Origin of the sequence: Budvicia aquatica DSM 5075 = ATCC 35567 (assembly GCF_000427805.1) — a bacterium.
GTDB lineage: Bacteria > Pseudomonadota > Gammaproteobacteria > Enterobacterales > Enterobacteriaceae > Budvicia > Budvicia aquatica.
This window is the reverse complement of the sequence record NZ_ATYS01000046.1, coordinates 1-44,691: the sequence shown is the minus strand read 5'-3', so window position 1 is coordinate 44,691 and position 44,691 is coordinate 1. Positions and strand designations below refer to the sequence as shown.

Sequence of the window (44,691 nt, the reverse complement as noted above, 5' to 3'; positions counted from 1 at the left end):
CTCTGGAGTTATAAATCAAGAAATATAAAATTCCACCAAGATAACTGAGTAACAAGATAAAGAAAAATGACTGAATTTATTTAGGTTAGTATAGGCGTGATTTTTATATAGACAGATATCTATGCTTCATGTTCAACGGACAATTCATCAGCATCAATGCCTCTGGATTCTTTTATACGCTGACGTAGCCACGCTTCTACTTCGCTCTTCAACCAGCGAGAAGAACGACCCAGTTTAATTTGCTTAGGGAACTGACCTAGCTGTATCAGTTTATAAAACCATTTATCCGTTAGACCAGTCAGTGTGGTAATAAAGACCATGTCGACCAGTTGGTCGTTCATTAAATCGAGCGGTAAATTATTCATGTGATGTTTCTCCATTAAAGTTTGCTTAAGAGGGAGAATTCCGTACGTCACAGGCACCTCAGGTGCCGTTAGTTCAAGTTATGCGATGATAGATATATCTCAATCATTCATACGCTTAGCGTAAGGCTAAGGATGTATAATCAGAGTTAATCAGCAATGACTCAATCTGGGACGAACGTATTCTCTACATCACATAGTGCATCTGTGTAAAAAGTAACTTGAGCCCGGTTGACGTTGATAGAGAAAAGCCTGCAAACCACGCACGACTACGATCAATACATCACTGTAGAGCACCAGAACGCCACCATGCACGGTCAGTGAACTCAGTACCGATTAGACATATTACCTCTCAGCTTATCTACTTCCTTGAGTTTATTCCATGCTAGCTATCCAGCCCCAAACGAAAATAACATTACCCATATTTACCCCCATCATTTACGCCTCTCAATAAAGCCCATTAAGAGTCATGTTAGAAATGACTTACAATGATTAAATCTCAAAGAAGAAAAGCCATTTTCTTTATCAAAAATCTTTATCATTTATTTTCATCGAAATAAATGTTGTGTGATTACATTTTTACGTCAAGTAAAAATGTAGATAAAGTGCCTTAACACCTTGTAAAACAGGCAATGAAGAGTATGATGAATAAGATTAGCAACGTGGAAATTAGGTTTAAATTAATGTTGGAACACGCACTAAAACAAACGTATTTTTACGCATAAAAAACCACGTAGTGACCACTAAAAATAAACTAAATTTATAAGGTAAAAATGATGACCACACCGGGAAGTAATAATATTGAGAAATCTGTAGTTATTCGTGATAGCGACATCAGACGTTTAAAATTTTACGTGGAATACATGAAAAGCCTATTAAGCAATAATAAAAATTTAGATGTCGACTGCACCAGCATTAATGAAAAACTCGCCACCGAATATCCAAGCATTATCGAAAGAAAGTCATTCGTTGATAACATGAAAAAAGAGTGCAATCGATTTATATTGCCAAAGAAAGAATTTAATTGGATAAAAGTCAATGATAGAGTATGTTTTTGGGTATGGCTTATGATTAGAGACATAAGAAATAAGTACCTTCCGATAAGGAATGATTTATTAGATTTAGCCCACCCAGCATTTTATGATGTACTTGTTATTAATAAGGTACCAGCAAGCACAAAGGAACGCTATGACGCTATTATTGAATTATTTGATGGATTACGTACAGATATAGGATTCATTCGCTATTATTTCTATCAATTGAAAATTGAGATCCAGCATGTATATAAATTTTCAACTTCATTTAATTGGTTGAAAAAGGAAAATAAAAAACAGTGCCAATGGGCTTTAGAGTATATAAAAGGAAGTGGAGTAATAAATCAATATGAAAGTATGTTAACACCTATGAGCAAAAAAGAAATTCACTCTACTGTCATTGCGGCCTTTGACTCATGGCATGCATTAGATGCAGTAAAGGAACTTTTCCTAATAAAAATAAAGAAAGCATGGGGCCAGAAAAAATATAGAGATGAAATATCTGATAAAAAATTATTGAATACATATATTTCAAAAAATGCTAAAGACAAGTTAGACATGATGACTAGCACGAATAAGAAAAAAATCCATGAGATGATTGAAATGATGATTGACAATGAATATAAAAAATATCAATAAATTCATTAAAATATTTTATCATACCTATCTAGTTAAAGTATCTTAATAGACTTCAATATAATAATTTCCAACCCTATATTACTGAAATGAACTGACGACTAAATGCTGACAGAAATGTCAGCATTTGTGTTTCATTGACTTTAATATCAGGAGATTCCTCATGACACGTCTTGCTTCCCGCTTTGGCAATATAAATAGTATTCGCCGTGATCGAGCATTAACTAACGATGAATTAGCCCGCCACGTTCCCAGTATCTTCTCAGAAGAAAAACATCACTCCAGAAGTGCCCGATACAGCTATATTCCTACNATNACNTTATTAGATAACCTGCGTAAAGAAGGNTTTCAACCGTTCTTTGCCTGCCAAACTCGGGTTCGTAATCTCGATAAACAAGACCATACCAAACATCTGATTAGGCTACGCCGTGAAGACCAAATATTAGGAAAAGAAGTTCCTGAAATAATCTTACTGAATAGCCATGATGGCTCTAGCAGTTACCAAATGATTCCTGGTTTTTTTAGAGCCATTTGCACCAATGGTTTGGTCTGCGGTGACACCTTTGGTGAGGTGCGGGTACCACACCTTGGGCCAGTAGTCGACCGCGTGATTGAAGGTGCCTATGAAGTATTAGGTATCTTTGACCGAGTAGAAGAACAACGGGAAGCCATGCTGGGCATCACGCTCTCACGGCCCGCGCAACAGGCCTTTGCCCACGCTGCCCTAACCTACCGCTATGGCGAAGAGTACCAGCCAGTCACAGAAGAGCAAATTCTGATGCCCCGGAGGTGGGAGGACAAAAAGGATGACCTTTGGACAATTTTTCANCGNNCTCAGGAAAATTTNATTAAAGGCGGNCTGTCAGGCCGCACAGCCAAAGGAAAGCNGGCCCGAACAAGGGCGATTAATGGTATTGATGGTGATATCAAACTCAACAGAGCGTTATGGGTGATGGCGGAGAATATGCGCCAACATCTGGCTTAATGGAACGAGGTTCACATTAAACCCCACCTACCGAGGTTCGAGCGCCACCAATAATCAGTTCACTTTTGCTGCCTGACGTTTTTTCACTGTGAGAACACCCCCATGCCCTATATTCAGCGCGAGCAACGCATCATTACGATGGCTTTACAACTTTTAGATAAGCAACTCAAAGCCAAACCCTATTCGTTTACCTCATCACAACAGACGCAAGATTACCTTCGGTTACAGCTAGAGCCCACGGAGAAAGAAGTCTTCCTGGTCCTGTATTTGGATAATCAGCACCGGCTGATTGCCCGTGAAACCGTTTTTCTCGGCACCATTAATGAAGTGTCCGTCTACCCACGAGAAATCGTCAAGCTGGCCCTGCACCATAATGCGGCGGCGACCATTTTAGCACATTCACACCCATCAGGGATGGCTGAGCCCAGTCAGGCCGACAGGACAATAACCCAAAAGTTAAAAGAGGTTTTATCGCTGGTTGACGTAAAAGTACTCGACCACATTGTTATGGGTCATGGTGAGCAGGTGTCGTTTGCCGAACGGGGCTGGTTATAGCTCAAGCCACCAGCCACTCACGCCCCGTCAATTCACGGCTATTTATCAACGGTAACATGGAGATTTTTCTATGCCGACATTATCTGCGCCAAAAACTGGCGCTTTTCATTTTACTTTATTACAGGATATCGCTCAGGAGGACTGGTTCACGCTGTGTCGTCTGGTCACCCAAGCCCATCGGCAGCTCCGTCTAAAGCCGGAAACAACCGGTATTGAACCACCCCCTATTATCTGCAATGGCGCCGGTATCACGCCACTGCGCTACGATGACAGTCTCATAGGGTTAGGGGTTATCGTTTTTAACGGGGAGTATCATCATCAACTCAGCGGCGATACCTTTATTCTGAACCAACATCGTCATCCCTACGACCGGGGATATTGCCAGACCCACGGTCATCCCTACCGATTTATGGTCATGGCGGTATTACTGCTGGCCCATCACACCTGCCCGACTGTCTGGAAAATCACGTCTGATGTCAGTGGTACTGAATGGCAACGTGTCGCCCACTGGTTGCAGGCTGAGCTCGCGATAGTCATCGCGCTTCCCAATGGAATATCTACAGGAATAAAAACATGAATCTGATTGCCTGTTTACTGTCACTGAAGTCACTGGAAAATATTGATTTGATCCACACCGTCCGAGTCAGTGAATCAGCGTTTAACGATTTAACGACGCTGGGTAATGAAGGTATTTTTTACCCAGCAACAGAGAGTTCAGCGAATGCGGAGTATGTGATACTGGACCTGGAGTTTATCCGTGGTCACCAGCTCGATTTTGATAAGCCGGCATTTACTGAATGGTGCCGAACGCACCTCTCTTTAAATATGGCTGCGTTGCAGCCCTTATCGTATTTATTTGTGATTGGGACCGATGAGCGTTAATATTGTCGGAAGCAAACTCATTAAATAATCCGCTTAGATGCATTCCTCAATGACTCCCGTTTTATATCCCAAATGTACATGAAAACATATGGGGGCCTCTTTGGGGGCCTTAAATTGATGAATAGAAATATTATCCTTTCTTATCAAATAGTAAAAAATAACTTTACCTTCCAGTTGCTGGAAGGTTTAAACTCATTTACACGTTAAGAGAAACAACCGGTTTTGATACTAATCTGAATAATATTCGGGGAGTTAATGATGTCACATACTACTATTTTTAAGCTGCAAGGCTTGTCGTGCATGGGATGTGCCGGAAAAGTTAAAAAAGCACTGGATGCTTTAAGCGGTATACAGTCTTCGGACGTTAATGTGCATTATGCAAAAATCGTCAGCGAGCTGGATAATTCAGCCCTTATCGCGGCGATTGAACAGGCTGGCTACAAAGCGACGCCGGCTGAACCGGAGGTAACGCTGAACCTGTCAGGCTTATCCTGCGGTCATTGCACCGGAGCCACAACCAAAGCATTAGAGGCGGTTGACGGCGTTTTTACCGCTAACGTCACTGTCGATAAGGCAGAGGTTTACGGTAGCGCCAATGCAGAATCGCTGATTGCTGCCGTTGAGCAGGCGGGCTATACGGCCACTATTGCAGACCATCAGCAACAAATTTTGAGCCTGTCGGGCCTGTCCTGCGGCCATTGCATCGGAGTAACGCAGAAAGCGCTGGAACAGGTTCCCGGCGTTGAACAGGTTAGCGTATCGATTGATAGCGCCACCGTAAAGGGCTCGGCGACGACTGAGAGCCTGATTGCGGCGGTTGAACAAGCGGGTTATCACGCCACTGCGGGCGGGGAGCAAACTCACCCAAAATCTGAGCCGCTGTCAGTATCAGAACAACCGGAGCCGATGACAGCGGCCAATAGCGATATTCCGGTAGAAAATCAGCCTGTAACTGCTTTACCCGAAGACGATGACGACAGTCTGCAGCTTTTACTTAGCGGTATGAGCTGTGCCAGCTGCGTCAGTAAAGTACAAAAAGCGCTGGAAAGCGTACCGGGCGTTGAACAGGCCAGAGTGAATCTGGCAGAACGCAGCGCCATGGTTTTTGGTCAGGCTCAACAGGCCGACCTTATCAGCGCGGTGGAGAAAGCAGGCTACGGCGCAGAAATTATCCTTGATGAGGATGAACGCCGCGCCCGGCAGAATGAAACCGCTCAGCAGAGCATTAAACGTTTTCGCTGGCAGTCTGCGCTGGCTTTAGCGCTGGGTGGTCCGCTGATGCTATGGGGAATTTTTGGCGGAACCATGATGGTAACGTCGGATAACCAGCCCTATTGGATCACCGTAGGATTAGTAACCTTAGCGGTCATGATTGCCGCAGGCGGCCACTTCTATGTTAATGCATGGCGTAGCCTGATGAACCGCAGCGCCACCATGGACACGCTGATTGCATTAGGAACGGGTGCCGCATGGATTTACTCCATCAGCGTGGCTATCTGGCCGGATATTTTCCCGATGGCAGCCCGTCATATCTATTTTGAAGCCAGCGCGATGATTATCGGTCTGATTAACCTCGGACACGCTCTTGAACAGCGGGCAAGGCAGCGTTCATCCAAAGCCCTTGAACGGCTTTTAGACCTGACGCCGCCAACGGCAAAAATTGTGACTGAACAGGGTGAAAAAGTCATTCCGCTATCTGAGGTTCAGTTAGGTATGACTATTCGTCTGGCTACCGGCGATCGGGTGCCGGTTGACGGTGAAATTATTCAGGGTGAAATTTGGCTGGATGAAGCGATGCTGACCGGTGAGGCCATGCCCCAACAGAAATCTGCTGAGACTGAAGCCAGAATCCATGCCGGCACCGTGGTTCAGGACGGTAGTGCCCTATTCCGCGCCGGTGCGGTAGGTAATCAAACCACCTTGGCCAGAATCATTAAGCTGGTTCGCCAGGCTCAAAGCAGTAAACCAGAAATTGGCCGCATGGCTGACCGGATTTCATCCGTGTTTGTTCCGGTTGTGGTGGCAATTGCGCTGATCAGCGGACTGATTTGGTATCTGGTTGGCCCTCAGCCACAGTTGGTTTATACCTTGGTAATCGTGACTACGGTATTAATCATTGCCTGCCCTTGTGCACTTGGGTTGGCTACCCCAATGTCGATTATTTCCGGCGTTGGCCGGGCGGCTGAACTCGGCGTGCTGGTCAGAGACGCTGATGCGCTGCAACAGGCCAGCGATGTTGATACCGTAGTATTCGATAAAACGGGAACGCTGACCGAAGGTAAGCCCAAGGTCACCGCCATTTATACGTTCAACGATAGCGCAGAGTCTCAGGTGCTTGAATGGGCTGCTGCTCTGGAGCAAGGCGCAAGCCATCCGCTGGCTCATGCCATTTTGACCAAAGCGGGTGATCGAGTTTTACCGACAGTAACTGAATTTAGGACCTTACGCGGACTTGGCGTTAGCGGAACCCTGAATAACACACCATTGTTATTAGGCAATGACCGCTTAATGGCGGAACAGAATATCGACACCAGTGAAGCCACTGAAACTATGCGTACAGAGGCAGAACTTGGCGCGACTCCGGTATTATTAGCCGCCAACGGTAAACTGGTCGCCCTACTCGCCATTCGCGATCCGCTACGCAGTGATAGCGTGCTGGCACTAGAGCGCCTGCATAAGCAAGGTTATCAGCTTGTCATGCTTACCGGTGATAATCCGATAACGGCAAACGCTATCGCCAAAGAGGCTGGTATTGATAAAGTGATTGCCGGCGTCTTACCCGATGGTAAAGCTGATGCCATCAAGCAGCTACAGGCATCGGGCCATAAAGTCGCCATGGTGGGTGACGGCATCAACGATGCACCGGCACTGGCCTGTGCCGATGTAGGTATTGCAATGGGCGGAGGTAGTGATATCGCGATTGAAACCGCAGCCATAACGCTGATGCGCCATAGCCTTGAAGGTGTAGCCGATGCTTTAGCATTATCCAAAGCAACGCTAAGCAATATGAAACAAAACCTGTTAGGGGCATTTATCTATAACACGTTGGGAATTCCTATTGCAGCCGGCGTACTTTATCCGCTGACCGGAACCTTATTAAGCCCGGTAGTTGCCGGTGCGGCCATGGCGCTATCGTCGATTACCGTAGTAAGTAACGCTAACCGCTTATTGCGTTTTAAACCTAAGAAGTAACCTTGTTCTGTCAGTCTGTAACAAGCCGACAAACTCATCGCCTTGAGTCTGTCGGCTTAACCTGTTAATACTCTTAGTCAAAGCGTGTTATTCGGTTATGTTCAAACTTTCAGGATCAGTATGATTAAAACCTTTCGCCGTCTGGCAGTGTTAATGGGCTTGGCCTCGCCGCTGGCCTGTGCTTATCCGGCTTATGACGCACAGATGCCTAATGGCAGTCAGTTCCATCTGGTCGGCAGCATTCATATGGGGACGCGGGGAATGTCGCCGTTACCTTCCGCGCTACTGAAACAAATCGAAAACTCCGACGGATTAATCGTCGAGGTCGATATCACTAAACCCATCAGTTTTAACAGTCCGGATGATTATCCTCATCTGGAACAGCGGCTTTCTTCGGCCGAATACCAAGCCTTGATTAAGCGCTGTCACTCTTTAGGTCTCGATATTGACTCTATTGTATATAAACCGGGCTGGCATGCAGCACTGGCATTACAAGCCATGCAGGCCAGCCACAATGGATTACACAGCGAATACGGCATTGATTATCAGGTCATACAAGCCGCTTATAATATGGATATTCCGGTAATTGAACTTGAAGGCGCAGACCGGCAGATGCGGCTGTTAACCCAAATCCCAAACAACGGCATTCCCCTGTTACAAGACTCTCTCGCTCACTGGCAGGATAATGATGAAATCATGCAAATCATGATTGACTGGTGGCTAGCTGAAAAAACCAAACCACAAGAGCTCAATTTGCCTTACGGTATGAGCGGCGATTTATATAACTTACTTATTACCGGCCGTAATACCTTATGGAATCAACAGCTAACGGCCTATCCTAAAGGTAAATACGTTGTGGTTGTTGGCGCTTTGCATCTATACGGTGATAATAATTTGCCTGATTTATTAAATGCGAGCCGGTAACAAAAGTATTAGACTTAATACGCTTTGCAAAACCCGCCAGTCGCGGGTCGCTGTATTGATTAATAAGGACAATCTATGACACCCGCAGTCAGACTACTTAAACAAAAAAAAATCGACTATATCCTTCATCCTTATAACCACGATCCTAATGAAACTAACTTTGGTGATGAAGCGGTAAAGAAGCTGGGTCTGGATGCTGCGCGTGTCTATAAAACGCTGTTAGTCAGCGTTAACGGTGATGCTAAACACTTAGCTGTAGCTATTGTTCCTGTTTCTGGCATGCTGGATTTGAAGAAAATGGCCAAGGCTCTGTCGGCCAAAAAGGTAGAAATGGCCGATCCCATGCTGGCTCAGCGCGTAACCGGTTATCTGGTCGGCGGCATTAGTCCTTTAGGTCAAAAAAAATTGTTGCCCACCGTCATTGATGAAGGGGCTCAAGGCTTCCCGAGTATGTTTATCTCAGGCGGAAAGCGCGGTCTGGATATTGAACTCAAACCGCAGGATTTATGCCGGTTAGTGTCCGGTACGTTTTCGCCTATAGCAGTAAAAGATAACAATAAATAAACCGGTTTAATGAGCGTCGATATGATTTCTGCGGGCTAATTGTCAGGCCAGATAGAACCACCTGCCGCAGCTATTTTCCACTGCCTGTTTGATTCCGGACTTTTTTCACTAACCACAATAAATAACCATTATGACTAATCAGACAAGCAGTAATACCACTGTACCGCCCGTTGCCAGTGCCAGTAACTCACGTAAAACCTCATTTAAAGTTCTTGGCGCAATCAGCGTTTCACATATGCTGAATGATATGACCCAATCGTTGATTGTGGCTATCTATCCGATGTTACAGGGTGAGTTCTCGCTGAGCTTCGGCCAGATTGGTTTGATCACGCTGACTTACCAACTTACTGCATCGCTATTACAGCCGCTTATCGGCCTATATACCGATAAGCATCCGAAGCCATTTTCATTGCCAGTAGGTATGACATTTACCCTGGTCGGGCTGCTGTTATTGGCCTACGCATCAAGTTTCCCGATGGTGCTCATCGCGGCCGCGTTGGTTGGTACCGGTTCATCCGTCTTCCACCCGGAATCCTCACGCGTCGCCAGAATGGCATCCGGCGGTAAACACGGGATGGCCCAATCAATATTTCAGGTGGGTGGCAACTTCGGCGCCTCATTAGGCCCGTTAATGGCAGCCTGGTTTATTACGCCATATGGTAAAGGCACCCTGACCTGGTTTGCTATAGCACCACTGCTTGCCATTATTGTGTTACTGCAAATTGGTCGCTGGTATCAGGCCCAACAACGTAGTAACGGCGGTAAAGTATTTAAGCCGTCTAGCGCACCGCGTTTGCCGAATAAGACCATCGCATTCTCGTTATTTATCTTATTAACCCTAATATTCTCTAAATACTTCTATCTGGCCAGCATCAGCAGCTATTACACCTTTTATTTAATGCATAAGTTCGGTGTTTCACTGGAAAATGCTCAGGTTCACCTATTTGTCTTTCTGTTCGCGGTAGCGGCCGGAACCATAATTGGCGGGCCTGTCGGTGACAGAATTGGTCGTAAATATGTTATTTGGGCCTCTATACTTGGCGCAGCGCCCTTTACGCTCATTTTACCCCATGCATCACTGTTCTGGACCGGTATTTTGACCGTAATAATCGGAGTTATTATGGCCTCGGCCTTTTCAGCCATTTTAGTATACGCTCAGGAGATGATTCCGGGAAAAATCGGTATGGTTTCAGGGTTATTCTTCGGGCTATCATTTGGTATGGGTGGGCTCGGTGCCGCCGCACTGGGCTACGTAGCCGACAGAACAAGCATTGAAACGGTTTATCATATATGTGCTTTCCTCCCTCTACTGGGAATTATGACCGCTTTGCTGCCTAATATTGAGAATAAAGAGTAGCTATACGCACATTCCTCTGGCTGAAATTCTTTTTCCGCCAGAGGAAGAGCCTTATCCCACATAGCAATAAACCACCATTCTTAAGAAAAACACCGTCAGCCCATCTTTTCAGTCAAATCATCAGTTATTTCAAAAAAAACCAATATTTCCCAAGCAAAAATAGTTTAAATGCAATAAACTTAAAACGTCCCTTACCCCCCACCAACAAAGAAGGAGCGTTGATGGAACATTCTACACCGTTAATTACCACCATTGCCGGAGGCTTGGTACTGGCCTTTATATTCGGCCTTATCGCTAATCGTCTGCGTATTTCGCCACTCGTTGGCTACCTGATCGCAGGCATCGTAGCGGGTAAACACACACCGGGTTTTGTTGCTGATGAAGCCATTGCAATGCAGTTGGCTGAGGTCGGTGTCATCCTGTTGATGTTTGGTGTAGGTCTTCATTTTTCGCTTAAAGATCTTCTTTCAGTAAAGAAAATCGCTATTCCCGGTGCAATTGCTCAAATCGCGGTCGCTACCGTTCTTGGCATGGGCCTGGCCTACGGATTAGGCTGGGACTTTATGAACGGCTTGGTATTTGGTCTCTGTCTTTCCACTGCCAGTACCGTGGTCTTACTACGGGCATTAGAGGAACGGCAGCTGATTGAAAGCCAGCGCGGAAAAATTGCTATCGGCTGGCTGATTGTTGAAGATCTTGCCATGGTATTGGCGCTGGTCCTGCTGCCGGCGATTACCGGCATCCTGAATCAAGGTAACAGCGATTTCACGACATTAGGCTTATCACTGGCGATTACCTTGGGTAAAGTCGTTGCCTTTATCATTCTGATGATAGTGGTTGGTCGCCGGGTCGTGCCTTGGCTATTAGCGAAAAGCGCCGCTACCGGCTCCAATGAGCTATTTACCCTATCGGTTCTGGCGATCGCTATGGGTATCGCTTACGGCTCTGTAAAGCTGTTTGGTGCCTCATTTGCTCTGGGTGCATTCTTTGCCGGTATGGTGCTGAACGAATCCGAGCTTAGCCATCGCGCCGCCCAAAATACGCTGCCGCTGCGTGATGCATTTGCCGTTCTGTTCTTTGTCTCCGTCGGCATGCTGTTTGAACCAATGACGCTGGTTGAAAATCCGCTGGCCGTACTGGCAACCTTAATCATTATTATCTTTGGTAAATCACTGGCCGCGTTCCTGATTGTTCGTATGTTCGGGCACTCTAAACGTACCGCTCTGACCATCTCCGCCAGTCTGGCCCAAATTGGTGAGTTTGCCTTTATTCTGGCCACCATGGGCGTAGCGCTGGGCGTATTGGAAAAAGAGGCCCAAAGCCTGATCTTAGCCGGTGCTATTCTGTCTATCTTGCTCAACCCGCTGGTATTCAACCTGATGGGTCGCTATCTCAATAAATCGGAAACCATTGAAGATCAGATTATCGAAGAAGTGGTTGAAGAAGAAGTTGCTCAGGTTCCGGTCAATATGTGTAACCACGCCATTCTTATCGGTTTTGGTCGCGTCGGCAGCCTGTTGGGCGAGCAGTTACATGAACAAAATATTCCGCTAGTGGTGGTCGAGAACTCCCTGTCACGCATTGAAATGCTGCGTGAGCGTGAGATCAGTACCGTTCTGGGCAACGCAGGTAATCACGAAATGATGAGCCTGGCGAGGCTCGACTGTGCCCGCTGGCTGTTTGTCACAACACCAAATGGTTATGAAGCCGGTGAAATTGTGGCCTATGCCCGCTCACAGCGCCCGGATATTATGATTGTCGCCAGAGCCCATTACGACGATGAAGTGGAGTACATTCTTGAGCGCGGCGCTAATCACGTGATTATGGGCGAACGAGAAATTGCTCACTCCATGCTGGAAGAGTTACATCTGGATAAGATGACGAATGATGAAAAAATGAAGGAATGCCCGATTTAATCAACCGGCATTCTATTAACTGATATCAGCTATCGATATCAATAGAAAACACCGCTATATGCGGTGTTTTTCTTATTGGACTGGCAAACCAAGAAGCGCCTTGGCTAAATTAGGTTTTCGAAGTAACCAGCGCCTGTAATAAATCGATATGAGCCGGGCTGTCATTCAGAGCCGGAATATAATAGTAGCGTTCACCACCCTGCTCTAAAAAGAACTCGCGGTTTTGTTTATCTATCTCTTCAATGGTTTCCAGACAGTCAGCGGAAAAGCCGGGGCTAATCACTTGAACCGACTTTACACCTTTCTTCGGCAATGACTTCAAGGTTTCATCAGTATAAGGCTGAAGCCAGGGTTCACGCCCAAAGCGCGACTGATAAGTCATCTTATACTGAGATTCATCAAGCCCCAGAGCCTTAACCACTGCACGGGTGGTATCTTCACAGCGCAGCGGATACACGTCGCCTTCATCGGCATAGCGCTGGGGAATCCCGTGATAGGAGAATAATAAAATATCGGGCTGACCGTGCTGTTCAAACGATGACTTTATCGACTCAGTCAATGCCTTAATATACAAAGGGTGTTCAGCATAATCACGAATAAACACCACCTGCGGCAGATCTCGAGTTTGGCGAAACTCCGCAGCCAAAGCGTCCCAAACGGCAGCCGTGGTGGAACAGGAATATTGCGGATACAGCGGCAACACCACCAAACGATTCACCTGCTGGCTTTTTAAGCTGGCAAGGGCCTGCTTTATCGAAGGAGACCCGTAGGTCATTGCCAGTTCAACCGGCGTCTCAGGTAGACGTTTTGCCAGCGCCTGCTGCTGCCTACGGCTATAAACCAGCAAGGGGGAGCCTTCATCCATCCACACGTCCTGATACAGCTTAACCACTTTAGGGACGCGAATTGGCAAAATGACCCAGTGCAGCAACGGACACCAGATGATGCGTTTAGTATCGACTACACGACGGTCATGTAAGAACTGTGAAAGATAACGTTTTACCGCCGGCCCCGTTGGCGCATCGGGCGTACCTAAGTTAACTAAAAGGATTCCAGTTTTGGTCTGCGGCATAATTTTTTACCCGTCGGTGCGGCGGTAACTCCGGCAAATATGAAAGTGGTGCCCGCTTTTCGCGATGCACCGTATCGTGTTAACTAACTATATTCATCAGTGGCCTAGATGGCAGGCAGTATATTGACATATGACGCACCTCATATCATCCTTTTCAAAACTATTGCTGTAACAGCTATCTGCCACATTTGAAATATATTGGCACTGTGGTTATTGATACTTCAGGCCGTCAGAAACAATATCCCGTTCCCTGTGGTCGTAATATTGTGAGTAGATAGCCGTTTATTGTCTTTATGACCGTTGAGTTATTAGTCTAATTATTACCGGGAGCAAAATAATGATCGTAAGAACATGGCATGGCTGCGTACCGCTGGAGCATGCAGAAGGATTCGCCGCGCACCTTGAGGTAACGGGTGTAACACATTCTAAAAGCATTAAGGGGAATCAAGGTGCTTTTGTAAAGAGAGTGACTCAGGGAAACTGGGAGCATTTCTTTCTTGCAACCTACTGGGACGATATTAAAGCAGTTAAAGCGTTTGCCGGTGACGATTATCAGGTTGCAGTTACATACCAAGATGATGAGCGGTTCGGCCTCTTATCCGATCCTTATGTCTTCCAACATCAAGTACCGGCGATCGAATCACTTTAAGTTGCATAAGAAGCAATCACCATGTTTTTCAGATTAATGACAAGGCAGTTTAATTTGATTTTAGCGCAAGTTTCGTCCGCATAATCAGCATCAGAATATTGATTTTTCCTAGCGGCCTAGGGGCGATATTTTCAAGTACCAAGAGCTTTAGGACCTCCCCCCTGCATTTAAGCTTTTTAAACCAAATTGTTGACGTTTGGGGTTTATCATCATCGAAGCAACCACTCTGGTTGCTTAAGTGAGCCTTTCCAGCAAGGCATATTCCGTTCGCTATAATGGAATATCATCCATTAATCGAGAATGTTCGCCAGATCGGCACTGACTTCGGCGGCATTTCTAGCCCCGTCCAACTTGAAGTAACGGATCTTCCGATGTTTAGACTGGTGAATATAGTGTTCAGCCAGCGGCCCAGCGGATAAATAATAACTAGCCATCTTTTGTTGTAACATCGATTCCGACATAGGGTTAACCATCACCAATGCCTCATCGGTAACATCATCTTTACCCTCTACCTTCGGCGGATTGAGCTTAAGGTGATATTTTCGGCCGGATGCCGGGTGAAAACAGCGGCCATTCATACGTTCAACAATGACATTATTGGGCGTATCAAACTCAAAAATATAATCAATAGAGATACCGGCATTATCCATAGCGATAGCTTGTAAAACAGTACGTGGAAAATTTTCTAATAAAAAGCCGTTATTGCAATCCGATAATGAAATTCGGTATTGAACTAACTTAATCAATAACTCATCGCTGATTAGCCTGCCGCTTTCAATCAACGCTTTAAGCTGGTTGCCGATGTCAGAATTTGATTCAACTTCAAACCGAATCAAATCGCCAATCGAGATTTTGACCATACCATATCTGGCTGCGATAAATTCAAGCTGAATATCTTTGCCGGAAAAGGGAGCGCCAAGCAGAACAATACGCATTATATCAATATCCTGAAGCCAGATAATAAGTGGGTCAACATATCGACAGAGACAGAAAAGGCGACCAGAGGCCGCCTTTGTCAATTAATCATCTAATCGATTAACCGAGAATTTTTGCCAGCTCAGCGCTGACTTCTGTCACCTTGCGGGTACCGTCTAACTTGAAGTAACGGGTATTGCCGTTTTTAGCTTCAGTCGTGTAGTACTCAACCAATGGCTTAGTCAGAGAATGGTATTCTACCAGACGCTTACGAACGGTCTCTTCCTGATCGTCTTTACGTAGCGTTAGCTCTTCACCGGTTGCATCATCTTTACCTTCAACTTTTGGCGGGTTGAATTTAACGTGATAGACGCGACCAGACGGAGTATGTACACGGCGTCCTACAATGCGCTCAACGATGATTTCGTCTGGCACATCAAACTCAAGGACGTAATCAACCTGAATACCTGCTTCTTTCATGGCATCCGCTTGTGGAATAGTACGCGGGAAGCCATCGAGTAAAAAACCATTACGGCAATCTTCTTGCGTAATACGCTCTTTCACTAAAGCGATAACCAATGCATCGGTCACCAGCTTGCCACCATCCATAAGTTCTTTTGCCTGCTTACCCAGTTCAGAGCCAGCTTTAACCGCTGCACGTAGCATATCACCGGTAGAAATTTGCGGAATACCGTATTTCTCCATGATGAACTGAGCCTGAGTGCCTTTACCAGCGCCGGGAGCGCCAAGCAGAATGATACGCATTGCGTAAATCCCCTAGAAATTAGCTTTTTATTTAAAATGACGAAACAGCCGTAAACCTTATCACCCTAAGCCACTATGCTCAAGAGCCAGGTGATAAGCGCTTAATCACTACGTGCGCATATCTATGCGCTTCACTCATTGTAAAAAATCTGTCGTTCAGAATAACCAGCTTGTTTAGCTCAATTATTGCGGCCATATTGTATCAGCTTTTGGTGGCACGTGTTGTTTAATAGAGTCCAATAATTCAATATTCATGCTAATTTTTATACTAAAAATTGAATTATCACCATGCTAAAAATACAAAAGGCCGACAACATGTTGTCGGCCTTTTCAACTTAACCTACTGATAACTTAAATTTATCAGCCGTTATTTCAGCAGCAGCTGGTTCATTCGGCGAATAAAGCTGTTCGGATCGTCTAAACTGCCCTTTTCAGCCAGTAAAGCCTGATCTAACAACAGTTCAATCCACTCACCGAAAACCGCTTCATCGGTAATATCAGCCGCACGTTTTACCAGCGCATGTTCAGGGTTAAGCTCAAAGATGTATTTTACATCCGGTGCTTTCTGCCCCGCAGCGGCAAACAGTTTAGCCATTTGGGTCGTCATATCATCCGCATCGGTGGTCACAACCGCTGGCGTATCGGTCAGGCGGTGGGTCAACCGAACTTCTTTTACACGCTCACCGAGGAAAGATTTAGCGCGCTCAACAAACGGCTCTAACGCTTTCTCTGCTTCTTTCTGTTCTTCAGTTTCAGCATCGGCCAGTTTATCTAAAGATTCATCAGCTTTGCTGACTGACTGGAATGATTTACCATCAAATTCAGTCAGGTAGCTCATCATCCACTCGTCGATACGGTCAGATAGCAGCAGAACTTCGATGCCTTTCTTGCGGAACAGCTCCAGATGCGGACTGTTTTTCGCCGCAGCATAGCTGTCTGCCGTAATGTAATAAATCTTCTCCTGCCCTTCTTGCATACGGCTAACATAGTCAGCCAGCGAAACGGTTTGCGCATCGCTGTCGTTATGAGTCGACGCAAAACGTAGCAGATTAGCAATAGTTTGCTGATTACCGCTGTCCTCTGCCGGGCCTTCTTTCAATACCAGACCAAACTGCTGCCAGAATTGCTGATATTTCTCAGCATCACCTTTTGCCAGTTTCTCCAGCATCTGTAATACCCGTTTGGTACAGGCATTACGTAAGCTTTGAGTCACCCGGTTATCCTGCAAAATTTCACGGGAAACGTTCAACGGTAAATCGTTGGAATCAATCAGGCCACGTACAAAACGTAAGTAGTTAGGCATAAACTGCTCGGCGTCATCCATAATGAAAACGCGCTGAACATACAGTTTCAGGCCATGCTTATGGTCGCGATTCCACATATCCCAAGGCGCCTGAGACGGAATATATAGCAGGCTGGTATATTCCTGCTTACCTTCAACGCGGTTGTGGCTCCAGGCTAACGGATCGCTAAAGTCATGGGAAACATGCTTGTAGAACTCGTTATACTCATCGTCGTTAATTTCAGACTTATTACGCGTCCACAGCGCTTGGGCTTTGTTGATTTTTTCCCATGTTACGCTTGGCTCTTCACCTTCTTTTTCTTCGGTAACTTGAATTTCAACCGGCAGCGCAATATGGTCAGAATATTTGCTAATCACTGAACGAACGCGCCAGTCATCTAAGAATTCATCTTCGCCTTCGCGTAAATGAAGGGTAATATCAGTACCGCGATCGGCTTTGTTAATTTCAGCGATGGTGTATTCACCCTCGCCGGCCGATTCCCAGAATACAGCCTCATCAGCAGGAACACCGGCGGCACGGGTGCGAACCGTGACTTTATCCGCCACAATAAAGGCTGAATAGAAGCCGACGCCAAACTGGCCAATCAGTTGGCTATCTTTAGCCTGATCGGACCCCATTGATTCTAAAAAGGCCTTAGTGCCTGATTTAGCAATAGTCCCTAAGTTATCAATAACTTCATCACGAGTCATACCGATGCCGTTATCACTCAAGGTCAGGGTGCGCTTATCTTTATCAAAGGAGACACGAACCCGGAGATCGCCATCACCTTCATACAGTTCGGGGCTGGACAGCGCGCGAAAACGCAGCTTGTCCGAGGCATCAGATGCGTTAGAGATCAGTTCACGCAGAAAGATTTCTTTATTGGAATAGAGCGAGTGGATCATCAGATGTAAAAGCTGTTTTACTTCTGACTGGAATCCTCTGGTTTCTTGTCCTTTCATACTCATTGCTTACCTCAATATCTAGTTTCATTCAGGTAGTGTTAATACCGGATGCTAAAGAGATGGGGATTAAGCAGAAGCTTTTCAAGCGTATAAACTGACAGAGGGAAAAAAAACTAACAAAAAGAGAAATTATATCGTGAAGTAAGATAAACCAGCCGGTATTTGCGACCAAGCAATACAACACCGGCAGTTTTCATTTTATCTTTAGTTAGTCAAAACCATGAATGGTAAAATGGTGATCGTCAATGGCTTCTAGCACAGCCATATTTTCATTGGTAGTAACAAAAATAAGGTAAGAGTCCCAGCCGATATTAATACCGCCTAATACCAACCCAAGCGGGGCAAGATAGCCTGAAACCAGCGCAAACTGCTGCAGAACATAATCGCCGGCAGCAAAGTCCTGATTGGTTTCTTCATCATATTGGGTCAATTTTTCCAGTTCGCTAAGACAAACGCCCAGATTGCTCTTCGACCGATAGGCGCCAATGCGCCGGGCAACAAAGCTGGCAATTTGCCCGTCTTCATCTTCTCCACGCCAATCGACCATATCAATATAACCATCATGATAGGCGTAACAATAAAACAGATCGATTAGACCACCGCTGTGGACATTATCCAGATAACGGCCAAAATCATATTTCTGATACTGTGGCCCGTGAATGAGTTCACCCGGTTCATTCATGGCTTTTTGGTAAATATCCGCCCAAGCAGCATGACCATCAGTCACAATCATTTTGGCAAGTAGGTCAATATTTTCGGCGCTCACGTCTTATTCCCTGAATTAAGTCGAATGTTATAAATCCTATCAGAACAGAAATAAACCTAACCGAGGCCTGACTCACAAAGTCATTTAATTTCTATAAAATCAAAAAGATAGTTAATTTAATAAATGAAAAAAGATAAAGAACTATAATATCGTCAAAATAGAACTAATCCGATAACACCGAAAGCGTTAAAGCCACAGATTACGCACATCAACTCAGCTTATATAACATTTTATAAAATGCCTGACATAATATTATTCAGTTCTTAAGGTCAAAATAAGAAAAACTAAAAACAATAAAGGCAATGAATATAATCCACTCATTGCCTTTATATAAGATGTAAGCAAAAACAATCAGAATTTAATCTGAATACGTCCGGCCAAGGAATGGGATAGCGTCGTACCATCAACCATTTCTAATTCACCGCCAACCGGTACGCCATGCGCAATTCTGCTGGCCATTACGCCATACATTGAACACATTTCAGCGATAAAGTTAGCCGTGGCATCCCCTTCAACCGTCGGATTCGTCGCCAGAATAACCTCATTAATCTTTTCAGATGAAAGTCGTTCTTCCAGCCGATCCAGACCGATATCATTGGGGCCAATACCATCAAGCGGTGATAAATGGCCCATCAGAACGAAGTAGCGCCCTGCATACTGTCCGGTTTGCTCAATGGCATGAATATCAGCCGGACTTTCTACGATACAGATCTGACCGCTATTCTGCCGACGCTGGTTAGCACAAATCGTACAAACCTCTTCTTCAGTAAAGGTACGACAGTCACGGCAATGACCAACCTCAGACATCGCCCGCGTCAAAGCCTGAGCTAAACGCATTCCACCGCTACGATCGCGCTGTAATAGCTGAAATGCCATACGCTGTGCAGATTTAGGCCCGACGCCGGGTAAACAGCGCAGGGACTCCATCAATGACTCAAGCAGAGGACTTGTTTGCATCAGAACGGCATCTTAAATCCAGGAGGTAATTGCATACCGCCGGAAACCTGAGCCATTTTCTCTTTTTGCGTTTCTTCAATACGACGCGCCGCGTCGTTGAAAGCAGCCGCAATCAGATCTTCCAGCATCTCTTTATCGTCTTCCATCAGACTCGGATCGATTTCAATCCGACGGCAGTTATGTGCACCGTTGATAGTGACTTTAACCATACCAGCACCGGACTCACCGGTAACTTCCAGCTTCGCAATTTCTTCCTGCATTTGCTGCATTTTGTCTTGCATCTGCTGCGCTTGCTTCATTAAATTGCCCAGTCCGCCTTTACCACCAAACATGGCTATCTCTCTCTTTCTGTGGATAAAATCAAATAACTGCCGTTATCTTGTTGATGGATAACAGCCGTCGGTTATACAGGTCTGATACTGTCTTCATCAAGCTCTGCGTCAAAATAGCGGCAGAGCGTTTGAATATGGGTATCAGAGGCCATCGATTCTCTGGCCTGCAATAATTTTTCTTCATAAATGGACTGACGCCATTCCAACGGTGTTTTTACCGTTGTATCTTCATCTTCAATAATCGTCAGCGTAACCGGATGGCCGATATGCTGAGTGATTGCATCACTGAGTACCTGCTGGGCCGAAGCCGTATTCAGGTGCCGCTGAGATGGACGAAGGTGTAAACAGATCTCATTATCTGACACCTGTTGTTTAAATGCGTTCAGCGCCAGTTGCTGAACCAGCTTTGGCAAGGGTAGCTGATTAATTTCAGCGGCCCACGGGTCACGAACCAATGACTCTTCGGCTAACTTAGCCGAAAGCTCAGGCGTTTTTTCATGCTCAAGGGCCGAACGCAGCGCTTTTGGCGTAGCCACCGGCTCAGCCGCAATTTCAAAATCATGCTGGGCCTTCCAGCGATAGCTCTCTTTTTTAGCCGATTCTTTCGGTACCGGAGCCCCCGGAAGCTGCGCAGAACCGCCCTTCTCAGCGGCAGAGACCAGCCTATTGAGCGCAGCAGACGCCGGCCGCGCTTTTAACTGCGCTGCCGGCTCATTCTTTTTTGCGTCTGACGCCCCCTGCTGACGACGAACCTGATTTCTGGCCTGTAACATTTGAGCCGTAGATTCGGATAGCCCTTTCGATATTTCTGCTTCAGCTTTTGCTTCTGCATCACTGGGCGGTGGCGCTATCACTGGTTCGCTGGGTTCGGGCAGCCTGGCCTGATATGCCGGAGCTACCGGCTGTTCAGGCTGAGTTTGAACCCGACTAATCGTTTCTGGTCGGGAAGTCGCCGCAGGCATATGGGTCATTGGCTGCTTTTGAGCTGGCTGTAATGCCGGTGTTGCGACAGGCGCATTGCCATGCGAAACAGCCACCACGTTTTTCGGATGAAACGCCAATGCGCGCAGCAATGCCATTTCAACGCCCATCCGGCGATCCGGGGCATACGCCAGTTCTTTACGACCCACAAGCAGAGTCTGATAGTAAAGCTGCAGATCCTGCGGGCTTATCTGCCGGGCAAGATCGCGCATTCGCTGCTCATTATGGGTTAACGAATCAATCGATGAAGGTAGCAGTTGAACCATCGCTACCTGATGCAGTAATGCCAGCATATCAACCAGCAGTGTCTCCCAGTCGACGCCCTTCGAAGCGGTCTGAGCAACTAACGACATTAGCCCTTCGCCATTCGCATGCATCAGTGCCTCAACCAGAGCCAGCGCATGCTCGTCATCCAACGTTCCCAGCATCATACTGACAGAGTCGGTCACAACCACGCCGTCTCCCATGGCGATAGCCTGATCGGTAAGGCTTAGCGCATCGCGCATACTGCCCTGAGCTGCGCGGGCCAATAAATGTAATGCACGGGGTTCAGACTGAATATGTTCAGCCCGCAGAATTTTATCCAGTTGGTTTTTAATCTGATCGACATCTAATGCCTTCAGATGAAACTGCAGACAGCGGGATAAAATAGTAACGGGTAATTTTTGCGGGTCAGTGGTTGCCAGTAAAAATTTAACGTGTTCCGGTGGCTCTTCCAGCGTTTTTAACAGTGCGTTAAAACTGTGGCGGGAAAGCATGTGAACTTCGTCGATTAGGTAGACTTTAAAGCGACCACGAGCCGGGGCATACTGCACATTATCCAGTAATTCCCGGGTGTCTTCGACTTTCGTTCGGGAGGCGGCGTCAATCTCGAGCAAATCGACAAAGCGCCCCTCTTCGATTTCACGACAGTTGCCGCACTGTCCGCATGGCGTAGCCGTAATTCCAGTTTCACAATTCAGACCTTTAGCCAATAGCCGTGCAATAGACGTTTTGCCTACGCCGCGGGTACCGGAAAAAAGATAAGCGTGATGGATCCGTCCTAAAGACAGACCATTGGAGATGGCGGTCAAGACGTGCTCTTGGCCGACAACGTCAGAAAAGCTTTGTGGGCGCCACTTACGGGCAAGAACTTGATAGCTCATTGATACCGAAAAAGTCGATTAAATTAGGTGGAACATCTTACCACAACCGATGATAAGCGACGATGTTTGTTGTGAGATTAATGGCCTTCAAAAGAGACGAGGCTATAACATTCGATGCCTTGAGCAGCAAGCCGTGCGCGGCCACCAAGTTCAGGCAGCTCGATAACAAATGCTGCATCGGTCACTTTACCGCCTAAACGACGAATCAGTCGAGTCGTCGCCTCAATGGTGCCACCGGTCGCCAGTAAGTCATCAATCACTAACACATTGTCATTTTGATTAATGCTGTCAGTGTGAATTTCTAATACGTCTGTACCATATTCAAGATCGTAAGTTTCCTGCAGCGTTTCACGGGGTAACTTGCCTCTTTTGCGTACAGGAACAAAACCAATGCCTAAAGCCAGCGCCACCGGCGCACCGAATAAAAATCCGCGGGCCTCAGTACCAACAATTTTGGTTATGCCTTTATTTTTAAACTGTTCTACCATCAATTGGATGCTGGCAGAAAAAGCAGCATGATTTTCCAGTAACGTAGTGATATCACGAAACAGGATCCCCGCCTTAGGGTAATCAGGAATGGTGATAATGCTGTCTTTAATTAACTGTAGCTGCTGTTGTGTAGTAGTCATAATATTGCCCGATTAAACAACCTGTCATAGCCGAAACGCCAGTTTCCGGCATTTGCGCATTCCAAATAGCGCACCGTTACCAACGAAAAACGCTCAAATCTATGCAAAGCACATCAGAAATGCAACCGCTGTTATCACATTAAATTCATTACTTGTCTTTTTGTTGTAGCGGATCAATAACCGGTAAACGCAGCATAAAGGTCAATAAGACTCCTAATATGACCAATAATAGCCATCTCACCCACCACACGGGCACCAGCCAGAGTGAGATGGCAAAAGTAATCACAATCATCACAATGGCTTTCGGTTTAGCGCCAGGGGGTAATCCTTTATAAGTCTGCCAGTGACGCAGATAAGGACCAAACCACGAGCGATAAAGCAGCCACTCATGAAACCTGGGTGACGAACGGGCAAAGCACCACGCGGCCAATAACACAAAGGGTGTCGTTGGCAATATGGGTAATATTACGCCCAGACAGGCTAACCCCATAGCTAACCAACCAAGGCACAGAAGAAAAAGTCTATACATAACACCGCACGCTGTGTAATCAGGATGACCAGTTTAATCAAAAAAAACGGCAGAACCCAGTAATGATAATCATTTAATCATCACCACTCGGTTAAACAGAACGTTAACCCGCAATTTCAGGGTTAACATTTCTATTCAAGATCAGGAATGATATAAGATACCCCAACATAGTATAGGCCGAAGATTTCAAGCACAGAGCTAATTTCAGGCATCCGTCTTCGTTTTCTATTAAGGTTTCAATGAACAAAGTAAACCGCCTTCAGGCATTAGAACAACAGGTACAACAATTAGCGCAAACTATTGCTAACGCACCGGCCATTGCCGTTGCCCAACCTCGTTTTGACAGCCAGCTGTTTAACCAGCGAGATGCCCGGCTGAGCCATTATCAGGCGGAAGTTGAAAAAAACCTGAGCCAGCTCAAGCAAGAAGTGGCCAAAGGACGTCAAGAACAGGTGGCCTTTTTAGCTGAGCGAATTGTTGCCCAAATCACCGCCCTTCAGCGAGAACTGGCCACGCTTAAGCTACGTGAAAAGAATACCACCGTGGTGAAGTCCGGCGCTGATATGTACCAGACTTTGGCCCAGCATCAAGACTATGAACGCCGTTTACAAGAAATGCTAAGGGATAAAGAAAGCCTGTTATTTCAACAAACATCGCTGGATGCTCAACAGAAATTACAGAAAGAGCTGGCCACGCTTGAAGGCCGCTTGATGCGCTGCCGTCAGGCTTTAAGACGCATTGAAAAACAGATAGAACGCAGGGAGTCGGGCTATAGCTAAAACCGCAAGCGGTATATCGCGTCTATATGGGTTATTTACAAATTGTTACACGTTTATGCATTTAACACACAACTCAAAAAATAACTCATCAATAATAACGGCATACCACTTATACAGGAGTTACGTGATGAGCCTTAAATATCTGTTATCTGCCCTTGCCCTTTTATCCAGTTCAGCTTTCGCTTTAAGCATTAGCCCGCCTTCTCAGTCAGGCGACGCTAAAGTTATTACCAAAGCGGAGCTTTCTGCACCCATAATTTTAGAAGACACCCAAGAAAATAATTATCTGAAAATATCTCTGACCGGTTTTAAGCAGGATGAAACGGAGAAAAGCCCGATTAACCTATCACTGGTGATTGACCGCTCCGGTTCAATGTCTGGCGATCGTATAGAAAAAGCGCGTGAAGCCGCCATTATGGCGATTAATATGCTTAAAGATGACGATATTGTCTCGATCATTGCTTACAGCGATAACGCCTACGTGATCATTCCGGCGACCAAAGCCAAAAATAAAGATGCGATGATTAAAATTATTAACGACACCATCAAACCCGGTGGCGGAACCGCACTGTTTGCCGGTGTCAGTAAAGGCATTACCGAAGTAAATAAATTCATTAAAAAGAATCAGGTTAATCGTATTATTTTACTCTCAGACGGTCAGGCAAACGTCGGGCCAAGCACCACCAAAGAGCTGGCTGACTTAGGTCAGGTCGCAGGCAAACAGGGTATTGCGGTAACAACCATTGGTCTGGGCAATGGATATAACGAAGATTTAATGACCGCGCTGGCCGGCTTTAGCGATGGCAACCACGCGTACGTTGAAAATTCCGCCGATTTAGAAACCGCCTTTGTGCGTGAGTTTAAAGACGTAATGTCAGTCGTTGCACAAGAAGTTGTCGTTACCATCAAACTACAGGACGGCGTTAAACCGGTTCGTTTACTGGGCCGCGATGGTGATATCATCGGTAATAACGTTACCGTTAAAATGAACCAGCTCTACTCTAATCAAGAAAAGTATGTCTTATTAGAAGTGGTTCCGCCTAAAGGGAAAGAGAGTGAAAACAAGCCGTTGGCTGAAGTTTCAGTCAGCTATGACAACTTAAAAACCCATAGAAAAGATACCTTTAACGATCGGGTTAACATCGGCTACTCTAAGTCACAGCAAGCGGTAAAAGCGGCGGTTCAAGAAGAGATTGTGGTTGATTCGGCGATACAAAAAGCCAATATTGAGAATGCACGGGCCATCAAATTGCTGGATGAAGGTAAAAAAGATGAGGCTAATCAGATCATCCAGAAAAATGCGGATGCTATGAGCTCGCTGTCCAGTAGCGTGAATAGCCCGGCAGCCAGAAGCAAAGCCATTTCCAGCCAAGAAATTAATCAGAAACTGGCAACCGAAGTTGAAACTAAAGACGTTTCTTCATCGCGCAAAAGCTTAAAAGAAAGTACCTATAGCACCGAAAAGCAGCAGATTAAGAAGTAACAAATGCCCGGAGATAAGATATTCTTATCTCCGGTTAATCATTCCACGGCTAATAAATTGATGAAATCCCAAAAATCCCTTTTTCTGTTTGTGATCATCACCGCCCTGATACTCGGGGTTATTAGCTATTTTGGCTTTCGGGCACTGACACAAGAAAGCACGCTGAATGAATACCAGACTCAGCAATTGGCTAAAAGCCACGTAGCCCAAACCCAATCCTTTATTCTGCAACAGCTTAATCAAAAACAGGTCAGATTAGATGCCATGCTGGCCTATCTGTCGCTGGATAAAAATGCGCTAAATACCTTGATATCTCAAGACAGCGATATCGATGGCATCTTTGTTCTGCAAAACAATAAGCTGGTTTTTCCTGATGTATCTCAACCTTTAAGTTTAAAAGATCAAAAGCTGGCCGAACTGATTATGCCGGTAAGCCATGATCCTGCATTATTAATGGCCAAACAGCACAAGTCTGAAGATAAAACGCCTGATTCTGGCTGGCTGGTTTTACAAGATAATCACTACCCGGCCCTTATTTACTGGCGTAAAACCGACAACGATACGGTAGGTGTAAAACTCTCTTACGTTAAATTTTTAGCCGATGTTATCTCTGCTCTCGATACTGATTTTGCACCCGATGGTATAAAAATTTCCGATAACGGCCAGCTACTTTACCAACTGTTGCCTGAACCTATCGGCGATAACCAAACGTCTTCATATAGTCAGAATCTGCCGTTCCCGCTGCATGGTTGGCAGATTGACTATTATACTGCGCCAACGAACGGACAATCTCTCTACTCTTTAGGCATCATTTTGATTGTCACCATTATTCTGGCGGTTGGATTTATGGCCTTAATGCTATATCGCGAGTTTAATCGGGCCACCCGACTAGCCAGCCAACAGGTAAGCTTTGTCGGGCAGGTTTCGCATGAGCTAAAAACGCCACTGACCAATATCACGCTTTATGCCGAAATGCTTAACGAAATGGAAGCAGAGGAAAACGGCCAGAACGCCCATTATCTTGGGGTTATTATTAGCGAAAGCCAGCGCTTATCACGCTTGATTCAAAACGTGTTGACCTTCACCAAGCTGCCGCAAATTTGTATTCGCCAAGTCGATATTAATCAGCTAATGAATCAAATCTATACCGTGTTTATCCCCGTATTTGAAGCCAAAGACATTCAGCTCAACCTCAATATTGACGGGCAACTGTCAACGAAAACAGACGTTGACCGGGTCACCCAGATTATCAGTAACCTACTCAGTAATGCCGAAAAATATGCCGCTACCGGTAAGCGGGTTGACCTTAACGTCGAGCAAGATAACGACAACATTTATATCCATATCCGAGACTACGGTAACGGAATAACCGCTAAAGAGATAAAACAGATATTCCAGCCGTTTTATCGGGTTAAATCATCAATTACCGAAGGCGTAACCGGAACGGGTATCGGACTCACCATTGCCCGCCAGTTGGCTGAAACACTGAGCGGTGAGATTAACGCCATCAACAATGAGCCCGGAATGACGTTTACGCTAAGGCTTCCCAAACGTTAAGCCGGCAGTAACAATTAACGGAATAATTAATCATGAAAATTCTTATCGCCGAAGATGATATTCATATCCGTCAGGGGCTGGCAGATATGCTATCCAGAGAGGGATATTCCGTGCTGGTTGCAGAAAATGGCAAAGTTGCCTTGCTGATGTATCAACAAGAACAGCCTGATTTTATTATCCTGGATATTATGATGCCTGAGTTAGACGGTTATTCGGTCTGCAAAGAAATCAGAAAGCATGATGAACATACGCCGGTGATTTTTTTATCCGCTAAAGGTGAAGAGATTGATAAAGTTCTGGGGCTTGAACTTGGCGCAGATGACTATATTAACAAGCCCTTTGGTATTCACGAAGTCCGGGCCCGCATCAAAACCATTGCCCGCCGCTGTTTGAAAGCAAAGCAGAACTCACCGGATCAGACCTTCGTTTTCGGTGACCTGACGATTTACCCGATGGAACTCTGTGCTAAACGGCAACAGCAAACGATAGAGCTATCGCTGCGGGAGATAAAAATTCTGTCATGCCTGCATCGGCATAAAAACCAAGTCGTCAGCAGAGATATGCTGTTCGACTGGGCGTGGGGCTATGACCATTTACCGAACAGCAGGACATTAGATCAGCACATTTCAAAGCTCAGAAAAATGATTGAGTCCGATCCTTCTGCGCCTTTATTAATCAAAACAATTCATGGCTCCGGCTATCGGTATCAGGAATAAACAGATATCGCCCTGATATGCCGCTTTATATACCTATTTAAGCATCAGCACAGAGAGTTATTAGTTATGTCACTGGAACAGGCACCAAAAGAAGTTCAGTTAGCGGTCGATCTGATTTATCTGTTAGAGAGTAACGAGATTGATCCGCAGGTTGCGCTGGCCGCACTGAAGATCGTCGAGCAAGACTTATTAAGGCGACAACAGCTGAGTTGTAAAACACAACGGGAATAAATTATTCCCGAGGTACATAGCCGACGTCCTCAACCAAGGCTTGGCCTTGTTCACTCACAAACCAATCCATTAGCTGCTGGGTAGGCTCAGAGACCGTGCCGGTTGTCACCATAAAAAGATCAACGCTGAAAGGATATCGCCCGCTGCGGATATTACTGACCGTGGGCTCTACGCCATTGATTGCCAGCGTTTTAATTCTTCGGTAGCTATTATCACGCGCCACGTAGTAACGAAAAGAGTAACCTATCGACTCTAGGTTATTGAGATAATAGTGATTCCCTTCAGCAAGCGATGACTTATCGGCCAATGATGAATTATTCAGGGTCGACGGCTCGGCGGTCATACCTTCCATGATTTGTGCCTCCATGGCGATTCGGCTACCCGCACTGATTGGCTGATGATACGGAGCGATCTTCGCGTTAATGCCGCTGATAGCCCGCCAATTTTTTAACTGCCCGCTATAAATATCTCTGATTTGCTTAAGTGATAATCCATCGATTGGATTATTTTCATTAACAAAAAAAACCAGTCCTTCTTTGGCTAAAGGGGTTAACTTTAACGTCACGCCCTTCTCTCTGGCTAATCGCTTTGAAAATTCGGACGGTGCCGTTGCGAATACCACATCAACCTCGCCATTAATTAAGCGTCCATAGGCCTGAGAAGTGCTGCCCGCTGAAGCCACCTGTGGAAGATTTAACTTTCCTGTATATAAATTGTTTATCGCAGAGGCATAAAGGGGATACAGCGGACTGGCTCCGGCCAATCTTGGGTGCTCACTGTCAATGATTAAAGTGGCGGGAGAGCGGAGCTGGGTAAGCAAATTGCCCCGGCTAAAGGGTTGATAGTCATCGAATACAATCCCTTCAGACGTCATGATGTGATCTTTGGTTGATTCCACCAAATTAACCAGCCGGTTCTTAGCCCAGAAATAACCACATAGCCCCATTAAAAACAGGATCAACACAATAATACAAAAGCGATAAATCCCCTGCCGGGGCTGTTTAGCTGAGCGCTTTCTATTGGTCGTAACAACACCAAGGGCAAAAAGGCTATAAGTTAAAAAAATCAATAATAAGAATGCGTGAAGGCTATCGAGACTGAGACCGACATTGGCAATAACGAACGGAATAAAAGCCATAAAAAGGATGTCAGCGGAGTCATAACCGAAAATATCAGCACCGTTGGAATAAAGCACAACGGCAGAGACTAGTAGCGTGTAAATAATCGGGGTAGCAAACAGGGAATAACGGATGGCAAAACCCTTAGGCACCGGCAGATACTTACTGTACAGATGCCCAAGGATTAACATACACAGATTGAATACGGCAAAGCTAAACCAGGATGTTAATGCAATCAGACCCTCTCTGGTTACCACCACCCGAGCGTTAAACACTAAGTCTTTGCTAAACCAACTACTTGATTCAACTAATAACATACAGGCAAAGGCAAGCCCCTGGCTGCAAAGCGGCAAGCCAATAAGAAGAACAATCAGTGTATAAATAATATAATTCAGGTCAGAAACCTGAACATTATCATCTCGATCCATCAGCGCTCCTTGCTGAGTTATTGATAATAACTTGCCAGATATTCAACTAGAAAGTTAGCACTTTATCTGCTGCCAATGTCCATTGAGCCAGTTCAACCAGCGTGCCAATTTCTACGCCATCTACCAGCGGGAGCCCGCTGATACCGCGGCCATCGGTACAGGTTTTGCACAGTTTAACCGCGACATGTTGAGCAGTCAGAATTTCCAGCATTTGTTGAAGATTATAGCCTTCATTAGGGCTCTGCCCGCGAATACCCGCACTCACAGCATCAGACATCAGGAATACTTTAAGTTCAATTGCTGATGACTGCTCTTTTAATGCAATGGATAACCGCAGTGCATTAAATAGCAATTCACTACCATAGGGTGCACCATTAGCAATAATCACGATACGTTGCATAAATCACCTTGTTAAATTATTTTATTTAGTTGTTCTCTCTACCGCTTGCGGACAGATTAAAGCAGGGCTCAGTTTAAGCATATCGATAAAAGCATCAACCAAACGTTCTGCATTAGCCGCAAGATCGTAAGCATCCGGCATAAACAGCCAATTCTCAATCAGGCCACAAAGGTATGACCGCATAGTAATGGCGGCTAGACGAGTATTAAGACTCTTAGGCAGTTGATTATACTCAATACAATCACAAAGAACTTTTTCAATTCGTTCAAAACTTTCTAAATACAAAGCCTGATGTATTTGTTGTAAAGACGCTAATTCTCCGACAAACTCACACTTATGAAATAATATCCCCAGTAAAGTATTCCGTTTAGGATCGAGAACGGAGGTTTGAAGTACAAAAATCAGCGTGTGGCGCAAAGACAAAAGCGGCTCGGTAGGAAATTGATTTCTATATCGCAGCTCTACGTCATCAATGCTAGACTCTATCTGACTCCACATTGCATTGAATATATCGACCTTGTTTTTGAAATGCCAATAAATTGCACCTCGTGTAACGCCCGCTGAAATAGCAATGTCGTTAAGCGATGTGCTGGATACGCCACGCTTAGAAAACTCATGCATTGCTGCATCAAGAATATGCTGGCGGGTCTCAAGTGATTGTTGCTTCGTTTTACGAACCATGGCTTTATGCTTTATGTGCGGTGTGTGCTGTAATTGCTTACATACAGAGATGAATGTTTGTATTATAGCACGCTAACTTTTTTAACATAACTGTGTGGTTACCAAAGAGTTATTTGCTAACGGTAACTGATATTGAATATTTGAGGTTGATTTATATGAGTAGAAGCAGAGGGGTAATGCCTCTGGCAGCGGTGCTAATGCTATCAAGCGGTTTAGTACTTGTAGGATGTGATAATAAGTCAGGCGAAGGCGCTGAACGTCCTGCTCCAGAAGTTGAAGTCGTAACTGTAAAAACGCAGCCATTCAATATCACGACGGAACTCCCGGGGCGTACGTCATCATTTCGTATTGCTGAAGTTCGTCCACAGGTTAGCGGTATTATTCTTAAGCGCCTGTTTACTGAAGGCGGCATGATAGAAGAAGGCCAATCGCTGTATCAAATCGATCCGGCAACCTATCAGGCGACAGTGCGCAGTGCCGAAGCCGATCTTGCTAAAGCTCAGGCAGATGCCAATATCAAGCAGTTAACGGTTAACCGTTATAAGCCACTATTAGGCACTAACTTCATCAGCCGTCAGGATTATGACACTGCGGTAGCGGCAGCTCGTCAGGCTGATGCATCCGTTTTAGCCGCTAAAGCAGCGTTAGAAACGGCCCGTATCAACCTCGAATATACCAAGGTACTTTCCCCAATCGGCGGGCGCGTTGGTAAATCAAACGTGACTGAAGGTGCTCTGGTGAATGCTAATCAAAGCATGGCCTTGGCGACCGTTCAACAGCTTGATCCGATCTATGTAGATGTAACTCAATCAAGTAATGACTACTTACGTTTCAAGCAAGATATTGCGAATGGCTCGCTGAAGAAAGAAGGCAAGGCAAGCGTCGCATTATTATTGGATAACGGCAGTGAATATTCGCAGAAAGGGACATTAGAGTTTTCGGATGTCACTGTCGATGAATCTACCGGATCCATTACATTACGCGCCGTGTTCCCTAACCCAGATAACCAACTGTTACCGGGTATGTTTGTTCGGGCCCGAGTTGATGAAGGTATAAAACCTGATGCAATGCTCGTTCCCCAGCAAGGCATCACGCGTAACCAACGTGGTCAGGCAACCACCATGGTTGTTAATAAAGACAACAAAGTTGAGTTGCGGATTATTGAGACAGGGCAAGCTTTCGGCAGTAACTGGTTAGTAACAAAAGGTCTTGAGCCTGGCGATCGCGTGATTGTGGCCGGTCTGCAAAAAATCAAACCTGATGTCACTGTGCAAGCTAAAGAATTTTCTGAAAAGCCGAAAGCAGAAGAAGCACCAAAAGCACCAGCAGAAAAATCATAAAACAGGATCGGGTATAACAGATGGCTAAATTTTTTATTGACCGCCCTATATTTGCCTGGGTTATTGCCATAATTATTATGTTGGCAGGAGCTCTGGCAATTATACAATTGCCGGTCTCTCAGTATCCAACTATTGCACCACCTGCAGTATCTGTTTCAGCGACCTATCCGGGCGCTGATGCAAAAACGGTACAAGACAGCGTAACCCAGGTTATCGAACAGAATATGAACGGTATCGATAACCTGATGTATATGTCGTCCACCAGTGATTCATCGGGTAACGTTTCGATTACGTTAACCTTTGACTCGGGTACCGACGCTGATATCGCTCAGGTTCAGGTTCAGAATAAGCTCCAGTTAGCTATGCCATTGCTGCCCCAAGAAGTTCAGCAAATGGGTATCAGCGTTGAGAAATCAACCAGCAGCTTCTTAATGGTTGCCGGTTTTATCTCTGAAGACGGGAGTATGAATCAGGAAGATATCGCTGACTATGTTGGTTCTAATATTAAGGACCCTATCAGCCGTGCCTCTGGTGTAGGTGATGTTCAGTTATTTGGTTCACAATATGCCATGCGTATTTGGTTAGATCCGAATAAACTGAATAACTTCGCATTAACGCCAATTGACGTTACAAATGCAATCAAGATTCAGAATAACCAAATTGCAGCCGGACAACTGGGCGGAACACCGCCGGTAAAAGGCCAGCAGTTGAACTCCTCCATTATTGTTCAAACCCGTTTACAAACGCCTGAGCAATTTGGTGATATTTTACTGAAAATTAATACGGATGGTTCTCAGGTTCGCCTGCGGGACGTTGCTATTGTTGAGCTCGGTGGTGAAAGTTATAACATCATTGCCCGTTACGATGGTAAGCCTGCGGCCGGTCTTGGTATTAAACTGGCTACCGGTGCAAACGCCCTGAATACCTCTGCAGCAGTAAAAGGGGAATTAGGCCAGCTGGAGAAATTCTTCCCGGCCGGATTGAAAATTGTTTATCCGTACGACACAACGCCGTTCGTTAAAATCTCAATCACCGAGGTGGTTAAGACGCTAGTCGAAGCTATTTTGCTGGTATTTATTGTTATGTACCTGTTCTTGCAAAATATTCGGGCAACGCTTATTCCAACCATGGCCGTACCGGTTGTGCTCTTGGGTACCTTCGCTATCTTGTCGGCATTTGGCTATTCGATAAACACCTTAACAATGTTCGCGATGGTACTCGCCATCGGATTGTTAGTGGATGACGCCATCGTTGTAGTAGAAAACGTTGAGCGGATAATGACGGAAGAAGGACTGTCGCCAAAAGAAGCTACGCGTAAATCCATGGGCCAAATCCAAGGAGCGCTGGTTGGTATCGCATTAGTGCTGTCTGCGGTATTCGTACCAATGGCCTTCTTTGGCGGTTCAACCGGTGCTATTTATCGTCAGTTCTCCATTACTATCGTATCCGCAATGATACTGTCAGTGCTGGTGGCGATGATCTTAACCCCTGCCCTTTGCGCCACGATATTAAAACCGGTACCGAAAGGTAGCCACGGTATTCAGACCGGTTTCTTTGGCTGGTTTAACCGGATGTTTGACAAGAGTACTCACCACTATACCGATAGCGTAAGTAACATCTTGCAAAGCACCGGTCGTTATATTCTGATCTATCTGGTGTTGGTTGTGGGTATGGCCGTGCTGTTTATTAAACTTCCATCCTCATTCTTACCGGAAGAAGATCAGGGCGTATTCCTGACCATGGTCCAGTTGCCGCAGGGTGCAACACAAGAAAGAACGCAGAAGGTTCTCGATGAAGTCAGTCATTACTATATGACTGATGAGAAAGATAACGTTAACTCAGTGTTTGCCATCAACGGCTTTGGCTTTAGTGGTCAAGGGCAAAATACCGGACTGGTGTTTATCAGCTTAAAAGACTGGAGCGTTCGTTCCGGTAAAGAGAATAAAGTTCCGGCAATTGTTGCCCGAGCGTCACAGGCCTTCTCTAAGATTCAAGATGGTTTAGTGTTTGCCTTTAACTTACCAGCGATTGTTGAACTAGGGTCGGCATCCGGCTTTGACTTCGAGCTTATCGATCAGGCAGGTTTAGGCCACGAAGCGCTGACTAACGCCCGTAATCAATTACTCGGTTTAGTGGCTAAACATCCGGATATGCTGGTGGGCGTGCGCCCTAACGGCATGGAAGATACGCCACAGTTTAAACTGACCGTTGACCATGAAAAAGCCCAGGCATTAGGGGTTTCGATTAGTGATATTAATCAGACACTGTCTACTGCTCTTGGCGGAAGCTACGTTAACGACTTTATTGACCGCGGTCGTGTGAAGAAAGTTTACGTTCAGGCTGACGCCCCTTACCGCATGCTGCCAAAAGACATTGATAACTGGTTTGTACGGGGTACAAATAACCAGATGGTACCGTTCTCTGCGTTCTCCACTTCTAGCTGGCAGTTCGGTTCACCGCGACTGGAGCGCTATAACGGTTTACCTTCAATGGAAATTTTGGGCGAAGCAGCACCGGGTAAGAGTAGTGGTGATGCGATGGACCTGATGGAAGAACTGGCAGGCCAGCTACCGGCAGGTATTGGCTATGACTGGACGGGAATGTCTTATCAGGAGCGCTTATCAGGTAACCAGGCACCGGCTCTGTATGCCATATCGTTAATCGTGGTATTCCTGTGTCTGGCTGCACTGTATGAGAGCTGGTCAATTCCGTTCTCCGTTATGCTGGTTGTTCCACTGGGCGTTATCGGCGCATTGATTGCTACCACCTTACGCGGCATGGAGAATGACGTTTACTTTATTGTTGGCCTGTTAACTACCGTCGGGCTGGCGGCTAAGAACGCCATTCTGATTGTTGAGTTTGCTAAGGACCTGATGGATAAAGAAGGTAAAGGGTTGATTGAATCAACGCTTGAAGCCGTCCGGATGCGGTTACGCCCAATCCTGATGACCTCTTTAGCCTTTATGCTTGGCGTACTTCCATTAGCCATCAGTAGTGGCGCAGGTTCCGGTTCACAGAACGCAGTAGGTACCGGTGTTCTTGGTGGTATGGTTGCAGCAACCGTATTAGCCATCTTCTTTGTACCGGTGTTCTTTGTGGTGATTCGCCGTCGCTTCAGTAGCAGTTCTGAAGATATTGAGCATTCACATCCGGTTGAGCACAAGACCGAATAACTAAAGTTAAATTGGTTTAACTAACGCCATCAGGGCCGCTAAATAGCGGCCCTGATTTTTTTACAATCATAGGCAGAAAGGATTATTATCTCAGGACTTATGTTGAAGGAAATCCGGATACACTATGAAAAATTTCTCCGATCTGTCTGAAAAAGAGATTCTGGCGCTGGCAATTTCACTGGAAGAAGAAGACCAGCGAATTTACAGCGAATTTGCAGAAGGCCTGCGTGAAACCTACCCCGACTCCGCAAAAGTTTTTGACATCATGTCACAGGAAGAAAACGGCCATCGGCACCGCCTGCTAACCCTCTATCAGAAAAAATTTGGCAGCCATATCCCGCTTATTCGCCGTCAGGATGTTAAGGGTTTTGTCGAACGCAAACCGGTCTGGCTCAGCAAACCGCTGGGCATTGAGACCGTACGTAAGCAGTCGGAAATCATGGAGATAGAAACCCAGCGTTTTTATGATAAAGCGGCTCAAAATACCACTGATGCTGCTATTCGGCAGTTACTGGGTGACCTTTCGGCAGAAGAGCATAAGCATCAACTACGGGCAGAGCAGTTAGAGGAGCAGTTAATTACTCCGGCAGTTAAAGAGCGGGAGAAAAAATCAGCCCATCGGCTTTTTGTTCTACAGATTGTTCAACCCTCGTTAGCCGGGCTGATGGATGGCTCAGTCTCTACGCTTGCACCGGTATTTGCCGCAGCGTTAGCCACTAAAGACAGCTGGCAGGCATTTCTGGTCGGGCTTGCCGCTTCAATTGGTGCCGGGATCTCAATGGCCTTTGCGGAAGCGGTATCTGACAATGGCTCACTCACCGGTCGCGGCAACCCGTGGCTTAGAGGAGCATCGTGCGGCGTGATGACGACGCTTGGCGGCCTGGGGCACACTCTGCCCTTTCTTATCAGCGACTTCTGGACCGCGATGACCGTATCAGGGATCGTGGTTATTTTTGAACTGGCAGCCATATCTTGGATTAGAAATAAATATATGGATACCCCGTTCTTACAGGCCGCATTTCAAGTGGTGGTCGGCGGGTTGCTGGTATTTGCTACCGGGCTGTTTATCGGCAGCGCCTGATATATGCTCTATGCCAAATTGAATAAGGGACCTGATAAAGGTCCCTTATTGGTTATATCTGTTTTAGATGAACTTACTGCGCCTTTTTATCGTGAACGGCCAACCAGTCCTTCATCATTTTGATTTCACCTTCCTGAGCTTTGATAACCTCTTCAGCCAGCTTGCGTATTTCAGGATCTTTACCATATTTTAATACGGTTTGAGCCATTTCAACGGCACCGACATGATGAGGAATCATCCCCTTAACAAAAGCGACATCCGGATCGGTTTCGTGAATTGCAGCCATCATGGGCTCATGCATACGATTCATCGTCGCCTCAAATTCTTTACCTGCCGGAGTCAGTACGGACTCAGCGCCGGCTGCTGGAGCAGAGCTATGATGCATAGCCTGATTAGCCATAACCGAAGCAGATAAGCAGAGTATTAATACAGGAACTAGAATTAGTTTTTTCATCATGATGTCCTTATATCGAGAGATATCAGCGTTGCCATTCTAAAGGTTATAGTTATGGGAAGGTAAATGGAAATAACAGCTTTCACGGTAACCGTAGGTAAAGAATAGCAGGTAAAGAATAAGTATAGTCCGTCCGCGACGATTCGATTTATTGAAAATGTATCTTGATGAAGTAAAAGGCTATGATTGTATTTACGAAGCGGTTTCGTTTGGATCTAGCATATCAGATGCAAAACTTATCAGTTCTATTCTTAGAAGCTTCCTTGAAACCTCGTTGATTGAAGAAATAGAGGCATAATGTACCCTCATATAGCTTCGAACGATTGAAATTGAAGTTTCCATCCGCCATTAATTTTAATCCAATTCTCAATAAAGTTAACGTTCGTGACGCTATTAGTTTCTGTAATTAAAGCTTTACCTGAAACACAAGCTATCCCTTTAAATTCTGAAATTATCACATCATATTCTTTTCTTATAACGTTAGAACACAGCGATGATTTCGTAGAAAAACCTAGTGAAATTTTTCTTAGCTGATGTTTTTTATAAAGAAACTTCTGTCCATTTGTTGCTAGAAACCAGTCGGTCTCAAGATAATCAAGCTGTTCAATATTTCCAGTATAAAAAGCGTTGTACCATTCTTGGCGCATCAGATTCAAATCAGACTTGAATGAACTCATAAAATTTTTCTCGCATCAATTTCCTCTTCCAAACGCTCTCCTATATTTCTTACTGACTTAATCACATCATCTATTCCCTGATTATAAATAAGAGGCCCAATAACGTTTAAGATATCATCCAATAGAAATTCAGCATCAAACTGACCTAGTATGACGTCGTGTTTGCTTTCCATATGGTTAATGATTAATTCTACTATTTTCGCGTAATCTGATTTATCAATTTTTAATTCTTTCATTTATTCTCCAGACATTATGATTCAGAGACTGATTAAATATATCACACACCAAATGGTAATGAAAATCATTCTCAACAATCAATGAGGAGACGCTTTTTCTGCAATTCAGCCGCTATAGAGCAACTTGCTAAGTTCGCTATTACTTACCTATCGCTTAAATTACTTTTAAGGTACTGAAGTTGGTTCTATTTAGCTATTCTAAGGTTAAACCAAATGCTAATGGATGTTATAAACCAAAATAGTATTTATTATGTAAGAATTAAATTTCACCAACCTACATTACAAAAGGGGATTTACATTAATTCATATCCCTTTCTCAGAAAGGGTAAAGTTATCATGACAGAACAAGTTTTATTCCGGATGTATGTATCAGATAATCATCTATTAGTGTTCAGTAATAATATTGATACTGACAAGCATAACCACTTGTTCTGCCATCTTTTTATTTGCCTAGAGAAGAGTCCTGAGGAAAAACTTAATCTAGAGGTGAACAATACCGATATATTCTGTCGTGGAATTATTTTGGACGGAAGAACAGATCATACTTTCCGCAGTAACAATGGTTACCATGCGTTAATTCTTGTTGATCATACTTCTTTGTTAGGCCGAAATTTGAAACGTCACTATCTTTCGGGGAAAAGCCCGTATTTCATTTTACCTGACTCACTAACATCTCTATTGGCTCAACAATTATTGTCTATTCCTGATAGTGAATTAACGCCACAAGCTTATCAAGATGTCTGGCATCAGATTCTCTCACTATTGGGATTAGCTCATTGTGCGACCCACCATGCAATGACTGATAGACGAATTATTAATATATTAGCGCACATGAAATCATCTAATGAATTTCAGCCTTCCATCAAAGAACTTGCAGAAAAAATCAGTTTATCCTCCAGTCGGTTATCCCATATTTTTAGTCAACAGACGGATAGCACATTAAAAAGCTATTTATTATTTAAACAACTATTAAAAGCCCTTAGCTTGATTGCTGATGGATATTCAGTTACCGATGCAGCACTCGACGCTGGATTCGATAGCCCATCTCATTTGTCAGCAACATGTAGAAGATTGATGGGTATCCAACCAAGTATTGCTAATCAAGTTAGCGTTTTTTTGAAAGTTTCGCTATTTCACTAAGCTTATAGTCAGGTCTCTTACATCTATAAGAGGCTTTAAAATGAAAGAGTATTTACAAGAAACAGCACTGCTAAACTTTCATCATCCAGAGATACAACGGCTGATTATTAGCCGGCAATGGCAAGATTTAGATGCGCAAAAACAAATTTTAGCTATCTATAATTTTGTACGGGATGATATTCAATTTGGCTTTAATGCCGAAGATACAACAGCCGCATCTGAAGTCCTTTCTGATGGATATGGCCAATGTAATACTAAATCTATTCTGTTTATGGCGTTACTACGTGCGGTCGGTATTCCTTGCCGACTACATGGTTTTACCATAAACAAGGCGCTGCAATCGGGCATTATGAACGGCGATTTGTACCAGATGATGCCTGAGGAAATCAGCCATACCTGGACCGAAGTCTATCTTGCTAATCGGTGGTATTGCATGGAAGGACTTATTTTAGATATCCCCTATTTGTCTAAACTTCAGCAAAAGTTTTCCGATATAAAAGGTCAGTTCTCTGGTTATGCCGTTGCCACCACCGATTTACAAAACCCATCGGTTTATTGGCTTGGCAATAATGACACTTATATCCAAAAAGAAGGGATTGTTCAAGATTTTGGCATATTTGAAAGTCCGGATATCTTCTTTAACCAATATCCACAAAAAATGGATCGTAAAAGTAAGAAGTTATTTAGCGAGCTATATCGGCACGAAATCAACAAGCATATTAGTGACATCAGATCTCCGCAACAACCTGATAAAGATCGTTTATAAAGTAGTCTCCTTTCCTGTCATCTTTTATTTTTAAGCGCTGATAGGATCCCGCTAAAACTGTAGCCGCATACTAAATAGTACCTTCTGGATATCGCTGCTTTTGGTGATATCCAGCAAATAGTCAGTAACTCTTCCTGATAAATCCATCATCACATATCCTTATTTAATCTAGCTATCTGAAAAATTATTTTTTAAATAGAACTCTCACCTAGCGGCAACCGATCACATATATATCGCCTGAAGTGCTATTGAGCTTATTAGCATGTGAGAAACTGAAGGTGATAACTGGAGAGCAACAAAGGAGGAAGCGGAAAAATAGTGGGATATCACCCGATATCACATTGATATATGACAAAAATGGTCAACAAAGCTTGTACAGTTTAAGCAATGATGGCGAAGATTTCTTGAATTTTACTTAAGAAGCTTTTTATTTAATAAATTAGGGGATAGCCAGAATTGGGTGGGGGCCCTGCCAGCTACATCCCGGCACACACGTCGCCTGCTGCGGCTGCTTCCTTCCGGATCTGACCGAGTTCACAAGTTAGCGTTGCGGGAGAACCAACAGGGCCCCCATTGACAGCTTCATCTTACTGAAGCGGTGCCGCATTATCAGGGATGAGTTAATCAATTGCAAGGCTCTGAACATCAACCGATGCTTTCTTGCCCACTTACCTCTTCCAATCATGCTTTCTTTAGTCCAATCTTACTATTTTCTGCGCCTGACTAAAGGATGATTATATCGATGGAAGATTGCGAGCCGTCTCTTCCCATAAGAGTGTATACCGTTATTGCCTCTATTCCTGAAGGTAAAGTCACGACGTACGGCACCATAGCCCGCTTAGCCGGGGCCCCGCGGAATTCACGCCAGGTAGGCACTATCTTGCAGCGGCTGCCAAAAGACAGCAAGTTGCCTTGGTTTAGAGTGGTCAATTCTCAAGGAAAGATATCGCTTACCGGGCCGGACTATATTCGCCAGAAAAAGGCCTTATTGGCCGATGGCGTTCTGTTTACCAGAAGCGACAGGATTAACTTTAAAATTTACGGCTGGCCGGACTGATAACCACAAATATCTCTCCAGCCAGGTCCATTATCTAACTCGCTCTAACACTAAATTAGCCGCTGACGGCTTCCCCTGAGTCAATACTTCATTAACTGATGTGGTGATAAACAGTAGCCGATCGCCCTGTGTGATTTTGGCTGAGACCGCTATCGTCTGGGCAGCTTTTACCTGCTCAGAGGCAAATGGCAATGTGAAATTGAAGGGAACTTGCCGTCCGTCAGCCCGGAAAGAAACGCTTGAAATAACCGTCGCAGGTGCATCAGCCAAAGAGATATCCGACAAATTAACGGTAATCACAGCATCATCAGGCAATGCCATCCTCTCCATATAGGTAAGGTTCCCCGTTACGGCTCCTGCACAAGCTATAAGCTTATCATCGGCCATTGGGTCATTCGTCGTGGTACATCCGATTAAAGATACCACCACCGCAGCGCTACCTAATACTTTCAAAAAACGCATACCATTACCCTTTTACTAAAAATAATTTAACTTTAAAATTTATGGCTCATTAGCCTGGCATCATCCCCAAATCTTGTTCTCAAGCAATATGATCTGGCGCGGGTAATACCATACCCTATCGTTTAACCCTCGACAGTACTACTTTCACCGTCGAAGGCTTGCCATGAGTCAGCACTTCATTCACTGATTTGGTCGTAAACAATAGCTTATCACCATGGGTGATTCTGGCTGAAACAGTGATAGTTTGAGCGCCTTTGATCTGAGCATTGCTATACGGCAGACTAAAATCAAACGGAACCTGCTTACCTTCAGCCGGGAATGATACGGTTGAAATAACCCGCGCTGGCGCATCTGCTAACGAGATGTCAGACAGATTTACCGTAATTATCGCATCATCAGGTAATGCCACCCGTTCTTTATAGGTCAAACTGCCGCTAACCGTTTTAGAAGGCGGTGTAATGATTTTGCTCATTCCGGAACACCCGACTAAAGCGATCGCCAGTGCTGCACTGGTTAATAGTCTTGAAAATGTCATCAGTCTCCCCTTAATTGACACTCGGCAAATAAAATAACGTCTCTAGAGAATAGTTTTCAGAATCTTTACCTAAACTAGACAACATTATCATCATAAAAGTTTAGTCTATTGCATAAAGCTTTACTATTTCACCTAATCACACTAAAGAAATTTCCAGCTAAAGGCATTCCCGACTAAAATATCCCTATCTTAAACATGCTAGTCTTGGCGCCAATTACTCAGCCATAACTTTGAGACAGGATCCCTCGCGATGAGCGAAGTATTAGAAACGCTTTTAACCCTACTTCATTTAGAGAAAATCAATACCACTAAGTTTCGCGGACAGAGCCAAAACTTAGGCCTGCGCCAGCTGTTTGGCGGACAGGTTGTAGGTCAAGCACTATCCGCGGCTAAGCATACTGTCTTACCGGAACGCAGGATTCACTCTTGTCATAGCTACTTCTTACGTCCGGGTGACAGTAATCAGCATATTGATTATGAGGTAGAAATCATTCGTGATGGCAATAGCTTTAGTACCCGCCGGGTCAGCGCAATTCAAAACGATCTCACTATCTTTTATATGACGGCGTCATTTCAAAGTGATGAGCCGGGGTTTGAACATCAGGCAGCCACCATGCCGGAAGTGCCGGCACCAGAAACCTTAGCATCGGAAACCGACATCGCCCGCAAGATCGCCCATCTGTTGCCGCCACAAATGAAAGCGCTATTTTGTAATGAAATGCCGATAGAAATGCGCCCGGTAAAATTTCATAACTTAATTAAAGGTTCAGTAGATAAACCGGTAAGACAGGTTTGGCTAAAAGCCAATGGTACTATGCCTAACGATCTGGGTATTCATCAGTATTTACTGGGCTATGCGTCAGACTTTAACTTCCTGCCGACGGCCCTGCAGCCACACGGCGTTGCTTTACTTCAGCCTGGCATGCAAGTCGCCACGATAGACCATTCTATTTGGTTTCACCGCCCGTTCCGTTTGGATGAATGGCTACTGTATGTGGTCGAGAGCCCTATCGCATCAGGGGCCAGAGGCTATGTCCGCGGACAGTTCTTTACCCGAGATGGTCTTTTAGTTGCGTCAACCACCCAAGAAGGTGTAATCCGCTACCATACTGAGCAATAGCAGCAAATTACGCTTACAGAACAGAAAGTTAAAACAGGCCACTTCGGTGGTCTTTTATATTAACGTACAAAAAATAAGCAATACAATAGTTAGGATATTAGTTAAATATACCAACTATTACGCTAGGGTAATGCTAAAAACACCGATTAAAGTGCTAATTGTGTGATCTAATCTATATCTTCTTATTGCAACTCCCCATAGAATGTGCGCGGTTTCGAATATTCCGCTAGTTACTCAACGAGGTTTTTCAATGTCGGTAAAAGACATCACAGACTCTATTCCAGATTCAACCACTCAGATTCAAGCGTCAAAATGGCAAAAACAAGACACCACCTGGATGTTAGGCCTCTATGGCACAGCAATCGGGGCGGGCGTTCTTTTTCTTCCAATTAATGCCGGTTTAGGCGGGATATGGCCTTTGGTGATTATGTTAATCATCGCCTTCCCAATGACCTATTATTCACACCGGGCATTAACACGTTTTGTTCTTTCCGGCTCATCCAATAATGGAGACATTACCGAAGTGGTTGAAGAACATTTCGGCAAATTTGCCGGCGTTCTGATCACCCTGTTATATTTCTTTGCTATTTATCCTATCTTATTGATTTATAGCGTTGGTATTACTAACACTACGATTAGCTTTATTGAAGTCCAGCTAGGTATGACGTCTCCGCCACGCTGGTTGTTATCAATTATTTTAATCTTAGGCCTGATGACTATCGTGCACTTCGGGCGCGACATGGTGGTTAAAGCCATGAGTATTTTGGTCTATCCGTTTGTTGCCGTGCTGATGCTGCTGGCGTTATATCTGATCCCTGAGTGGACCGGCGCTATATTCCAACAGGCAAATACCAGTTTTGATGCAGCAAGTATTAAAGGCCTGCTGTTAACCATGTGGTTAATCATTCCAACCATGGTTTTCTCTTTCAACCACTCACCAATCATCTCTTCTTTTGCCGTGAGTCAGAAAGAAACCTATGGCAAGAATGCCGATGAGAAAAGCGGAAGAATTCTGAAATACGCACACATGATGATGGTCTTCACCGTGATGTTTTTCGTATTCAGCTGTGTATTGAGCCTGACGCCAGAAAATCTGGCAGAGGCCAAAGCACAGAACATTTCAATTCTGTCTTACTTAGCTAACCACTTCCATACTCCGTTGATCGAGTATGTAGCTCCGGTTATTGCATTTGTTGCGATTACTAAATCATTCTTAGGCCACTACCTCGGCGCAAGCGAAGGTATGCAAGGTCTGATGATTAAATCTCAGCGTTCGCGTGGCAAGGCCATCAAAATGAGAAATTTAGAGCGCATCACTGCGGTCTTTATGATCATTACCTGCTGGATTATCGCGACGTTAAACCCAAGCATTCTGGGCATCATAGAAACGCTGGGCGGCCCGGTTATTGCCATGATTCTGTTTATCATGCCAATGTATGCCATCAGTAAAGTACCTGCGATGCAGAAGTATCGTGGTCACTTAAGTAACGTATTCGTTGTCGGCATGGGCTTGATTGCTATCTCTGCAATTCTGTATACCTTATTTGTTTGATAGCCTTATCGTGATAAAAAAGACGGCATAAGCCGTCTCAGACTGATGACAAAGTCCTAGTCAAAAGGCTAGGACTTTGATCTAATAAGGTCAGTACAAAAAATGGACTGACTACCATGCTTAGAGACGCCTCCCCACAACAATACCAGTTTGAAACTATCACCCTTGATGAACTCGTCCCCGAAGACCATCTGGTACGCAAAATTGATGCCGCCATCGACTTTGGCTTTATCCGCGATGCTGTCGCGCACCTCTACTGCCCCAATAATGGCAGACCGGCCATCGACCCCGTTCGCCTGATTAAAATGAT

At 45.0% G+C, this 44,691-nt stretch carries 44 protein-coding genes, 1 other RNA gene and 1 other annotated feature; of the genes, 25 read left to right on the top strand and 20 right to left on the bottom strand.

All coding sequences use genetic code 11. The annotated features are described in order from the left end of the window. Window positions 1-119 precede the first annotated feature (119 nt). Window positions 120-365: a helix-turn-helix transcriptional regulator gene (locus tag YWE_RS27550; protein WP_051323382.1), complete on the bottom strand. Its 246-nt coding sequence runs from the start codon at window positions 363-365 to the stop codon at window positions 120-122. A gap of 773 nt (window positions 366-1,138) precedes the next feature. Here YWE_RS27550 and YWE_RS0116070 point away from each other — a divergent pair. The 10 genes from YWE_RS0116070 to ybaL all read left to right on the top strand — a co-directional run bounded on the left by YWE_RS0116070 (window position 1,139) and on the right by ybaL (window position 12,407). Continuing rightward, entirely contained in the window at window positions 1,139-2,035 is an 897-nt protein-coding gene (locus YWE_RS0116070) for a hypothetical protein (RefSeq protein ID WP_029095467.1), read from the top strand. A gap of 160 nt (window positions 2,036-2,195) precedes the next feature. Next, on the top strand, window positions 2,196-3,017 hold the full coding sequence (locus YWE_RS0116065) for a DUF932 domain-containing protein (protein WP_029095466.1): 822 nt from the start codon (window positions 2,196-2,198) through the stop codon (window positions 3,015-3,017). Window positions 3,018-3,119: 102 nt separating this feature from the next. Beyond that, a complete protein-coding gene (radC, locus tag YWE_RS0116060; RefSeq protein WP_029095465.1) occupies window positions 3,120-3,572 on the top strand; it encodes a RadC family protein in 453 nt (150 codons plus the stop codon). 70 nt (window positions 3,573-3,642) lie between these two features. Next, complete coding sequence (locus tag YWE_RS27545) at window positions 3,643-4,149, top strand: hypothetical protein (RefSeq protein ID WP_051323381.1); 507 nt, start codon at window positions 3,643-3,645, stop codon at window positions 4,147-4,149. Next, window positions 4,146-4,454: a hypothetical protein gene (locus YWE_RS0116050; RefSeq protein ID WP_029095464.1), complete on the top strand. Its 309-nt coding sequence runs from the start codon at window positions 4,146-4,148 to the stop codon at window positions 4,452-4,454. The genes YWE_RS27545 and YWE_RS0116050 overlap by 4 nt, the downstream gene beginning before the upstream one ends. A gap of 258 nt (window positions 4,455-4,712) precedes the next feature. Next, window positions 4,713-7,646 (top strand): copper-exporting P-type ATPase CopA, encoded by a 2,934-nt coding sequence (copA, locus tag YWE_RS0116045; protein WP_029095463.1) that lies wholly within the window; start codon window positions 4,713-4,715, stop codon window positions 7,644-7,646. 120 nt (window positions 7,647-7,766) lie between these two features. Further along, entirely contained in the window at window positions 7,767-8,570 is an 804-nt protein-coding gene (locus YWE_RS0116040; protein WP_029095462.1) for a TraB/GumN family protein, read from the top strand. 75 nt (window positions 8,571-8,645) lie between these two features. Then, on the top strand, window positions 8,646-9,134 hold the full coding sequence (gene ybaK, locus YWE_RS0116035; protein WP_029095461.1) for a Cys-tRNA(Pro)/Cys-tRNA(Cys) deacylase YbaK: 489 nt from the start codon (window positions 8,646-8,648) through the stop codon (window positions 9,132-9,134). A gap of 130 nt (window positions 9,135-9,264) precedes the next feature. Then, window positions 9,265-10,491: an MFS transporter gene (locus YWE_RS0116030; RefSeq protein WP_029095460.1), complete on the top strand. Its 1,227-nt coding sequence runs from the start codon at window positions 9,265-9,267 to the stop codon at window positions 10,489-10,491. A gap of 221 nt (window positions 10,492-10,712) precedes the next feature. Then, window positions 10,713-12,407, top strand: coding sequence for a YbaL family putative K(+) efflux transporter (ybaL, locus tag YWE_RS0116025; protein WP_029095459.1), 1,695 nt, complete (start codon window positions 10,713-10,715; stop codon window positions 12,405-12,407). Between the two features lie 109 nt (window positions 12,408-12,516). Here ybaL and hemH read toward each other — a convergent pair whose 3' ends face one another. Then, on the bottom strand, window positions 12,517-13,479 hold the full coding sequence (gene hemH / locus YWE_RS0116020; protein WP_029095458.1) for a ferrochelatase: 963 nt from the start codon (window positions 13,477-13,479) through the stop codon (window positions 12,517-12,519). Window positions 13,480-13,816: 337 nt separating this feature from the next. On the opposite strand from hemH, the gene YWE_RS0116015 reads away from it, so the two are divergent. Then, on the top strand, window positions 13,817-14,128 hold the full coding sequence (locus YWE_RS0116015) for a hypothetical protein (protein ID WP_029095457.1): 312 nt from the start codon (window positions 13,817-13,819) through the stop codon (window positions 14,126-14,128). 290 nt (window positions 14,129-14,418) lie between these two features. Here YWE_RS0116015 and YWE_RS0116010 read toward each other — a convergent pair whose 3' ends face one another. From YWE_RS0116010 to YWE_RS0115970, 9 genes are all read right to left on the bottom strand, one after another. Beyond that, the gene (locus tag YWE_RS0116010; protein ID WP_029095456.1) at window positions 14,419-15,063 is read right to left on the bottom strand and encodes a nucleoside monophosphate kinase; all 645 of its coding nucleotides are present in this window, start codon (window positions 15,061-15,063) and stop codon (window positions 14,419-14,421) included. 100 nt (window positions 15,064-15,163) lie between these two features. Beyond that, window positions 15,164-15,808 carry an adenylate kinase gene (gene adk / locus YWE_RS0116005; protein WP_029095455.1) on the bottom strand — a complete coding sequence of 215 codons (645 nt, stop codon included), beginning with the start codon at window positions 15,806-15,808 and terminating at the stop codon, window positions 15,164-15,166. A 367-nt stretch (window positions 15,809-16,175) separates the two neighbouring features. Beyond that, window positions 16,176-18,053 carry a molecular chaperone HtpG gene (gene htpG / locus YWE_RS0116000; RefSeq protein WP_029095454.1) on the bottom strand — a complete coding sequence of 626 codons (1,878 nt, stop codon included), beginning with the start codon at window positions 18,051-18,053 and terminating at the stop codon, window positions 16,176-16,178. A gap of 211 nt (window positions 18,054-18,264) precedes the next feature. After that, window positions 18,265-18,822, bottom strand: coding sequence for a DUF6630 family protein (locus YWE_RS0115995; protein ID WP_029095453.1), 558 nt, complete (start codon window positions 18,820-18,822; stop codon window positions 18,265-18,267). 351 nt (window positions 18,823-19,173) lie between these two features. Then, complete coding sequence (recR, locus tag YWE_RS0115990; RefSeq protein ID WP_029095452.1) at window positions 19,174-19,779, bottom strand: recombination mediator RecR; 606 nt, start codon at window positions 19,777-19,779, stop codon at window positions 19,174-19,176. Continuing rightward, window positions 19,779-20,111 (bottom strand): YbaB/EbfC family nucleoid-associated protein, encoded by a 333-nt coding sequence (locus YWE_RS0115985; protein ID WP_029095451.1) that lies wholly within the window; start codon window positions 20,109-20,111, stop codon window positions 19,779-19,781. Before YWE_RS0115985 ends, recR begins: the two co-directional genes overlap by 1 nt. A gap of 71 nt (window positions 20,112-20,182) precedes the next feature. Then, window positions 20,183-22,237 (bottom strand): DNA polymerase III subunit gamma/tau, encoded by a 2,055-nt coding sequence (gene dnaX, locus YWE_RS0115980; RefSeq protein ID WP_029095450.1) that lies wholly within the window; start codon window positions 22,235-22,237, stop codon window positions 20,183-20,185. Continuing rightward, window positions 20,789-20,853 (bottom strand) — a sequence feature (DnaX frameshifting element). (Overlaps the previous gene by 65 nt.) A 77-nt stretch (window positions 22,238-22,314) precedes the next feature. Further along, entirely contained in the window at window positions 22,315-22,866 is a 552-nt protein-coding gene (apt, locus tag YWE_RS0115975; protein ID WP_029095449.1) for an adenine phosphoribosyltransferase, read from the bottom strand. A gap of 148 nt (window positions 22,867-23,014) precedes the next feature. After that, window positions 23,015-23,395, bottom strand: a complete 381-nt coding sequence (locus YWE_RS0115970; RefSeq protein ID WP_029095448.1) for a DUF454 family protein — start codon at window positions 23,393-23,395, stop codon at window positions 23,015-23,017. Between the two features lie 239 nt (window positions 23,396-23,634). Here YWE_RS0115970 and priC point away from each other — a divergent pair, with 239 nt between their 5' ends. From priC to rsmS, 5 genes are all read left to right on the top strand, one after another. After that, window positions 23,635-24,174, top strand: coding sequence for a primosomal replication protein PriC (priC, locus tag YWE_RS0115965; RefSeq protein ID WP_029095447.1), 540 nt, complete (start codon window positions 23,635-23,637; stop codon window positions 24,172-24,174). A 127-nt stretch (window positions 24,175-24,301) separates the two neighbouring features. Continuing rightward, window positions 24,302-25,657 carry a vWA domain-containing protein gene (locus tag YWE_RS0115960; protein WP_029095446.1) on the top strand — a complete coding sequence of 452 codons (1,356 nt, stop codon included), beginning with the start codon at window positions 24,302-24,304 and terminating at the stop codon, window positions 25,655-25,657. 3 nt (window positions 25,658-25,660) lie between these two features. Continuing rightward, window positions 25,661-27,214: a sensor histidine kinase gene (locus tag YWE_RS0115955; protein WP_227659935.1), complete on the top strand. Its 1,554-nt coding sequence runs from the start codon at window positions 25,661-25,663 to the stop codon at window positions 27,212-27,214. A gap of 32 nt (window positions 27,215-27,246) precedes the next feature. Continuing rightward, window positions 27,247-27,930, top strand: a complete 684-nt coding sequence (locus YWE_RS0115950) for a response regulator transcription factor (protein WP_029095444.1) — start codon at window positions 27,247-27,249, stop codon at window positions 27,928-27,930. A 66-nt stretch (window positions 27,931-27,996) separates the two neighbouring features. Continuing rightward, window positions 27,997-28,161 carry a pleiotropic regulatory protein RsmS gene (gene rsmS / locus YWE_RS0115945; RefSeq protein WP_029095443.1) on the top strand — a complete coding sequence of 55 codons (165 nt, stop codon included), beginning with the start codon at window positions 27,997-27,999 and terminating at the stop codon, window positions 28,159-28,161. A 1-nt stretch (window position 28,162) separates the two neighbouring features. On the opposite strand, the gene YWE_RS29070 is transcribed toward rsmS, so the two are convergent. From YWE_RS29070 to acrR, 3 genes are read right to left on the bottom strand one after another with little or no spacing between them, the layout of a single operon-like run. Next, complete coding sequence (locus YWE_RS29070; RefSeq protein ID WP_051323380.1) at window positions 28,163-29,707, bottom strand: PstS family phosphate ABC transporter substrate-binding protein; 1,545 nt, start codon at window positions 29,705-29,707, stop codon at window positions 28,163-28,165. A gap of 46 nt (window positions 29,708-29,753) precedes the next feature. Next, window positions 29,754-30,107, bottom strand: a complete 354-nt coding sequence (locus YWE_RS0115935; RefSeq protein ID WP_029095442.1) for a DsrE/DsrF/TusD sulfur relay family protein — start codon at window positions 30,105-30,107, stop codon at window positions 29,754-29,756. 21 nt (window positions 30,108-30,128) lie between these two features. After that, window positions 30,129-30,788, bottom strand: a complete 660-nt coding sequence (gene acrR, locus YWE_RS27535; RefSeq protein WP_036016309.1) for a multidrug efflux transporter transcriptional repressor AcrR — start codon at window positions 30,786-30,788, stop codon at window positions 30,129-30,131. 155 nt (window positions 30,789-30,943) lie between these two features. Between acrR and YWE_RS0115925 the strand changes: the two genes are divergently transcribed. From YWE_RS0115925 to mbfA, 3 genes are all read left to right on the top strand, one after another. Then, window positions 30,944-32,128: an efflux RND transporter periplasmic adaptor subunit gene (locus YWE_RS0115925; RefSeq protein ID WP_029095441.1), complete on the top strand. Its 1,185-nt coding sequence runs from the start codon at window positions 30,944-30,946 to the stop codon at window positions 32,126-32,128. A gap of 20 nt (window positions 32,129-32,148) precedes the next feature. After that, complete coding sequence (locus tag YWE_RS0115920; protein ID WP_029095440.1) at window positions 32,149-35,301, top strand: efflux RND transporter permease subunit; 3,153 nt, start codon at window positions 32,149-32,151, stop codon at window positions 35,299-35,301. Between the two features lie 124 nt (window positions 35,302-35,425). After that, window positions 35,426-36,382: an iron exporter MbfA gene (gene mbfA / locus YWE_RS0115915; RefSeq protein ID WP_029095439.1), complete on the top strand. Its 957-nt coding sequence runs from the start codon at window positions 35,426-35,428 to the stop codon at window positions 36,380-36,382. A gap of 73 nt (window positions 36,383-36,455) precedes the next feature. Here mbfA and copM read toward each other — a convergent pair whose 3' ends face one another. The 3 genes from copM to YWE_RS0115900 all read right to left on the bottom strand — a co-directional run bounded on the left by copM (window position 36,456) and on the right by YWE_RS0115900 (window position 37,749). Then, window positions 36,456-36,836: a CopM family metallochaperone gene (gene copM, locus YWE_RS0115910; RefSeq protein WP_036016307.1), complete on the bottom strand. Its 381-nt coding sequence runs from the start codon at window positions 36,834-36,836 to the stop codon at window positions 36,456-36,458. Window positions 36,837-37,141: 305 nt separating this feature from the next. After that, window positions 37,142-37,513, bottom strand: coding sequence for a nuclear transport factor 2 family protein (locus YWE_RS0115905; RefSeq protein WP_029095437.1), 372 nt, complete (start codon window positions 37,511-37,513; stop codon window positions 37,142-37,144). Then, window positions 37,510-37,749, bottom strand: coding sequence for a DUF2164 family protein (locus YWE_RS0115900; protein ID WP_029095436.1), 240 nt, complete (start codon window positions 37,747-37,749; stop codon window positions 37,510-37,512). The genes YWE_RS0115905 and YWE_RS0115900 overlap by 4 nt, the downstream gene beginning before the upstream one ends. A gap of 336 nt (window positions 37,750-38,085) precedes the next feature. On the opposite strand from YWE_RS0115900, the gene YWE_RS29065 reads away from it, so the two are divergent. After that, on the top strand, window positions 38,086-38,889 hold the full coding sequence (locus YWE_RS29065) for a helix-turn-helix domain-containing protein (RefSeq protein WP_161628776.1): 804 nt from the start codon (window positions 38,086-38,088) through the stop codon (window positions 38,887-38,889). Between the two features lie 40 nt (window positions 38,890-38,929). Beyond that, complete coding sequence (locus YWE_RS0115890) at window positions 38,930-39,655, top strand: transglutaminase-like domain-containing protein (protein ID WP_029095435.1); 726 nt, start codon at window positions 38,930-38,932, stop codon at window positions 39,653-39,655. Between the two features lie 467 nt (window positions 39,656-40,122). Here YWE_RS0115890 and ffs read toward each other — a convergent pair. Continuing rightward, window positions 40,123-40,219, bottom strand: an RNA gene (gene ffs, locus YWE_RS29720) — signal recognition particle sRNA small type. Window positions 40,220-40,397: 178 nt separating this feature from the next. Here ffs and YWE_RS0115880 point away from each other — a divergent pair. Then, on the top strand, window positions 40,398-40,712 hold the full coding sequence (locus YWE_RS0115880) for an MGMT family protein (RefSeq protein ID WP_029095434.1): 315 nt from the start codon (window positions 40,398-40,400) through the stop codon (window positions 40,710-40,712). A 30-nt stretch (window positions 40,713-40,742) separates the two neighbouring features. On the opposite strand, the gene YWE_RS0115875 is transcribed toward YWE_RS0115880, so the two are convergent. Both YWE_RS0115875 and YWE_RS27525 read right to left on the bottom strand, forming a co-directional pair. Beyond that, window positions 40,743-41,174: a YbaY family lipoprotein gene (locus YWE_RS0115875; protein WP_029095433.1), complete on the bottom strand. Its 432-nt coding sequence runs from the start codon at window positions 41,172-41,174 to the stop codon at window positions 40,743-40,745. A 115-nt stretch (window positions 41,175-41,289) separates the two neighbouring features. Beyond that, window positions 41,290-41,709 (bottom strand): YbaY family lipoprotein, encoded by a 420-nt coding sequence (locus tag YWE_RS27525; RefSeq protein WP_051323378.1) that lies wholly within the window; start codon window positions 41,707-41,709, stop codon window positions 41,290-41,292. Between the two features lie 250 nt (window positions 41,710-41,959). Between YWE_RS27525 and tesB the strand changes: the two genes are divergently transcribed. From tesB to YWE_RS29715, 3 genes are all read left to right on the top strand, one after another. After that, on the top strand, window positions 41,960-42,829 hold the full coding sequence (tesB, locus tag YWE_RS0115865) for an acyl-CoA thioesterase II (RefSeq protein WP_029095432.1): 870 nt from the start codon (window positions 41,960-41,962) through the stop codon (window positions 42,827-42,829). A 250-nt stretch (window positions 42,830-43,079) separates the two neighbouring features. Beyond that, complete coding sequence (locus YWE_RS0115860; protein ID WP_084167116.1) at window positions 43,080-44,381, top strand: serine/threonine transporter; 1,302 nt, start codon at window positions 43,080-43,082, stop codon at window positions 44,379-44,381. Window positions 44,382-44,497: 116 nt separating this feature from the next. Then, window positions 44,498-44,691, top strand: a 194-nt coding sequence (locus YWE_RS29715) for a transposase (protein ID WP_071605862.1), incomplete at its 3' end; no start/stop codon positions are given.

Bases quoted from the DNA above. Each gene is read 5' to 3' on its own strand.
- YWE_RS27550 (WP_051323382.1), bottom strand. From the start codon at position 365: ATGAATAATTTACCGCTCGATTTAATGAACGACCAACTGGTCGACATG.
- YWE_RS0116070 (WP_029095467.1), top strand. From the start codon at position 1,139: ATGACCACACCGGGAAGTAATAATATTGAGAAATCTGTAGTTATTCGT.
- radC (WP_029095465.1), top strand. From the start codon at position 3,120: ATGCCCTATATTCAGCGCGAGCAACGCATCATTACGATGGCTTTACAA.
- YWE_RS27545 (WP_051323381.1), top strand. From the start codon at position 3,643: ATGCCGACATTATCTGCGCCAAAAACTGGCGCTTTTCATTTTACTTTA.
- YWE_RS0116050 (WP_029095464.1), top strand. From the start codon at position 4,146: ATGAATCTGATTGCCTGTTTACTGTCACTGAAGTCACTGGAAAATATT.
- copA (WP_029095463.1), top strand. From the start codon at position 4,713: ATGTCACATACTACTATTTTTAAGCTGCAAGGCTTGTCGTGCATGGGA.
- YWE_RS0116040 (WP_029095462.1), top strand. From the start codon at position 7,767: ATGATTAAAACCTTTCGCCGTCTGGCAGTGTTAATGGGCTTGGCCTCG.
- ybaK (WP_029095461.1), top strand. From the start codon at position 8,646: ATGACACCCGCAGTCAGACTACTTAAACAAAAAAAAATCGACTATATC.
- YWE_RS0116030 (WP_029095460.1), top strand. From the start codon at position 9,265: ATGACTAATCAGACAAGCAGTAATACCACTGTACCGCCCGTTGCCAGT.
- ybaL (WP_029095459.1), top strand. From the start codon at position 10,713: ATGGAACATTCTACACCGTTAATTACCACCATTGCCGGAGGCTTGGTA.
- hemH (WP_029095458.1), bottom strand. From the start codon at position 13,479: ATGCCGCAGACCAAAACTGGAATCCTTTTAGTTAACTTAGGTACGCCC.
- YWE_RS0116015 (WP_029095457.1), top strand. From the start codon at position 13,817: ATGATCGTAAGAACATGGCATGGCTGCGTACCGCTGGAGCATGCAGAA.
- YWE_RS0116010 (WP_029095456.1), bottom strand. From the start codon at position 15,063: ATGCGTATTGTTCTGCTTGGCGCTCCCTTTTCCGGCAAAGATATTCAG.
- adk (WP_029095455.1), bottom strand. From the start codon at position 15,808: ATGCGTATCATTCTGCTTGGCGCTCCCGGCGCTGGTAAAGGCACTCAG.
- htpG (WP_029095454.1), bottom strand. From the start codon at position 18,053: ATGAAAGGACAAGAAACCAGAGGATTCCAGTCAGAAGTAAAACAGCTT.
- recR (WP_029095452.1), bottom strand. From the start codon at position 19,779: ATGCAAACAAGTCCTCTGCTTGAGTCATTGATGGAGTCCCTGCGCTGT.
- YWE_RS0115985 (WP_029095451.1), bottom strand. From the start codon at position 20,111: ATGTTTGGTGGTAAAGGCGGACTGGGCAATTTAATGAAGCAAGCGCAG.
- dnaX (WP_029095450.1), bottom strand. From the start codon at position 22,237: ATGAGCTATCAAGTTCTTGCCCGTAAGTGGCGCCCACAAAGCTTTTCT.
- apt (WP_029095449.1), bottom strand. From the start codon at position 22,866: ATGACTACTACACAACAGCAGCTACAGTTAATTAAAGACAGCATTATC.
- YWE_RS0115970 (WP_029095448.1), bottom strand. From the start codon at position 23,395: ATGTATAGACTTTTTCTTCTGTGCCTTGGTTGGTTAGCTATGGGGTTA.
- priC (WP_029095447.1), top strand. From the start codon at position 23,635: ATGAACAAAGTAAACCGCCTTCAGGCATTAGAACAACAGGTACAACAA.
- YWE_RS0115960 (WP_029095446.1), top strand. From the start codon at position 24,302: ATGAGCCTTAAATATCTGTTATCTGCCCTTGCCCTTTTATCCAGTTCA.
- YWE_RS0115955 (WP_227659935.1), top strand. From the start codon at position 25,661: ATGCCCGGAGATAAGATATTCTTATCTCCGGTTAATCATTCCACGGCT.
- YWE_RS0115950 (WP_029095444.1), top strand. From the start codon at position 27,247: ATGAAAATTCTTATCGCCGAAGATGATATTCATATCCGTCAGGGGCTG.
- rsmS (WP_029095443.1), top strand. From the start codon at position 27,997: ATGTCACTGGAACAGGCACCAAAAGAAGTTCAGTTAGCGGTCGATCTG.
- YWE_RS29070 (WP_051323380.1), bottom strand. From the start codon at position 29,707: ATGGATCGAGATGATAATGTTCAGGTTTCTGACCTGAATTATATTATT.
- YWE_RS0115935 (WP_029095442.1), bottom strand. From the start codon at position 30,107: ATGCAACGTATCGTGATTATTGCTAATGGTGCACCCTATGGTAGTGAA.
- acrR (WP_036016309.1), bottom strand. From the start codon at position 30,788: ATGGTTCGTAAAACGAAGCAACAATCACTTGAGACCCGCCAGCATATT.
- YWE_RS0115925 (WP_029095441.1), top strand. From the start codon at position 30,944: ATGAGTAGAAGCAGAGGGGTAATGCCTCTGGCAGCGGTGCTAATGCTA.
- YWE_RS0115920 (WP_029095440.1), top strand. From the start codon at position 32,149: ATGGCTAAATTTTTTATTGACCGCCCTATATTTGCCTGGGTTATTGCC.
- mbfA (WP_029095439.1), top strand. From the start codon at position 35,426: ATGAAAAATTTCTCCGATCTGTCTGAAAAAGAGATTCTGGCGCTGGCA.
- copM (WP_036016307.1), bottom strand. From the start codon at position 36,836: ATGAAAAAACTAATTCTAGTTCCTGTATTAATACTCTGCTTATCTGCT.
- YWE_RS0115905 (WP_029095437.1), bottom strand. From the start codon at position 37,513: ATGAGTTCATTCAAGTCTGATTTGAATCTGATGCGCCAAGAATGGTAC.
- YWE_RS0115900 (WP_029095436.1), bottom strand. From the start codon at position 37,749: ATGAAAGAATTAAAAATTGATAAATCAGATTACGCGAAAATAGTAGAA.
- YWE_RS29065 (WP_161628776.1), top strand. From the start codon at position 38,086: ATGACAGAACAAGTTTTATTCCGGATGTATGTATCAGATAATCATCTA.
- YWE_RS0115890 (WP_029095435.1), top strand. From the start codon at position 38,930: ATGAAAGAGTATTTACAAGAAACAGCACTGCTAAACTTTCATCATCCA.
- YWE_RS0115880 (WP_029095434.1), top strand. From the start codon at position 40,398: ATGGAAGATTGCGAGCCGTCTCTTCCCATAAGAGTGTATACCGTTATT.
- YWE_RS0115875 (WP_029095433.1), bottom strand. From the start codon at position 41,174: ATGCGTTTTTTGAAAGTATTAGGTAGCGCTGCGGTGGTGGTATCTTTA.
- YWE_RS27525 (WP_051323378.1), bottom strand. From the start codon at position 41,709: ATGACATTTTCAAGACTATTAACCAGTGCAGCACTGGCGATCGCTTTA.
- tesB (WP_029095432.1), top strand. From the start codon at position 41,960: ATGAGCGAAGTATTAGAAACGCTTTTAACCCTACTTCATTTAGAGAAA.
- YWE_RS0115860 (WP_084167116.1), top strand. From the start codon at position 43,080: ATGTCGGTAAAAGACATCACAGACTCTATTCCAGATTCAACCACTCAG.